The sequence below is a fragment of the Oscillibacter valericigenes genome, from assembly GCF_016902445.1.
GTDB lineage: Bacteria > Bacillota > Clostridia > Oscillospirales > Oscillospiraceae > Oscillibacter > Oscillibacter avistercoris.
In genome coordinates this window covers 1-56,494 of sequence record NZ_JACSNX010000005.1, presented here as the reverse complement: position 1 = coordinate 56,494, position 56,494 = coordinate 1, and the positions used below count along the sequence as shown (strand labels likewise).

Sequence of the window (56,494 nt, the reverse complement as noted above, 5' to 3'; positions counted from 1 at the left end):
ATGGCGCGGACTCCTGGAAGAGCATCGTACTGCCCGCCATTTCCCTGGGCTTTATGAACATGGCCTCCATCGCCCGGACCACCCGCTCTTCCATGGTGGAGACCATCCGGCAGGACTATATCCGGACGGCCTATGCCAAGGGCCTGTCCCGGAAGACTATCATCATGCGCCACGCATTCCGAAACGGCATGCTGCCAACCATCACCGTCATCGGCCTGGAGATTGGCCAGATGCTGGGCGGCTCTGTGCTGACGGAAACCGTGTTCGCCTGGCCCGGCGTGGGACGGCTGATGATCCAGTCCGTGGAGGGGCGGGATACCCCCATGGTCATGGGCTGCATCATTCTGATGACGATCTGCTTCTCGTTCGTCAACCTGATCGTGGACCTGCTGTACGGTGCGGTGGACCCCCGTGTCCGCACCATGTACCGCTGAAAGGAGGGAGCCAACTATGAACAGCAGTGCAAGACCTGCCACATCTGAAGAACTGGACTTCCTCTCTGTCCAGAAAAACAGCCAATTCCGGGAGACGTTCCTCCGCCTGTGCCAGAACAAGGCCGCTGTGGCGGGCATGATCTTCCTGGTCTTTCTGATCCTGCTGGCCGTTTTCGCGGATTTGCTGTTTGACTACCAGACCACCTGCGTGGACCTGAATATCGCCGAGCGGCTCCAGTGGCCCTCTGCCGAGCACTGGTTCGGCACGGACCAGTTTGGCCGGGACCTGCTGGCCCGTGTGGTCCACGGCAGCCGGGTATCCCTGTCCATCGGCTTCATCGCCGTGGCCTTCGGCCTGGTGGTGGGCGGCATCCTGGGCGCCATCGCGGGTTTCTTCGGCGGCGCCGTCGACAATGTGATCATGCGCCTGTGCGACGTATTCCTGGCGGTGCCCATGATGCTGATGGCCATCGTCATCGTGGCCGCCCTGGGCGCCAGCATGGTCAATCTTGTAATCGCCCTGGCCATCTCCTGCGTGCCGACCTTTGCCCGGATCGTCCGCAGCGCCGTGCTCAGCGTCCGGGACATGGAGTATGTGGAGGCGGCCCGGGCCATCGGCGTCAAGACCGGGCGGACCATCTTCCGCTACATCCTGCCCAACTGCATGGGGCCCATCATCGTCCAGACCACCCTGCGCATCGCCGCCACCATCTCCAACACCGCCGCCCTGAGTTTCCTGGGCCTGGGCGTGAAGGAGCCCCAGCCGGAGTGGGGCGCGCTGCTCTCCAGCGGCCGGGACTTCATCCGGGACAGCGGATACCTGGCCACCATCCCCGGCGTGTGCATCATGCTGACCATCCTGGCGCTGAATCTGCTGGGCGACGGCCTGCGGGACGCGCTGGATCCCCGGCTGAAATAAGGAGGTGCCGCAATGAATCTGAATGAGACCCCTTACGCGCTGGAGATCGAGGACCTGTCTGTGGAGTTCCGTACCCGGGACCGGACGGTCTACGCCGTCAACGGCCTGGACCTGAAGATCCGGAAGGGTGAGACCCTGGGGCTGGTGGGTGAGACCGGCGCGGGCAAGACCACCACCGGGCTTGCCATCCTGAATCTGATCCAGTCCCCGCCCGGCGTGGTGACCCACGGCAGTATCTCCGTCAACGGCAGCTGCGTGCTGCGGATCGCCGAGCCGGAGGCAGAGACGCCTGAGGAGGCGCCTGTTCCGGCGGAGAATGCCGGCACCGTGAAGCTGCAGAAGGAGACGCCGGCGGAGAAGGAGCCGGAGAAGCCCGCCAAGGCCATACGCCGGAAGGACCAGAAGCCCCAGATCGCAGAGGCCATGACCGAAAAGGAACTGCAGGCCATGCGGGGCAAGACGGTGTCCATGATCTTCCAGGACCCCATGACGTCCCTGAATCCCGTGCTGAAGGTGGAGCGCCAGATCTCCGAGGTCATCGAGAAGCATGAGAAGCTCTCCCGCAGCGAGGCGCTGGACAAGGCCCGGCAGATGCTGGAGCTGGTGGGCATCCCCGGCGAGCGGGGAAAGGAATATCCCCACCAGTTCTCCGGCGGCATGAAGCAGCGGGTGGTCATCGCCATGGCGCTGGCCTGCAACCCGGACCTGCTGATCGCCGACGAGCCCACCACCGCCCTGGATGTGACCATCCAGGCCCAGGTGCTGGACATGATGAAGAAGCTGCGGGAGCAGAACGGCACTTCCATGCTGATGATCACCCATGACCTGGGCATCGTGGCAGAGGTGTGCGACTGCGTGTCCGTGATCTACGCCGGCCGGGTGGTGGAACACGGGACACTGGAGGATGTGTTTGACCATACCCTGCACCCCTATACGAAGGGTCTGTTCAACTCCCTGCCCAACATGAAGGACCGGAAGGCCCGGCTGCAGCCCATCCCCGGCCTGATGCCGGATCCCAGCCGGCTGCCGGAGGGCTGTGCCTTTGCCGACCGCTGCCGCTATGCCACCGACCGCTGCTTCCATGAGCGGCCGGAGGTGCTCCACCGGACGGAGGAGCACACGGTGGCCTGCCACCTGTACACCCCGGAAAACATCCAGAAGGGAGGCGTCCTGGATCATGAGTGAACCGCTGCTCCGCGTTGAGCATCTGAAGAAGTATTTTAAGAGCGCCCGGGGCATGGTCCACGCTGTGGACGATGTCAGCTTCACCCTGGAGGCCGGCAAGACCCTGGGCGTGGTGGGCGAGTCCGGCTGCGGCAAGTCCACCCTGGGCCGGACCATCATCCGCCTGCAGGAGCCCACCTCCGGCAGTGTGTTTTTTGACGGGAAGGACGTCAGCAAGCTGAATCGCCAGGGACTGTGGGAACAGCGCCGCCAGATGCAGATGATCTTCCAGGACCCCTTTTCCTCCCTGAACCCCCGGATGACCATCAGCCAGGCCATTGAGGAGCCCCTGGCCCTCTACAAGATCTGCCCGGACCGGACCAGCCGCCAGAAGCGGGTGGCGGAGCTGATGGACACCGTGGGCCTGGCCCGCCGGCTGTACAACACCTATCCCCACGAGCTGGACGGCGGCCGCCGCCAGCGGATCGGCATCGCCCGGGCCCTGGCGCTGAATCCCAGGTTCATCGTGTGCGACGAGCCGGTCAGCGCCCTGGACGTCTCCATCCAGGCGCAGATCCTGAACCTGATGCAGGACCTGCAGAAGGAGTTCCACCTGACGTACATGTTCATCACCCACGACCTGAGCGTGGTGTATCACATCTCGGATGAGATCATGGTGATGTACCTGGGGCAGGTGATCGAGAAGGCCCCGGCAGAGAAGCTGTTTGCCAATCCGGTCCATCCCTACACCCAGGCGCTGCTCTCCGCCATCCCGGTGCCCAGCCTCCACGACCGGAGGGAGCGGGTGCTGATGACCGGGGAGCTGACCTCGCCCATCGATCCGCCGGCGGAATGCCGATTTTCCAACCGCTGCCGCTTTGCGACGGACCACTGCCGGGAGGCGGAGCCCCAGCTGCTGGAAGTGGAGCCGGGGCACTTCGTGTCCTGTTTCCTGTGTGAAAGATAACGAAAAGAGGCATCGTACACATGTACACCTATGAGGACATCAAACTTCAGAACCAGCAGGACGCCTTCTCGGCCATGTATCTGTGCATCGCCAGGAGCGTCACGGACCTGTGCGGCCGCCGGGTGGGGGAGCGGATCCTGCGGGAGGCCTGCCGCCGGGCCGGCCGGGCCAGCGGTCTGCAGCAGCGGGAGCACCTGCGCCAGGCCGGTGTCAAGACCAACCTCCACACCCTGTACCACTGCGGCCGGGACTTTGTGGAGGATCCCCGGGTCCGGGGCCAGGAGATCTTTGATGAGGAAGACCGCCAGATCTGGGAGATCTACACCTGCCCGCTGGCGGACTACTGGAACCGCCGGGACGGCGGGAAGCTGGGCAGCTTTTACTGTGAGGAATACCAGTACGCCCGGCTGCTGGCCTATACGGAGAATGTGGGGCAGCTGAATCTGTCCAAGGAGCTCACCTGCCCCCGGGACAACTTCTGCCGGTTCTCCCTGTTCTTCCGGGAGGCCAACATGAGCCGGGAACGGGCCAAAGAGGCCTTCGCCCACTGCGATCCCGGCTATGAGGCCCCCAAGGATCCGCCGGCGGATGTCTCCTTCGGCGAGGGGATCCGGGACATGACCATCTCCATTTACGCCAATATCCTGGAAACGGCCCGGGAGATCTGCGGCCGCGAGGGCGTCTGCGCCGTGGCGGAGGGGCTGAAGCGGTGGACGGCAGAGGCCCTTGCGGCCATGCGGGTCCAGGCGGACCACACCCTTTGCCCGCTGGACGCCGGGTTTGTGGAGAAGAATTTCCCCCTGCCCCTGGACGGAGCGGATCCGGCATGGAACGGCTATGAGGACGAGGCACGGGATCTGATGCGGCGGCTGGTGCTGGAGCCCATTGCCGCCGAGCTGGCTTGAGGAAGGAGGAAGACTGTCATGTATTCTTATGAAGAGCAGTGTGTCATGGACCTGTCTGACAATTACACCCTCCTCTACTCCTTCCTGGGCAGAGAGGTGCTGGACGCCTTCGGCGTGGAGGGCGAGCGGGCCTTCCGGGAGGGCACCCGCCGCTACGGCCGGGACCGGGGCCAGTGCTCCCGGGAAAAGCACCAGGCCCTGGGCGTGAAGATCAATATGAAGAGCCTCTTCTCCGTGGGCGGCGACCTGCCGCCGGACCCCCGGTTCCACCGGGAGCTCCAGGAGCTGAATCCGGAGGAGCGGGTGTCCCACACCCTGGTGTGCCCCATGGCGGACATCTGGAAGGCCTATGGGGAGCGGGCGATCGGCCGCATGTACTGCGAAGAGTTCCATCCCGCCTGCTACAACCACTACGCCTTTGACTACGGCCACACCAACCTGGCCAAGACGCTGACCCAGGAGAAGGACGAGTACTGCGCCTTCAATGTGGTGCTGCGGGCAGAAAATCTGCCGGAGGAGCTGAAGCCCCTCTGCTTTGCCGAATACGACCCGGGCTATGTGGAGCCGAAGGTGGAGGTGCCCAAGGCCAACGGCAAGCGGGGCTTCGAGACTTTGAGCATCAAGCTGTACTACTATCTGCTGGAGGCTGTGCAGGAGTCTTTTGGGGAGGAGGGCACGGCCGCCATTGCCCGGGGGCTGGAGAAGATGGCCCTGGACGGGGCCCAGCGTGCCAGAAACACCGCCAAGGCGTATGATCGGCCCTTTGACGAGCAGGTGGTCTATGACACCTACCCCCTGACTCTGGATCCCTCCAAGACGGATCTGTGGGAGGGCTATCGGGCCCACGGCGCCGTGGAGCTGTTTGAGCGCTGCTTCGTGCCGGTGGTCCGGACAGAGCTGGCAAAGGGGTGAGATGCCTGTGAGACCCGTCATCGGAATGATCACGGCCCCGAATCCCAAGCTGCTCCATGGCCGCCATCTCATCAACACCTCCTATGTCCGGGCGGTCATTGCCGCCGGCGGGACGCCGCTGCTGATCCCTTCCGACGGGGACGACGGACTGGCGGCAGAGTATCTGCCGCTGCTCCACGGCCTGCTGGTGCCCGGCGGAGAGGACGTGACCCCCGCCCTGTACGGGGAGGATCCCCTGCGCCAGGTCACCTTCATGAATGAGGAAAAAGACCGGATGGAGCTGGCGCTGATCCGCGGGGCAGTGGACCGGGGGATGCCGGTTTTCGGCATCTGCCGGGGCATCCAGCTGCTGAACGTGTGCTTCGGCGGGACGCTGTACCAGGACCTGCCGGCCCAGTATCCCGGCGTCCTGGGCCATGCCCAGGACATGGCCATCCGGGGCCAGCTGACCCACCGGGTGACCCTGGAGCCCGACTCTCTGCTGGAGAAGCTGCTGGGCGGGGAGCCCCTGTCTGTCAACAGCTATCACCACCAGGCTGTCCGCACGCCGGCCCCCGGCTTCACCGTCACTGCCAGAGCGGCGGACGGCGTCATTGAGGGCGTGGAGGACCCGGAGCGGAATCTCTATGCCGTCCAGTGGCACCCGGAGGATCTGGTGGAGAGCCATCCCCGCTTCCGGCCCCTGTTCCGCCATCTGGTGGAGCGGGCGGAGCAGTATGCGGGGCGCTGAAAGGAGCACATCATGGAAGAACTGATCTATCGGGACCGGCGGGGCACCAACAGCAACAAGTGGAACCACCTGACCGGCCGCTTCACCCGGGAGGGACTGCTGGGCCTCTGGGTGGCGGATATGGACTTCGCCGCTCCCGCCTGCGTGCGGGAGGCTTTGCGCCGGAAGGTGGACTTCGGCGTCTTTGGCTATGACACGGCGCCGGATTCCTATTACGAGGCGTTCATCCGCTGGGAGAAGACGTACCACGGCTATGCGGTCCAGCGGGACTGGCTGCGGTATTCCCCCGGCGTGGTGGCGGCCTTCAACTGGTTCGTCCAGCTGTTCACGCAGCCCGGAGACGGGGTGCTGGTCCAGACGCCGGTGTACTATCCGTTCCTGTCCGCCGCCACAGACAACGGCTGCCGGCTGATCTGCAGTGAGCTGGTGAACTCAGACGGGGTCTACACCATAGATTTTGCGGATTTCGAGCGGAAGCTGGCGGAAGAGCGGGTGAAGGTGTTTCTGCTCTGCTCTCCGCACAACCCGGTGGGCCGGGTGTGGCGCCGGGAGGAGCTGGAGCGCATGCTGTCCCTGTGCCGGCAGTACGGCGTCCGGGTGATCGCCGACGAGATCCACCATGACTTCACGTATGGTGAGCCCAGCCATATCCCCACTGCCACGGTGGGGGATCATGACGACATGCTGGTGACGCTGACCGCCCCCAGCAAGACGTTCAATCTGGCGGGGCTGAAGACCTCCGTCATCATTATCCCGGACCCGGAGCTCCGCAAGTCCTGGGATGCCTATACCGGAAAGCTGCATACCGACAGCGGCAACAGCTTCGGCGTCACCGCCGCCGAGGCGGCCTACACCGGCGGCCGCCCCTGGCTGGACCAGGTGCTGCGGACGGTGCGGGGGAACTACGAGATCCTTCGGACGGAGCTGCTGCCCCGGAAGCCGGATCTGCGCCTCTCTCCGCTGGAGGGGACGTATCTGGCGTGGCTGGATCTGGGGGCCTATGTGCGGCCGGACCAGATGGTGGACGTGGTGGAAGGGAAGTGCGGCCTGGCCGTGGATTACGGCTCCTGGTTCGGCGGCAATGCGGCCACCCACATCCGCGTCAATCTGGCCACCCGGCCGGAGAACATCCGACAGGCGGCTGACGCGCTGGCCGAACATCTGTGACAGCTGCGGGGAGGCAGCTGTGCCGCAAAATTTCACAGGCGGTCCTGCCGCTGTCCCGCTTCTGCGGGGCAGCGGCTTTTTATGGAGGAGCGGCACACAAAAATGCAAACGTTTGATATTTGTGGCTGGAAAAACAGACGGATATGTAAAAACAAATTTATGAAATATATACAATAATTAGCTGATGAATTTTTATGATATTGACATTCGGAGCGGAAAGGGCCATAATTTATTTTGAACTCTGGATGAATTTTTCTCGATTTGCAGAAAACGTTTGCGTTATGGGAGGGGAATATCACCATGGAGCTGGAGGGCTCATTTGTGATACTGGCCGGTCTGGTTTTTGTATTCACCTATGTAAACGGCTTTCACGACGGATGCAATGTGGTGGCTACGCTCATCGCCAGCCGCGCCATGAAGCCCAAGATGGCCCTGGCCTGGGCTGCGGTGGTGGAGCTGCTGTCGCCCTTCCTGATCCTGGTGCTGGGGGCCAGCGTGTCTGATACCATCCAGAATCTGGTGGGGGAGACATATTACACCGGGGACGGAGCGGAGGAGACGGCACTGGCCTTTATCACCGGCGGCATTCTGGCGGCGATCCTGTGGAATCTCATCACCTGGAAATTCGGGATCCCGGCCTCGTCCTCCCACTCCCTCATCGGCGGCGTGGTGGGTGCCGGGCTGGCGGCCTTTGGCACCGGCGCCATCGCCTGGCACTATTTCTGGGGGAGAGTGGTCCTGATGATCTTCCTGACGCCGGCGGTGAGTTTCTGCCTGGGCTTCTGCATCCTGAAGCTGCTGCTGCGGCTGACGCGCTGCGCCGGTGTGGGCGTCAACAAATTCTTTACATACGCCCAGTGGGTCAATATGACCTTCCTGGCGTTCAATCACTCGTTCAATGACTCCCAGAAATCCATCGGCATCCTTCTGATCCTGCTGGGCATCTATGGCGGGCAGACCCGGGAGATCCCGCTGTGGGCGATCTCCTGCGCGGCTGTGTGCCTGGCCTGTGGCATTGCCTTCGGCGGATTCAAGATCATCAAGACGGTGGGGACCGGGATCTACAAGGTCCAGCCCATCCACTCCTTCGCTTCCCAGCTGACGGCAGGATCTGTGATTTTGGGAGCGTCGCTGCTGGGGGCGCCGGTCTCCGCCAGCCAGATCGTATCCTCTTCCATCATGGGCGTGGGAGCGGCGGAGCGGTACAAGGCGGTGCACTGGATCGTAGCCAGGCGGATCCTGCTCTCCTGGTTCATCACCATCCCGGTGGCGGGCACACTGGGGGCACTGCTGTTCGTTCTGCTTTCGCAGGTGTTCTGATTTGGACAAAGGAGGATCTCGATATGCACAAGAGGGAAAGTCTCAACTTTTACAGTCTGCTGATCCGGCAGATGACAGTGATCCAGGAGGCGGTGGACGCACTCTGCCAATACTGCCGGGAGCCCACCCAGGAGCGGGGAGACTATGTCAAGACCAAAGAGAAGGAGGCGGACGCCGTCCGGCGGGAACTGGTGGAGGACATCAACCGCACCTTCATCACTCCCATCGACCGGGAGGACCTGTTCCGGCTGTCTTCCTCCGTAGATGACCTGGCCGATTATGCCTGGACCACAGTCAAAGACCTGCGCATCTATGAGATCCAGCCGGACGAACACCTGACGCAGATGGCGGGAACGCTGCTGCAGATGGCGGACGGCCTGCTGATCTGCATGGAGAATCTGGAGAAGAACCAGGCCCGGGTCTATGAGGAGGCCACCCGGGTCAAGAAGCTGGAGAATACGCTGAATGTTCAGTTCCACCGGTCCATCGCAGAGCTTTTCGCCTCCGACGATCTCAAGCGCATCCTGAAGTACCGGGAGATTTACAGCCATATGAACCACGCCTCGGACAAGGGGGACGCCAGCGCCGATATCCTGCTGGACATCATCGTGAAGTTCTGAGGAGATGAACAGGCCGCAAAAAAGCACCGCTGGAAAGCGGTGCTTTTTCTTGTCCGGAAGGGAACGCATTGTCAGCCGTCCTCCTGGATGGAGCGGCAAGTGGAACGCTCCACAAGGCTGGGCATCAGGATCTGATGGACATAGCCCTGGGTCTCATGCTCGATCTTGTCCAGCAGCATCTCCACCGCCTGGATGGCCATGGCCTTCTTCGGCTGCTCAATGGTGGTGAGCTCGATCCGGGGAAGAGCTGTGGAGGGGATGTTGTCGAACCCGATGAGGGACAGCTGATCGGGGATGCGGATGCCGTGCTCGTCAGCGGCCTTCATGATGCCCAGCGCATTGGAGTCCGTAGAGGCGAAGATCGCCGTGTAGTCGATGGGCTTCTCGAACAGGGCCTTTGCCATCTGATATCCGTTTTCGATGGAAGAGCGGGGAAACTCACTGTGGAGGATCCGCTCCCGGAGACCGAACTTCTGACAGGCACGCTGGTAGCCCTCCGCCCGCAGGCGGTGGGTGGTGGAATCCCGGCAGCCGAAATAGAGGATCTCCCGGTGCCCCAGGCGGTAGAGGTACTCCGTCCCCAGAAAAGTCCCCCGGCTGTTGTCGATGGCCACATAGCTCTGGGGCTGATCCCGCAGGTTTTCACTGAGAAACACAGTGGGGACATCCTCGATATAGGCCGCGATATGCTCGTAGGTGATGGAGTTCTGAGGGACGATCAGGATGCCGTCCACCTGGCGGCCCAGCAGCAGTTTGACCACATTGATCTCCTGCCGCAGATCCGGCCCGGAATCACAGAGCATGATGTTGTATCCGTGGGAGCGGGCACTCATCTCTGCATAATAGGCCAGCTGAGACATGAATTCGTTTTCGATGGCCGGCACCACAAGGCCGATCAGATCCGTTTTCTTTTTGACCATGGACCTGGCCACGTAGTTGCCGGTATAGCCCATCTCCTCACACAGGCGGACGATCCGCTCGCGGGTGGCCTGCCCGATCTGATTGCTTCCGGACAGCGCTCTGGAAACCGTGGCGTAGGAGACTCCCGCGGTTTTGGCGACATCCTTTAAAGTGACCCGTTTCATATGCGCCTTTCCTCTCTGGTGGAATACCCGGTGAAAACGCAAGCGTTTCCGATTCCAAATAAAAGAAGATTATAGCTGTAAGATTTGAATTCTTATATAAGAGAATATCTATTTTTATTCTTTCTGTCAATATATTTCATATGGATTTTACAAAATGTGCACCACAAGCCGCCATTTACAGCCGCCCGCCGGCGGAAGGAGACTCAGAACTGGGCTTGATAGAGCCTGGCATACAGCCCGCCGGCGGCCAGGAGCTCCTGATGCGTCCCGGCCTCCGCCACCCGGCCATCGGACATGACCAGAATCTGATCGGCGTTTCGGACCGTGGCCAGCCGGTGGGCGATGACAAAGCAGGTGCGGCCCTGCCGCAGCCGCTCCAGCGCTGCCCGGATCTGCTCCTCCGTCTCTGTGTCCACGTCGGAGGTGGCCTCGTCCAGGATCACCAGATCCGCCTGGGACAGGAAGCACCGGGCAATGGCCAGCAGCTGCCGCTGCCCCTTGGAGATCCCGGCCCCCTCGTCGGTGAGGACTGTGTCATAGCCCTCCGGAAGGGAGCAGATGAACCGGTGGATGCAGGCGGCTTTGGCGGCCTCGGCGATCTGCTCCCGGGTGGCGCCCGGCGTTCCGTAGGCGATGTTCTCCGCCACAGTCCCGCCGAACAGCCACGTATCCTGCAGCACCATGGCCATCCGGCGCCGCAGGCCGTCCCGGGTGTAGGCGGACAGGGGCAGGCCGTCCAGCAGGATGCTGCCTTCCTGGGGCGTGTAGAACCGCAGGAGCAGCGACACCAGCGTGGTCTTTCCGGACCCGGTGGGACCCACCACGGCGACCATTTTGCCGGCGGGGATCTCTGTGCAGAAGTCCCGCAGTACCGGCTGCCCGGGGATATACTGGAAAGAGATGTGCCGGAAGGACAGGTCTCCCCGCAGATGAGCAGGCTCCCGGGCCTCCGGCCCGTCGGCTGGTTCCGGCGGCTCGTCCAGCAGGTCCAGGATCCGCTCGGCAGCGGCCACAGAGGCCTGCAGATCACCCAGCAGGTCGGCCGCCTCCCGAATGGGGCCGGAGAATTTCCGGGAGTACAGCACAAAGGAGGACAGAGTCCCGAAGGAGAGGCTGCCGCCCAGATACAGCATGGCGCCGAAGACGCTGATGGCTGCCAGGGAGAGGTTGTTGATGAAGTTGACGGAGGGGCCCAGTGCGGCGCTGGCGCAGTCCGCCTCGTAATACGCCTGGGATGCCTGGTCGTTTCGGGCTTCAAACTGGCGCTGGTCCGCTGCCTCCACGCCGTAGGTGCGGATGGCCCGCTGACGGCCGATGCGCTCTTCCGCAAAACCGTTCAGAGCGCCCAGCTCCCGGGACCGCCGGCGGAACAGCGGATGCATCCGTTTCATCTGCACGGAAGTCAGCAGGATGGAGAGGGGGACGGTGACGAAGAACACGACGGACAGCGTGGGGGACAGCCACAGCAGCATGACAAAGGAGCCCGCCACTGTCAGAACGCTGGTGCAGATCTGCAGAAGATCTGTGGAGAGGGAGGTGTTCACCGTGTCCACATCATAGCAGATGCGGCTGATCAGGTCTCCGGAGGGGTGGGTGTCGAAATACTGGACCGGCAGCTCAGTCATCCGCTGGAAGGCGGCCTTCCGCAGATCGTAGGACACCGCCTGGCCGATCTGGATCAGCCGGGATGAGACCAGATAGTTCAGGGCGGCCGCCAGCAGACAGCAGGCGGCCATGCCGCCGCAGCTGCGCAGCACGCCGGAAAAGTCCACATGACCGGCCTTCAGCCCGATGGCGTCCACCGCCCAGCCGGAGAACAGAGGCAGTGCCAGCGTCAGCAGATTGGCCAGCACCAGCAGAAGCGCCGTCAGCAGCAGGGACAGGCCGTGGGGGCGCAGGAAGCGCCACAGCCGCAGCAGGGTGTGTCGTCTGCTCTGCTTCATACCGCCTCGCCTCCCATCTGCAGCTCTGCCATTTTCCGGTAGCGGGGAGCGGACACCAGCAGGTCCTGATGGCGTCCGCTGGCCATGATCCGGCCGTGCTCCAGCACCAGAATGCAGTCCGCATCCCGCACGGAGGCCACGCGCTCCGAGATGATCACCAGGGTGGTCCTGGGGAAGTCCCGGCGCAGCGCCGCCCACAGCCGGGCGGCTGTCTGATAGTCCAGGGCGCTGTCGGCGTTGTCCAACACCAAGATCTCCGGCCGGCCGGCCAGCGCCCGGGCGATCAGCAGCCGCTGCCGCTGGCCGCCGGAGAGGTTGGCGCCCCGCAGCTCCAGAGGGGTGTCCAGCCCCTGGGGGAGGCGGGAGACGAACTCCCGGGCCTGGGCGGTGTCCACGGCGGCCTCTACATCCTGCCGGGGGAGATCCCGCAGAAAGGCGATGTTCTCATAAATGGTCCCGGCGATAAGGCTCTGGCTCTGAAAGGCGACGCCGAACCGGTCCTGCACGGCCCGGGGCGTCTGGCACCGGACGTCCTGCCCGCCTACCCAGACGACGCCGCTGTCTGCGTCGTAGAGCCGCAGGAGCAGGGAGACCAGTGTGGTCTTGCCGCTGCCGGTGGGACCCAGAATGCCCAGCGTCTGCCCTTTCTGCAGGGTGAAGCTCACATCCGCCAGGTCCGGCTCTACCCCGTGGTAGGAGAAGGTGGCCCCCTCCATCCCCAGGAGTTCCGGCCGGCGCGCATCTGCGCCGGAGAGGGACTGGGTCGGAGGTTCTTCCAGGACCTGGCGGATCCGGCGGGCGGAGGCCACGCCCTTGCTGATCCGGACAAAGACCTTGGCGATGCCCAGTGTGGCGCTCTGGATCAGGGCAAAATAGGTCAAAAACGCCACGATCTGTCCGGCGGGCATGGCACCGGCATTCACCTGGACGGCCCCCACCAGCACCACCAGGGTCAGCCCCAGGTTCAGCAGGAGATCGGTGATGGGATTGGTCAGTGCCATCACACGGCCGGCCCGCTCTTCAGCGGCCCTGTCCCGCCGGTTGGCCTGCTCAAACCGGTCCTGTTCCCGCCTCTGGCTGGCCAGAGCTTTGATGACGCGGACACCGGCGGCATTTTCCCGCAGGATGCGGACCACGGTGTCCACGGCGCTTTGGGCCTCTCCGTAAAAGGGGACGCCCCGGCGGGTCACCAGGAAGATGGTCAGGAAGGTCAGCAGGCTGACGCAGAACTGCACCAGCGCCAGGACGGGCTCCAGCAGAAAGGTCAGGGTCAGACCGCCCAGCACCAGCATGGGGGCGCGTACGCCGCCACGCTGGATCTTGTCGAACATCTGATGGATGTTATAGGTGTCGTTGGTCAGCCGGGAGACCAGGGAGGAGGCGGAGTAGCGGTCCGCCCGGGCGCAGGGCAGGTGCTGGATCTGATGGTACAAGTCCCGCCGCAGATCCCGGGTCATCTCCATGGATACCCGTGCCGCCATGCGGTTGGCCAGGATGTTGCCGGCCGCCGCGCCGAAGGCCAGCACCAGCATCAGTCCGCCGGTCCGCCAGATGGCAGGCAGATCCCGGGCCGGGACCAGAACGTCGATGACGTTGGCCAGCAGCAGGGGGAGGATCAGCTCCAGAACGGCGGCGGAAAACTTGATGAGCACGCCGCAGGCGGCCCGCCCGGCATAAGGGCGGAGGTATCCCAGAACTGTTTTCATGCCATCGCCTTCTTTTCGGAGAGAGTCTGGACCGGAGAAAATGTCCCGTCCTCTTGCAGGTTCACACAAAAGCTCCTATACTACAGATAAATCGAACGCGGCCCTGCAGGGCGCGCGGCTGCGGCGGAAGACCGCCGGAAAGGAAGCGAACGGACAGATGAAAAGACCGTTGATCTTGGCCCATCGCGGTTTCAGCGAACAGTACCCGGAGAACAGCCCGCTGGCCTTTCAGATGACCGTGGACCGGACAGAGGCAGACGGCTTTGAAAGCGACGTCCACATGACCCGGGACGGCGTTCCGGTGATCATCCACGACGACACTGTGGACCGCACCACCAATGGCACCGGCTTCGTTCGGGATCATACCTATCAGGAGCTGCTGGAGCTGGACATCGGCGTCTGGAAGTCTCCGGCGTTTGCAGGACAGCACATCTGGACGCTGGATCAGCTGCTGGACTTCTGCCGGGAGACGGACAGGCTGCTGAACCTGGAGCTGAAAAACGACTTCTTTTTCTACGAGGGGCTGGAGCAGCGGGTGATCGATGCGGTGACCAGCCGCCAGATGCAGGAGCAGGTGTTCGTCTCGTCCTTCAACCATCTCTCCATGCAGAGGTTCAAGACGCTCTGCCCGGAGATCCGGACAGGACTCCTGTACGACAAGCCGCTGCTGCACATGGACCGCTATCTGGACGGCTCCAATGCGGACTGCATCCATCCCCGGTACCGGCTCCTCCAGAACCTGCCGGAGCTGACGGATCTGTTTCATGAGCGGGGAATGGAGATCCACACCTGGACGGTCAATGAAGAGGCGGATATGCGGGATATGATCGCCCGCGGTGCGGACGGGATCATCACCAACCGGCCGGACCGGCTCTGCCGCGTGGCAGAGGGCCTCTGCTGCTGAGCAGAGCCGTTTTCAAAGAACAGCACGAGGCTCCCCGGCTCCAGTGAGCCGGGGAGCCTTTGCCAGGCGGACCGCCCGCAGCGGAGGCGGCCGGATCGTGCGGTGTACGTTTATGGATGCGGAGCCAGCCGGGGGTTGATCTCATCCAGCCAGGTGACCAGGTCCCGCAGGTCCCGGACCACCGTGTCCGGCTGGAACACGTCCCGGGACAGTCCCACGTCCTTCTGCTCAGAGAGGAAGGAGCGGATCTGGACTGCCTTGGCAAAGCCCACCTGCTTGGGGCCGATGATGTCCCGGGAGACGGTGTCGCCCACATAGACGCATTCCTCCGGCCGGGCCTGCATCTGCCGCAGGGAGATCCGGAAGATCTCCGGATGGGGCTTGCGGTAGCCGGTGACGCTGGATACGGTCACATCCTCCATGAAGGAACGGATGCCGTACGTCTCCAGCATGTTGAACACATTGTACAGGGAGGCGTTGTTGGAGATGACGCCCAGGCGGTAGCCGCGGTTCTTCAGGGCCTGCAGCATCTCCCGGGCATCGGGGCGCAGCTCCCGGTGGTAAAAGGTCACCTCATAGGTGTTGGCCAGTTCTTCCGTGATGGGCAGCAGCTGCTCCCGGTCAAAGGCGAAGTCCCGCAGATACCAGTCCGGCCAGATCTCCTCCGGCTTTTTCTCCAGCATGTTGCCCTCGCTCCACTGCTTGTAGGCCTTCACTCCGCTGAAGAGCTTCTCCCAGAAGACCTCCTGCGGGCAGCCGGGATCCAGGCCGTGGTCCCGCAGGATCTCCAGGAGCTTCCGGGCGGCCTCCTGCTGGGTCTCTTTGTTGTACCAGATATCCTCCAGGGTCCCGCCCATATCGAATAGGACTGTTGTCAGCATCAGGATTCGCTCCCTTTCCGTACGTTTGTTTTCGTTTGCAGATGGTGTCAGACGGCGCTGTCCCCGTCGTCCCCGTAAAGCAGCATGGCGTCTTCTTCCGGGGAACGCCGGGACGCGGCCGCGGCAGACGGCGGCGCAGCATGAACAGCAGGGCTGCCGGAAGTCCCGGCCGCCTCCCGGATCTCCTCGCGTAGCGTCTTTGGCTGCGGCAGGGGATGGGTCTTTCTCAGCTTGAGGTACAAAGGCCATGCAGCGGCATTGCCCACCAGGGCCGGGGCGAGGCCGTACAGTGTGATCAGCGGCAGCATCATATCACGCCGGCTGTCCTCCATCAGAAATGTGGCCACGTAGAACATGACCAGGACCACCGCCAGCCCCACGAAGCCGAACAGGGCCACGCGCTTATCTTTCAGCAGGAACAGCAGCCCGCAGAGGGCGGTCCCCGCAAGGGAGATGATCAGCGCGTGCGCCACGTTGGTGGCGGCGGGGCTGGACAGCGCCACATGCCGGTACAGCGGCTCTGCCAGCAGGACGTACAGCACGCCGTAGACGCAGAGAAACAGCACGGTGGTGAAAAATCCGGCAATGGCGATGGGGCTCTTCCGCCGGTGGTTCTTATCGACAAACAGACTCATGGGCAGCTCCTTGTATGATAAAGCCGATTGAGATGGGAGGCCGGCGGACGGATATCCGTCCGCCGGCCCTGGAAACGCATCAGGGAGGACAGTCGCGGTGATCAGCCGAGCATCTGCCAGAAGTCACGGACCGTGTTGTAGGTCACGTAGATCTCGTCGGGATCGAAGGGAGACACGTTCAGCTCGGAGTAGGGAGTGGATCCCTCGGCGGGCTCGATGTCGTCCCGGACGGGCCAGCCGCCCAGGGTGTTGAAGGGCTCATAGCCGCTGGTGTCGCCGTCGATGCCGCCCATCATGAAGCGGATCAGCAGCTTGGCGGCGGCGGGATGCTCACAGCCCTCCACCACGTACAGGGTGTTGATGGCGGGGATGCCGGTGGTGGGATACAGATTCACGGGGGCCAGGACCCAGCCGTTGTCCTCGTTCTTGCGCAGCTTGGAGGAGGCAGAGAAGCCCACGGGAGGATCGGACTGACCGGGCGTGCCCACGGCCTCGGCGATCTCGTCAGAGGAGGAGGTATAGATGGGCTCATTGTCGTGCAGGCGCTTCAGGAACTCATAGCCGGCGTTCTCGCAGCCGTCGGAGAGGACCAGGGCTTCGCCGTACAGCTCCTCATAGGCGGCAGCCAGCTGATCGGGCACATCGCCCACGCAGAAGCCGGTGATCCAGGAGCCCCAGGACAGGTTATCCAGCGGATTCTGCATCAGGATCTTGCCCTTCCACTGGGGTTCGGTCAGCTGCCAGATGTTGGTGATGGGAGAGCCGTCGGGATAGGCCTCGGCGTTGTAGAACAGCTGGGTCAGCTCAATGTACAGGGGAGTGGCGGTCTCCGTGTAGCTGGGGTCGATGTGAGAGAAGATGTCGGCGGGCTGATACAGATAGAAGATCTTGTTCTGCACGTATTCGTTGTACAGGGAGCCGTCCTGATCCTTGATGTGGACCACATCCGCCACGTACTGGCCGGCCTCGTGCTCACGGGTGACCTTTTCCAGCAGCTCGTTGGTGGAGATATCGAAGGCGGTGCACTCAATCTCAGGATACTTGGCCGTGAAGGCCTCGGCCACCTTGCCGCAGCGGGAGGAGATGGAGTACAGCGTGACCTCGCCGCCCTCCGCGATGGCCTGCTCATACAGTTCCTCATCCGTCTCGTCTGTGGCATAGATGTTGGCGGTCTCTTCCCACTCTGTCAGACCGCTCTCGCCGGTGTCGCCAGCGGCACCGCCGTCGTCCGTCCCGCCGCCGCAGCCGGTGACGGTGAACAGCATCGTAGCGGCCAGCAGAAGGCTCAATAGCTTCTTGTGCTTCAACATGATTCTTTTCCTCCTTAATCATTCTTCCGCGGGTTCTTATCACAACGGCACAGGCCGTCAGGATACCAGGGAATGGGATTTGCAGATGCAGGAAAGAGATGGCTGTCTCAGCGGCAGTATTTGATCAGGTTCTCGGACTTGGCATCAAAGACGTTGATCTTCCGGGGATCAAAGGAGAGATACACGACTTCGTCGCCGCCGTAGTGGGTGGAGCCCAGTTCCTTTACTGTGATGAGCTTTTCGCCGACCCGCACGGCCACCAGCGTCTCGGAGCCGGCGGGCATGCCGGCGTAGACGTGGGCCTCCACCTGCTCCGGAGACGTCCGCTCCCGGGAGATGGAGATCTGTTCCGGCCGGATGCCCAGGATCAGATCGTACTTGCCGGAGGTGGGGGCGTTGTCCGTCATGTCCTCCTTGGGGAAGATCAGCCTGCCCATGATGCCCTCCGCCACAAGACCTCCGGCGTCGATGGTGCCGGCCGCCTGGATGAAGTTGATGCTGGGGTTGCCGATAAAGTCCGCCGTATACAGGTTGCAGGGGTTGTCATACAGCGCCAGGGGCTTATCCACCTGGACCAGCTCGCCCTCCCGGAACAGGGCGATCTTGGTGGACATGGTCAGGGCCTCCACCTGGTCGTGGGTCACATAGATGATGGTGCTGCCGGTGTCGTGGTGCAGGCGCTTCAGCTCGGACCGCATATCCACCCGGAGCTTGGCGTCCAGGTTGGACAGGGGCTCATCCAGAAGCAGCAGCCGGGGCTCCGACACGATGGCACGGGCGATGGCCACCCGCTGCTGCTGGCCGCCGGAGAGCTCCGTGGGGTACCGCTTGGCGTACTGGCCGATCTGCATCCGGTCCAGGGCGCTGGCCACCATCTTCTCGATCTCCGCGGAGGGGATCTTCTTGATCTTCAGGCCGAAGGACACGTTCTCAAACACCGTCATGTGGGGCCACAGGGCGTAGGACTGGAACACCAGGTTCAAATTCCGCTGGGACGGGGGCGCGTAGTACGCCTCGGCGGCGTTGACGATCTCCTTGCCGTCCATGTAAATGAAGCCGTTCTGGGGCTTTTCCAGGCCGGACACCACACGCAGCGTGGTGGTCTTGCCGCAGCCGGAGGGGCCCAGCAGCGTCATGAAGTCGCCGTCCTCGATGGTCAGGTTCAGGTCTTTCAGCACGTGGTTCTTGCCGTAGAATTTATCGATATGCTTTAATTCGATCTTGCTCATCTTCGTCGTCTCCTCTCAGTTCTCTGTCCGCGTCAGCCTGCCATGCTCTTTGCCAGGTCTGCCTTGCCGGAGAGATTCGCGATCGCGTACACCAGGAACACGATGGCGAACATCACGATCGCCACACAGTTGGATGCCTGGGGCGAGTTGCCGTTTTGATAGGTAAAGGCCAGATACGGCAGCGTGGAGGTGGTGGGGGTCATGATCAGGATGATCAGATCCAGCTCCTTCATGATGGAAACAAAGATCAGCATGAAGCCGGAAATGAAGCCGCCCTTGGACAGGGGGAACACGATCTTGACGAACCGGCGGAAGAAGCCGGCGCCCTCGATGGTGGCCGCCTCCTCCAGCTCGCCGCTGATCTGCAGCATGTTGGAGGTGCCGGCGCGGGCCGCGAAGGGCAGGTGCTTCACCACAGACACCAGCGTCAGCAGGGCGAAGGTCCCGTACAGGGCGGGGACAAGAGTCACGCCGAACAGGGTCTGGGGCTTGGAGAACATGGACAGATAGATGCCGCCGAAGGCCACGGACGGGATCAGATAGGGAATGAACACCAGCTGCTCCACCAGCTTGCCATGGAGCTTGCCGCGGCCCTTGGCCGTGATGTAGCCCAGCAGCTGGCCGAAGATGGTGCCGAACACGCCGTTCACCAGCGTCAGCCGCAGGGAATTCAGCAGGGAGTTGATAAAATCTTCATTCTGAAAGATGCCGGGCATGCCCTCCATGATCTTCGGGTCCGGGTCGCCGATCCAGTAGTGGAGGGTGAAGTTCTCCAGGGAGTAGATGCCCTCTTTCAGCATGCAGCTCTCCAGGATCAGGATGACGATGGGCATGATGATGCCAACGGCGAAGAACGCCAGCAGCACCACGGTGATCACCGGCTTGCCGACTTTCCCCAAACCGATCAGGGTGGAGCGTCCGCCCTTGCCGCCGATGGTGGCGTAGGACTTGCGGGAGCCGATGAGCTTCTGGTTGATGAACACGGCGATGGAGGCGATGATGATCATCAGGATCGCCATGGCAAACGCCGTCTGGGTGTTCTGGGACTTGCTGTTCATGTACAGCTGGCTGGACAGGGTGTAGTACTGCACCGGAGAGCCCAGGTAGTTGATGGTGCCGAAGGTACCGATGGCCTTGGAGAAGGTCAGGATCACCGCGGAGAGGATGGCCGGCAGCACCAGAGGCAGCGTGATCCGGCGGAGGATCATGGCCTTGCCGGCGCCCTGGATCTCACCCATCTCCTCCAGCTCGGAGTTGATGGAGTCCAGTGCCGACGACACCAGCAGATATGTATAGGCGTAATAGTGGAGCGTCAGCACGATGATGATGGCGATGGGGCCGTAGGCCAGCCACTCCGGCACGTCCAGCCCCAGGGATGCCATGAAGCCCGGTGCGCCGCCGAGGCGGGAAGTCTTGAACATGGACAGCCAAGCCTGAGATTTGCACCAGGAAGGGATCATGTAGGGGATGATCACTGCCAGGGAGAAAAACTTCTTGAAGGGCAGATCCGAGCGGACCATCAGCCATGCCAGGATGGATCCCAGCAGGATGGCACACACGGAGACACATACGCCGATGGTCAGGGAGTTGATCAGCGGCTTGATCAGCATGGTCCAGGACAATTCGCTGGCCAGGAGCCGCTGCCAGTAATACAGCGTAAACGTTCCCACGTCATCCATGGTACCGCCCACGGCCCGCAGATCCCGCTGGGCCAGCTCGAAGGTAGTTGTGATCATGTCCAGCAGCGGCAGAACGATCAGATAGACCAACAGGACGATGGCGACCAATACGATGATGTTGTAGGGATTGGTCACCACGGCCTTGATCTGATTCTTCAGCCGCCGGCTTTTTGAATACGTTTGCTCTTGTGGTTTCATCTTCCTCTTGCACCCTCTCTCCTAACTGTTTGCTGTTTACAAATGTTTCGCAAGCGTTTTCGTTTCCTCTTATTACTAAAGATACCCCTCAAAAATGTTTTTGTCAATAATGCTCTTTTAATTTAGAAGAATGAACAAATATTTGTATATTTTTCTGTGAAAAAAGATTAGAGAACTTGCGCATTCTTTACATAAAGCGCCCTGTTCCTGCAAATTTGTTCGCAAACGTTATCCTTTTCGCGCAGAAAAAGCACCATCAATAGAGGGCACCGGCCCCGTCGACCAGAGCGTCATAGGCCAGCTTCACCTTTTCATAGTTCCGGTCCCGGTCCAAGGCGATCCCCCGGCCGACCCCGTCCACGATGCGGCCCGTGCCGATCTCTGCCAGCTGCTGATCCAGCTCCGCCAGCAGAGCGGGGGCGGAGCCGGGCTCTGTGGAGCGGCCGTCGAAGATGATATGGAGATACACGTCCGCCAGTCCCTGCTCCTTCGCCGTCCGGCAGATGGCCAGGGGATAGTCAATGGAGCCGTGGGAGGACTTGCGGCTCAGATACGCCAGCAGATGCAGGGCAGAGCCGTTGCGCTTGGCGTGGTCGATGGCCTGCAGAAAGACCGGATTGTGCTGGAAGCTGCCGTCCCGGATGGCGGCGTCCAGCCGGACGTCGTCCTGGGGGACGCAGCGCCCGGCACCCAGATTGGTGTGGCCGGCCTCGGAGTTGCCGGCCTTTCCGCTGCCCAGGCCCACAAATTCGCCGGAGGCGTGGAGCTGGGACCAGGAGGGGCACTCCGCCAGCAGACGATCCCAGTCCGGCGTATCCGCCAGATGGATGGCGTCGCCGCTGTCGCCGGTCCCCAGGCCCCAGCCGTCGCAGATGATCAGCAGCATCTTTCGGTCAGGTCCCCAGGCATGGCCTTCCGCCAGAGAGCGGCCCGTCATCTCCGGCGGCTGGGGGATGCCCATCACGTCGAGGACTGTGGGGGCTACGTCGCACAGAGAGCCGTCCCGCAGGGAGATCGGCGCCTTCTGCGCCGGATCCAGCAGCAGGAAGGGGACCAGATTGGTGGTGTGGGCGCCGTCCGGCTTGCCGGAGGCGGTGTAGAGCTTTTCGATGTTCCCGTGGTCGGCGGTGATAGCCACCACATAGTTCTGAGCCAGCGCGGCCTTTACCACGGCACCTAGATGGCGGCTCACGTGGCCGCAGGCCTCCAGCTTGGCGGCGGTGTTCTGGGTGTGGCCGATCACGTCGCCGTTGGCGAAGTTGGTGACGATGAAGTCGTACTTCCCCAGCGCCCGGGTCACAGTCTCCGCCACCTGGGGCAGGGACAGCTCCGGCTTTTGGTCGAAGTCGATGCCCTTGGGCGAGGGGATACAGACGTCATCCTCTCCGGGGAAGGGACGATTCTCGCCCCCGTTGAAGAAAAAGGTGACATGTGCGAATTTTTCAGACTCCGCACAGTGGAGCTGGGTCTTTCCGGCCTCTGACAGCACCTGCGCCAGCGGCCGTTCCACATGGGCAGGGGCGAAGGCCACGGGCAGGTCCTTGAACTTGTCGTGATACAGGGTCAGGATAGCGAAGTACAGATCCCGCAGGGACCGCCGTTCCACCGGCGTGAAGTCCGGCTGGGTGAAAAGCTCCGTCAGCTCCACCTCCCGCTCGCCCCGGCGGCAGCAGAAGATGACGGCGTCATGGTCCCGGATGCGGCCCACGGGGACGCCGTGCTCCGTCAGGACCATCGGCTGCAGATGGTAGTCGTCCTGTCCGGCCTCATAGGCCCGCCGGACGGCCTGGGCCAGCTCTGCGCCGCCTCGGTCAGATGCAGACATGAAAGATGCCTCCTCTCAGTTCAGCGCCGGCAGCAGATCCAGCAGCTCCGTGAACTGGGAGATGACTGCGTCCGGACGGTTTTCCTCCGTAAATACCACGGGATGCTTTTTTTCCGGAGAGCGGAAAATGACATTGCAGCCGATCCCGGCCTCCTTGGCGCCGGTGATGTCCCGCTTGATGTTGTCCGCTACGGAGACACATTCGCCGGGCTCCACGCCAAGCTCCCGCAGAGCGATCCGGTAGATCTCCGCGCCGGGCTTGCGGAGATGGCAGACGGAGGACAGGACCACGCTGCTGAAATAGGGATCCAGCCGGTCCTCCTCCAGCCAGTCGGGGACCTCATGCTCGCCGATCAGGTTGGAGACGATGCCCAGCCGGTAGCCCCGGGCGTGCAGGGTCTCGATGACCTCTCTGCCGCCGTCCACCAGCACACGGCGCCCCTTGGCCTGCCGGTACTGGAAGGAGAGCTCGTGACAGACCTGGGAGATGCGGACAGGATCATAGTCCGGCAGCAGCCACCTGCGCCACAGCTCTTCGTCTCCGGACTCCTTGTTTTCCGCCAGCGCCCAGCGGCGGTAGTCCTCATAGCGATCTTCCACCAGCTGATAGAACGCCTCCACATCCAGAGAAGTGCCTGCGATCTCCGCCATTTTCCGGCGGGCATGCCGCATATAGGGCTCATCCTCCAGAGCGATGCGCAGGGTGCCGCCCAGATCAAAGATCACGGCTTTGTAACGGGATTCCGCATTCATAAGGCTCCTCCTTGCTTTTTGATTTCATCAGGGCCGAAAACAGACGCATCGGCAGCGCGGGCCTCAGAAAAGGCCGTGGGTCGGTTTTGACAGATTGTGCAAACGTTTACGATACTTCGTATTTTATGATAGTTTCTTTTTGCCCCATTTGTCAATGCTGGAAATGTCAAAGTTTACGCCAAACTTTTGGCTTTGTGACCAAAAAGCAGGATGGGCCGCGGGCCAGGACAGCGTATTGACATCATGTCAGACGCAGGCGTATAATATCACTTGACATGATGTCAACGAGTGGATGCGAACAGCATCCTGCGGCGGTCGGCTGCGTTCAGAAGAAGGCGGCCGGCACCGGACCGGCCAGGGACTCCGGCCCTCCCAAAGGGGAAGGGCTGCGGCGGCTCCGGACGGAGATCCGCAGAGATTTGGCGGCAGCTGCCGGGATCGGAAGGGGAGCGCGTATGGATCAGGAATTCCAAGCAGTCCTGCGGGAGCATCTGGCACGATATCCGCTGATGCAGCCCCAGGACTGCGCCAAGCTGGCGTATCAGAGCGCACTTGGCCCGGCGCACACCCTGGCGGAGCGGGAGCAGGTCCTGCGGGGCCTGCTGCAGGAGTGGAGCCGGATCCCGGCTGACAGCCGGCCCCGTCCGCCGGAGAAGATCGGCAACGGACTGTGCCGTCTGTATCTGGCGGGAACGGACCATCTGCCCCTGGCGGCGCAGCTGGCAGCGGATCTGCTCTGCATGACGGCGGAGCGGTGCCAGGGCACACCGGCAGATCTGGAAGCGGGGCTGGCGGTGCTGGAGGCGGCGGAGCTGCCTGGCATGGCGGCCTGGCTGGCGGAGTACCGCGGTCAGGGCTGTCCGCCGGTCCATCACTCCGCAGCCTACCGGGAGGCATACCATCCCCATTACCGGGTGATGCGGACGGCATACGGCGGCTGTTTCCCGGCTCTGCTGCAGATCGCGGTCCTGGCCGGGAGAGGTGCTCCGGCGGTGGTGGCCATCGACGGCCGCTGCGGCAGCGGAAAGACCAGCCTGGCAGAGCTGATCCGGCAGCTTATCCCCTGCAACGTGGTCCATATGGACGACTTTTATCTGCCGCCGGACCTGCGGGCGGAGAACTGGACGGAGATTCCCGGCGGGAACATGGACTTTGCCCGCTTCCTGCGGGAGGTCCTGATCCCGGCGGAGGCGGGGGAGCCGGTCTGCTACCGGCCCTTTGACTGCCAGAGCGGGACCCTTGGCGTTCCGGCGGCGCTGCCGCCCCGGAACCTGACGGTGGTAGAGGGCAGCTATTCCCAGCATCCGCTGCTGTCCGCCCGGTATGACCTGAAGCTGTTCCTTACCTGCGGTCCGAAGGTCCAGCGCCGCCGTCTGGAGCGGCGGGAGGGCGGTCACTTCGCCGCCTATGAGAGCCGCTGGATGCCGCTGGAAGAGCGATACTTTCAGCAGTGCGGGCCGGAGAACGGCAGCGACCTGGTGATCGACACCAGCGCCTTTTTCTGATTCAACGCCCACAATGGAATCTCCCGGCCAGAAGGCCGGGCGTCCACTCCAATGACCCATGCAAAAACTCCGGAAAAAAAGCCAGAAGGCTGGTACGGCGCCAGAAGGCGCCGTGACAAGACTTTTTGAGAAGGAGTTATTCCCTATGAAACACAGCAAACAGATTCGTGCCATGGTCCTGTCCGCCATGTTCCTGGCCCTGGGCCTGGTCCTGCCCTTCTTTACCGGACAGATCCCCCAGATCGGCGGGATGCTGCTGCCCATGCACATCCCTGCCTTCCTCTGCGGGCTGATCTGCGGCTGGCAGTTCGGCGTGGTGGTGGGCTTTATCATGCCGCTGCTGCGGATGGTGCTCTTCGGTATGCCGCCGCTGATGACGGCGGTGGCCATGGCCTTTGAGCTGGCTGCCTATGCCGGCATCGCCGGATTTTTGTACAGCCGCTCCCGCTGGCAGTGCGTGGTGGCCCTCTATCGTTCCCTGATCGCCGCCATGATCGGGGGACGGCTGGTCTGGGCCACCGTGCGGGTGGTGATGACCGGCGTGGCCAGCGTGCCCTTCACCTGGCAGATCTTCCTGACGGAGGCGCTGGTGAACGCCATTCCCGGCATCATTCTGCAGTTGATCTTCATCCCCGCGCTGATGGTGGCGCTGGACCGCACCGGCATGGTGCACTTCCGCCGGGAGCGGGCGGAGGTCCGGGCCGCCGGAAAGTGAACAGGACCCAGATCCGTATCACAGCAGGTGCCCCGCCGGCAGACCGGCGGGGCACCTGGCGTTTGATCCGGAAAAAGGCATTGACAAACCGCTGGATCTCCTATATAGTTAGTGTAAACTAACGAAACATTCAGAATAAAAGAGGAAAAGGAGTGCTGGCATGGAAGCGGTCTATGGTCTGCTGCTCCCCTTTTTGGGGACCACTTTTGGCGCGGCATGCGTATTTTTTCTGAGAAGGGACTTATCGGATGGGATCCAGCGGGGCCTCACCGGCTTTGCGGCAGGGGTCATGACGGCAGCGTCCATCTGGAGCCTGCTGATCCCGGCCATCGACCGGTCGGCGGAGTTGGGGAAGTGGGCGTTCCTGCCGGCTGTCACAGGCTTTTGGATCGGCGTTTTGTTCCTGCTGGCCTTGGACCATATCATTCCCCATCTCCACCGCAGCAGCGGCCAGCCGGAGGGGCCCAGCAGCCAGCTTCGCAGGACCACCATGCTGGTTCTGGCGGTGACGCTCCACAACATCCCGGAGGGGATGGCGGTGGGCGTGGTCTGCGCCGGATACCTGGCGGGAGATGCAGAGATCTCCTCCCTGGGGGTGCTGGCCCTGGCCCTGGGCATCGCCATCCAGAATTTTCCGGAGGGCGCCATCATCTCCCTGCCCCTGAGGGCGGAAGGAGAGAGCAAGCTCCGGGCCTTTGCCGGCGGTGTGCTCTCCGGGATCGTGGAGCCGCTGGGAGCGCTGCTGACCATCCTGGCGGCGGGGCTGTTTGTGCCGGCGCTGCCCTATCTGCTGAGCTTTGCCGCCGGTGCCATGCTCTACGTGGTGGTGGAGGAGATGATCCCGGAGATGTCCCAGGGCCGCCACTCCAACGTGGGGGTACTGGCCTTCGCTCTGGGCTTCAGCGTGATGATGGTGCTGGACGTAGCTCTGGGCTGAGCCCGCTCACGGCTTTGGGGCGGTGCCCGTTTCGCCCTGCTCATGGAGCCGCTCGCTCTGGGTCCCGAAATAGAAGGCGATGACTACGGAGAATACGGTCAGAAAATCATGACTGGACACCTGTCCGGCAGCGGCCAGATACGCAAAGACCGACGTGAGGATCAGTGTCACGATGCTCTTGACGCACAGCAGATTGCTCAGGCGTTTGAGAAGGATGGAGTACATAGGCGGAGCCCCCCGATCGAGTATGGAGTCAACCCATGATATGCGCGGCGGCACGGCAGAGCGACATTCCGGTGTCGGGACAGGCCGGATTCCGATACACTGGACCAGGGGCAATGCGCCCCTGCGCTGCCAAGCGGAATCTGTACAGAGGGGAGGTGCGCCTTTGCGTGAACCATCTGGACGCGTCTGTCTGGACCCGGGACATGACGCAGGCAATCTGGCCAACAGGAGCCCGGACGGGACCTATTATGAGCAGGAATTCACCCTGGACCTGGGAAAGCGGCTGGAGAAGCTGCTGACAGACCGGGGCGTGGCCGTCACCATGACCCGCACCGGCGGTGAGGCGGTGAGTTTGGCCAAACGGTGCGAGATCGCCAACAGCATCCCGGATCTGGATCTGTTCGTAAGCCTCCACAGCAACGCCGCCGCGGGAAGCGGCTGGTCCTCTGCCAAAGGGTGGAGCATCTATCTCTATGGCCCCGGCGGCAGACGGGAGCAGGCGGCCCAGGACATTCTGGAGCAGGTGCGGGCGGCCGGGATCACCGTGCGGTCCACGCCCATCGTCTATGCCCCGGAACTGTATGTGCTGAAACACACCAAGGCCCCGGCCGTCCTGATCGAGAACGGCTTCCACACCAATCAGGATGAGGTGTCGCTTCTGAAGGAGGCTGCCTACCGCCAGAAGCTGGCCGTTGCGGAGGCCAGGGGGATCCTGGAGTACCTGGGAATCCCATGGACGGAGGATGAGACGGATCCGGGCTATGAGGCCGAGGTGCAGGCCGCCGTGGCCTGGCTGACGGAAAACGGCGTCCTGCAGGGGAACAGCCAGGGGGATTTGATGCTGGATCAGCCCCTGACCCGCCGGCAGTTCGCGGTGCTGGAATACCGGATCGCCAGGCTGGAGGGATTTGTCTGAGCCAACGGGCCCCGTATGACGGTCGGGGCCCGTGTTTTGTCAAAAACGACAAATTTCGATATTTTTCGCCCTTTTTTACAGGACCCGCAGATTCCTTCGTGTTCAATATTTGGAAATTCCTGTAAAATCCTCCATAGAAGGAGGATTTGCGATGAAAAAGAAGCAAAAAAAAAAGAGATCCCCAGGCGGGGATCGTCTATCGCACAGAGCGGGAACGGGCGGGACTCAGCCAGGAAAAGGCAGCAGAGCTGATCGGCATCTCTGTGCGGACACTTCAATGCTATGAAGCGGGTGAGGCCGAACCGAAGCTCAGCACAGCGGACCGGATCGCAGCAATCTACGGCTGTACGGTGCACGCCCTCATCTGCCGGCCGTGGAAGGGAGGGATCCTCATGTACCGCTATACCTCTGTGCGGATCCGTGTCCTCGGCATGGGGGCAGAGCACCCGTACACCTGCGGCATCCTGATCCAGGAACTGGAAGAGGGGCATATCGTGGAGACCTCGTTTATCCCGCATGTCTCACAGGATGAGGCGGCGGTGCGGCGCTTTGCGGAGCGATGCACCCGGGAGCAGCTGGCCCCGGCGAAGCTGCTGGAGGCTCTTGAAGCCGCATTCCCGGACGCAGCAACGACCTTCAGATAGAACGGAGCCCCGCCGGAGCGCTTCCGGCGGGGCCGTCTGCATGCTGGGTCACAGTCTGGAGGCAAAGTCGGCCATGGCCTCGGAGATCTTCAGCTGCTGGGGGCAGACCGCCTCGCAGCTGCGGCAGCCCAGACAGGCACTGGGCCACTTGTCCTTGGGCAGGGCGGACAGGGCCATGGGGGCGATGAAGCCGCCGCCGGTGAAGGCATGCTCGTTGTACAGCGCCAGCAGGCCGGGAATATCCAGCCCCTGGGGACAGTGACTGACACAGTAGTGGCAGGCGGTGCAGGGGACACCCGCCTTGCGGACCATGTCCTGCGCATGGGCCAGCAGACGGTCCATTTCGCTGCCGCTGAGGGGGGCGTCCGTCCGGAATGTGGCGATATTGGCCTTCATCTGCTCCAGATCGGACATGCCGGAGAGGATCATGGTGACGCTGGGGATGGACTGCAGGAACCGGAAGGCCCAGGCGGGGACGAGCTCCTCCGGCCGCATCTCCTTCAGAGGCGCGGACTCCGCTTCGCTGAGCCGGGCCAGCCGGCCGCCCCGCAGGGGCTCCATGACCCAGACGGGGATGTGATAGCTGTCCAGCAGCGCAACCTTCTCCCGCCCGTTCTGGAAGCTCCAGTCGATGTAGTTCAGCTGCAGCTGACAGAACTCCATATCCTTGCCGTAGGCCTCCAGGAACCGCTTCAGCACCGGCAGATTGCCGTGGCAGGAGAAGCCCAGATGCCGGATGCGGCCGTTCTTCTTCTGCTCCATCAGGTAGTCATGGATGCCGTACCGGGGGTCCAGGTAGGCGTCGATGTTCATCTCGCACACATTGTGGAAGAGATAGAAGTCAAAGTGGTCCACCTGGCACTTTTTCAGCTGCGCTTCGAAGATCTCCTGAACCTTCGGCATATTGCACAGGTCGTAGCCGGGAAATTTGTCGGCGATGTAAAAGCTGTCCCGGGGATGTCTGGCCAGGGCCCTGCCCAAGACCAGCTCCGAGTTGCCGCTGTGGTAGCCCCAGGCGGTGTCGTAGTAGTTGACGCCGTTGGCCATGGCGTAGTCCACCATCTCCGCCGCGGCGTCCTCGTCCACCCGGGCATCGTCGCCGCCGATGACAGGCAGGCGCATGCAGCCCATGCCCAAAGCGGACAGCTTCAGATCCTGAAAGTCCCTGTAGATCATTGCAATCACTCCTCTTTCCGAAATTCCGGCTGCGGAGCCCCGCAGCCCTATAAGGCACTTCTGCCATCCGCGCCTGGATGGAAAGAGCCTCCGTCCGCCCTGAGGCGGCCCCTCTTACCAAGAGAATACCACCTGGAGTGCGCTCCAAGTCAAGAGGTGAGCGGCAAAAATCCGAACAAGGACCGGTGCAGATCACATGGGCCGGAGATAGCCGGCGGCGATCCCCAGCAGGGCGGACAGCAGGATGATGGCGATGGGATGCAGCTTCCTGTGGGTCAGGAACGCCATCAGGACAAAGATGGCCAGGGAGCAGGCCAGGGGATAGCCGGCCAGCGCTTGTACGCCGTCAGGAGCGAACACCGTCTGTCCCACAGAGACCGCGGCGGCACCGATCATGCCGATCACCGCCGGCCGCAGGCCGCTCATGGCTCCGCTGATGATGGCACTGGACCGGAAGGCGGCGTAAAACCGGGCCACCAGCAGGATGATGAGGAAGGAGGGCAGCACCGCGCCCAGCGTGGCGCAGAGGGCGCCGGGCAGGCCGGCCAGCTCCGCTCCCACATAGGTGGAGACGTTCACCGCAAAGGGGCCCGGCGTGCTCTCGCTGACGGCGATGAAGTTCACCAGTTCCTCCGCGGTCATCCAGCCGTGTGCCTGAACGTCCGCCTGGATCAGGGGCAGCATGGCATAGCCCCCGCCGATGGTAAAGAGGCCGATTTTGAAAAAGGTGACAAAAAGCTCCAGACAGATCATTCCGCAGCCCTCCTTTTGGCCATGTGGGAGGCGGCCAGACCTATGGCAGCGCTGGCCAGGATCACCAGCACGGCATCCACGCCGCAGAAGGCCGTCAGCACAAAGGCACCAGCCATGATCGCGTAGGCCACAGCTCCCTTGGGACTCTGCCGGTACATGGACAGCAGCGCCTTCAGCAGCAGGGCCAGGACACCGGCCCGGATGCCGTTGAAGGCATACTGCACCACCAGCAGCTGGGAGAACTGGCGCAGCACGAAGGAGATGACGTAGATCACCAGGAAGGAGGGCAGCACCACGCCCAGCGTAGCGCAGAAGGCTCCGAAAGTGCCGCACACCTGATATCCCACAAAGGTGGCGGAGTTGATGGCAATGGGTCCCGGAGTGGATTCCGCGATGGCCACGATGTCCAGAATGTCTCCGTCTTTCAGCCAGCAGCGGCGTTCTGCCACCTCCCGCTGGATCAGTGGGATCATGGCATACCCTCCGCAAAAGGTGAAGGCGCCGATCTTGAAAAAGGTCCAGAACAGCAGGCGGGCTTTGCCGAGGTCTGTACGCATGGGAAACGCTCCTCTCGTTCTCTTGAAGTTCGCTCCCAGCATACGCTTTTTCGTGACATTCATCAATCCATATGATAAAATAATATCCATAATAAAAATGATATGAATGGGGTGGACGACATGACGCTGCGGCATCTGGAGATCTTCTCGACTGTCTGCGCCCAGGGCAGCTTCACCCGGGCGGCGGAAAAGCTGAATATGGCCCAGCCGGCGGTAAGCCTGGCTATCCGGGAGCTGGAGGTTTTTTACAACGTGCGGCTGTTTGAGCGGATGAACCGCCGGATCTACCTCACGGAGGCAGGGCGAACTCTGCGGCAGTACGCGGATACAGTCCTCTCCCAGATGCGGGAGTCGGTGGAGGTCCTGCGGGAGAGCGGTGCACGGGGCACCTGTGCCTTCGGCGTCCATGTGACACTGGGAGAGACCCGGCTGGCGGAGATCCTGATCCATCTGGCGGCAGAGCTGCCGGAGATGGAAATCCGGGCCTGTGTCCAGAACTCCCGGGAGACGGAGCGGATGATCCTGCAGAATGAGCTGGATTTTGCCGTGGTGGACAATGTCACGCTCTCGCCCCACTATCTGGCGGAGCCGCTGTGCGGAGAGACCCTGGCGGCGGTGTGCGCCCCCGTCTATCTGCCGGGGAAGGACACCCTGACCCTGGCAGAGCTGGCGGGAGAGCGACTGCTGCTGCGGGAGCAGGGCAGCGGCACCCGCAGCAGCGTGGAAGCGGGATTCCAGCAGGCGGGCGTTCCGATTCGGCCCGCAGTGGAGAGCATCAGCACCGCTGCGCTGCTGTCCTGCGCCCGGGCGGGGCTGGGAATCACGCTGCTGCCCCGCTCTCTGGTGGAGCGGGACGTCGCACGGGGCAGCCTCCGGGAACTGACGGTGGTGGGCGGCAGCTTCTGCCGGAACTACTTTCTGGTACGCCACCGGGGCAAGTATCTCACAGACGGCATGAGGCGGGTGATCCAGGTGCTGCGGGAGCATCTGGGGGATACGCAGACATAAAGACGGCCCGCCGCAAGTGCGGCGGGCCGTCTGGCGCGGCTGAGGCGGCGTCAGATCCCAAACTCCGGGGCATACTGCACCACCCCCCGGACCGGGGGCGCATCTTCCGTCAGTTTGACGGCCATGAAATTCTCTGCCGGCACGGGGAACGGCGTCTGGACGCCCAGCTGCTCCGCAGGGACGTAGCCGAAGCGGGGATAGTAGGTCTCGCTGCCCAGGACGACGCTGTAAGAATAGCCAAGGTCCCGGGCGATCTGGTGGCCCTGCCGGACCAGCGCGGAGCCCACGCCCTGCCCCTGAAACGCCGGCAGGACGGAGAGAGGCGCCAGCGCCAGCTGGGTGCTGGTGCCGATCCGGATCTTCGTGAACAGGATGTGACCCACGATGCGGCCGTCCGCCTCCGCCACCAGGGACAGCTCCGGGACGAAGCTGGTGCTCTGCCGCAGGGCGGCGGCCAGATCCTGCTCGTTGCCGTCGCAGTGCTCCGCCGAGGCGAAGGCGTCTTTGATCAGCGTGTAGACCACGGGATAGTCGGCGGGGGTCTCTTGTCGAATGTGCATGGAAAACCCTCTTTTCGGTGATTTGAGCGTCCGCCGGAGGACTGGCGGGACGGGACCAGTTTAAAGGAGAACGCCGGCAAAGTCAAGGGGAGGGCCGGCGGAAGAGAGAAGCAGGTCCCGGCGCACCACAGGGTGCGCCGGGACCGGAAGCTCACGCCAGCCTGGCCGCCAGCCGCCTGGCGATCTCGTCCAGGAATTCCTCGCTGTCCACGCCGCGGGCGGTGAAGCCGGGCTCCACCAGGCCCAGCAGATCCTTCGTCATGACGCCGTCCGTCAGGGTCTGGAGGGAGGCGTCCTCCAGGGCCTGACCGAACCGCACCAGCTCCGGCAGGTCATCCAGCTCGCCCCGGCGCTTCAGTCCGCCGGACCAGGCGAAGATGGTGGCGATGGGGTTGGTGGAGGTCTTTTCGCCCTTCAGGTAGCGGTAGTAGTGCCGGGTGACGGTGCCATGGCTGGCCTCGAACTCCATGGTGCCGTCGGGGGACACCAGCACGGAGGTCATCATGGCGAGACTGCCGAAGGCGGTGGCCACCATGTCGCTCATGACGTCGCCGTCGTAGTTCTTCAGCGCCCAGATGAAGCCGCCCTTGGAGCGGATCACACGGGCCACGGCATCGTCGATCAGGGTGTAGAAGTAGGTGAGGCCCAGCTTCTCAAACTCCGCCTTGTAGGTGTTCTCGTACTCCTCCTCGAAGATCCGCTTGAACTCCCCGTCATAGACCTTGGAGATGGTGTCCTTGGTGGAGAACCACAGGTCCTGCTTCTGGGTGATGGCGTACTGGAAGCAGCTGCGGGCAAAGGCCCGGATGCTCTTCTCCGTGTTGTGCTGCCCCTGCCACACGGCGGGGCCGTCCACGGTCTGGACCGTCAGGGTCTTTTCGGCGCCGCTGGCCCCTTTGAAGGTGAGGGTGGCGGTGCCGGGCTCCTCCGTCACCATGTCCACGGCCTTGTACATGTCGCCGTAGGCGTGGCGGGCAATGGTGATGGGGGCTTCCCAGTTCTTCACCACCGGGTGGATTATGGGCAGGACGATGGGCGCCCGGAAGGCGGTGCCGTCCAGAATGGCCCGGATGGTGCCGTTGGGGCTCTTCCACATCTCCGTGAGCTGGGGGTATTCCTCCATCCGCTGGCGGTTGGGGGTGATGGTGGCGCACTTCACCGCCACGCCCAGGCGCTTGGTGGCGTTGGCGGCGTCGATGGTCACCTGGTCCCGCGTCTCGTTCCGGTGGAGCAGGCCCAGGTCATAGTATTCCGTCTTCAGGTCCACGAAGGGAAGAATCAGCTTCTCCTTGATCCAGCCCCACAGCACCCGGGTCATCTCGTCGCCGTCCATCTCCACCAGGGGAGTGGTCATTTGAATTTTCTGCATATCAACACCTCAAATTGAGATATGAGATAAGAGATAAAAGATATGAGATATTCGGCGAAGTATCTTTTATCTCTTATCTTTTCACCTTTATCTGCTCAGTTGCTCCGCTTTGCGTAATAGTTCATCAGGCAGCCATCGAGGATGATCTCCTTCTCGTCATCGGTGAGGCCCTTCACGTGGAGCATCAGATCCTCCACGCTGCCGTCGGCCCGGATGACCTTGGCGGAGATGTCCTCCACGCCGGTCTCGATGGCGCTCCGAATGCCGGGGACGAACACGCAGTCGCCGGGGGCATAGTCAAAGGACGTGCCCGCATCCAGGGTAAAGGGCAGGATGCCCCAGTTGATGCAGTTGGAGCGGTAGCGCTTCGTGGCGAACTCGTAGCAGATGTTGGCGAAGCCCCCCAGCACCTTCTGGCAGGAGGCCGCCTGCTCCCGGGCGGAGCCGTCGCCGGGCTTGTTGGCGAACACGCAGGAGCCGAACTGGGTGTTCTGGGCCAGCGCTTTGCCGTCGCCCACTTTGTCCAGGATGGTGGTCAGCTTGTCCGGGGCGTTCCCGGCCAGGCGCTCCGCCTCGATTGCCGCCACGGCCTTGGCCCGGCCCACGTAGGCCGGCTCCCGGCGGGACAGGGTGAACTCCGCCAGCCGCAGAGGGTTGGAGCGATAGGAGGAGGTCTCGCCGGAGGGGATCAGCTCGTCGGTGGTGGTGACGGGATCGTGGAGCACCGCCGCCAGCTCCACCAGCAGGTTCTCCGCCAGGGGCTGCATCTTGGGCCAGTCGGTGATGTTGGGACCCATCACCAGCTCCACGCTGGGGTCCGCCTTGCCGAAGCCGTAGTACAGCCGCCGGTCGTAGACGCCCTTGTCGAAGTGGTAGTCGCGGTGGACGGGGGTGTAGTCGATGTCCGTGGCGGCGGTGATCCTGCCGCCGTTCAGGGCTGTGGCGGCGATGGACCGGGCGTCCATCAGGCACACGCCGGCGAACTGGCCCTCGGCGGGCTTGGAGCCCTCCCGGTTGGGGAAGTTCCGGGTGGTGTGCCGCAGGGACAGGCCGTTGTTGGCGGGCACGTCTCCCGCGCCGAAGCAGGGACCGCAGAAGCTGGGCTTGATGATGGCGCCGGTGGCCAGCAGGTCCGCCGTGGCGCCGATCTTCGTCAGCTCCAGGCTGACGGGCACGCTGGTGGGATACACATCCAGGGTGAAGGCCCCGTTGCCGGTGGAGCCGCCCCGGAGGATGTCCGCCGCCTCGGTGATGTTGTCGAAGAGGCCGCCGGCGCACCCGGCGATAACGCCCTGGTCCGCCCACACGCCGCCGTCGTGGATCTTGTCCGCCAGCTTCACGTGGGCCTTGGGGTAGCGCTTCTGGGCGTCCGCCTCCACCGCCGCCAGGATGTCGGCGGCGTTCTCCAGGAACTCGTGGATGGTCCAGGCATTGGAGGGGTGGAAGGGCAGGGCGATCATGGGCTCGACCTTGGAGAGGTCGATCTCGATGTACTTGTCGTAATACGCCCCATCCGCCGGATGCAGCTCCCGGTAATCCTCCGGCCGCTGGTGGGCCTGGTAGAAGTCCTTGGTGACGCCGTCCGTCTCCCAGATGGAGGACAGGCAGGTGGTCTCGGTGGTCATCACGTCGATGCCGTTGCGGTAGTCGATGGGGAGGCTTGCGATGCCGGGGCCGCAGAACTCCAAAACGCAGTTGTTGACGAAGCCGCTTGCAAATGTGGCCTTCACCAGGGCGATGGCCACGTCGTGAGGCCCCACGCCCCGCCGGGGCGCGCCGGTGAGGTACACCAGCACCACCTTGGGGTAGCTGATGTCCCAGGTGTTTTTCAGCAGCTGCTTGGCCAGCTCCGGGCCGCCCTCGCCCACGGCCATGGTGCCGAGAGCACCGTACCGGGTGTGGGAGTCGGAGCCCAGGATCATGGCGCCGCCCCTGGCCATCTGCTCCCGGGCGTAGGAGTGGATGACGGATTGGTTGGCGGGCACATAGATGCCGCCGTACTTCTTGGCGGCGGAGAGGCCGAACACGTGGTCGTCCTCATTGATGGTACCGCCCACGGCGCACAGGCTGTTGTGGCAGTTGGTGAGGGCGTAGGGGATGGGGAATTCCTTCATCCCGGAGGCCCGGGCCTGCTGGATGATGCCCACATAGGTGATGTCGTGGGACACCATGGCGTCAAAGCGGATCTGCAGATGCGCCGGGTCGCCGGAGGTGTTGTGGGCCTGGAGGATGGACCAGGCCATGGTGCGCTTCCGCCCCTCCTCCGGGGAGATGCCGGCGTCCGCCTGGGGGATGCCGCCGGTCAGGAACACGCCGTTGTCATGGAGAGTGATCATATTCTCAAAGACCTCCTGTGTGTCACGGGGGAGCCGTGCTTCTTCCCCTCAATATACCATACCGCCGGCCGGATGAAAAGCGGTTTTGCAGGAAAAAGTACTTCGTCCTGCAAATTCGGGAGACTTGCCCAGAAATCACCCGGCTGCGGCAGGGGGAAAAGGGCATTTTGCGGCGGGAGCTGGAAATTCAACGGAGCGTTGCTTGCGTTTTCCGCCGGCTTCGGGTATCCTGAGAGGGAGGTGAGGAACGATGCAGGACCAGAGAACGGGGGCACTGCTCCGAAAGCTGCGGCAGGAGCGGGGCTGGACCCAGCGCCAGGTGGCGGAGCAGCTGGGCGTCAGCACCCAGGCGGTGAGCAAATGGGAGCGGGACCAGGGCATCCCGGACGTGGGGCTGCTGCCGCACCTGGCAGAGATCTTTGGCGTCAGCGTGGAGGGGCTTCTGGACGGAGGCCTGAACCCCGCTGCGCCGGATGGAGGAAATATGAAACGACTGCAATTCTATGTGTGCCCGGACTGCGGCAACATCCTGACGTCCAGCTCCGGCGGGCAGCTCTCCTGCTGCGGCCGGAAGCTGGAGCCGCTGCGGGCTGTCCCCGCGGATGCGGAGCACGCCGCGACCGTTCAGGAGGTGGAGACGGACTGGTACGTCACCTTCCGCCATCCCATGGAGAAGGGGCACTTCATCCGCTTCGCCGCCTGTGTGGCGCCGGACCGTCTGCTGCTGGTGCGGCTGTACCCGGAGCAGGGCAGCGAGTTCCGGATCCCCCAGCTGCGGGGCGGGGCAAAGCTGTATCTCTGCTGCTCCCGCCACGGGCTGTTCCGGGCAGAGCTGCCCTGAGGCACAGAAAAGAGGACCGTCAGAGACGGTCCTCTTTTTTGATCCGATGTTCTCAACGGGAGGCCTTGGCAGCGCCGCGCCGGGCCATGAACCAGACGAACAGCACCACCACGGCGCACACCAGGATGCGCCAGAACCAGGTGGCGAGGCCCACCAGCAGGATCACCAGGATCAGCAGCGGCAGCACGAACTGGAAATAGCGCTTCAGCTTGGGGGACATCCCCAGGCCGGTGCCCTTGTTGGCCTCGGCCAGATAGCGGTCAAAGCCCCAGCCCCACTTGCTCACACAGAAGAGCAGGTAGATCAGGGACCCGATGGGCAGCAGCAGGTTGCTCACCAGGAAGTCCTCCACGTCCTGGACCTGGCCCGTAACGCCGTTGGGCAGGGTCAGCTCGAAGTACCACAGGTTGTAGCCCAGCAGACAGGGCATGCTGGCCAGGAGCATGAAGACGCAGCCCAGGATGGTGGCTTTCCTCCGGGACCAGCCGAAGGTGTCCATGCAGCAGGCCATGATGTTCTCGAACACCGCTATGATCGTGGTGAAGCTGGCGAAGGTCAGGAACAGGAAGAACAGGGCGCCCCACACCCGGCCGCCGGCCATGCTGACGAACACCCGGGGCAGGGTCAGGAAGATCAGAGGAGGGCCGCTGCTGGCCTCGATGCCGAAGCTGGAGCAGGCGGGGAAGATGATCATGCCGGACATGAGGGCCACGAAGGTGTCCAGGCAGCAGATCCGCACCGCCTCGCCGGGGAGGCGGTTGGCGTCGGACATGTAGCTGCCGAAGATCTCCATGGCGGCGATCCCCAGGCTCAGGGTGAAGAAGGACTGGTTCATAGCGGCCACGATCACGTTGCCGATGCCGACCTCCGCCGCCCGCTCAAAGTCCGGCAGCAGATAGAACTTCACGCCCTCCATGGCGCCCTCCAGGGTCAGGCTGTTGACGGCCAGGATCACGATCAGGGCCAGCAGGCAGATCATCATCCACTTGCTGATCCGCTCCAGGCCCTTCTGCAGGCCGAAGCTGCACACGGCGAAGCCCGCCAGGACGATGAGCGCCATCCACAGCGTCATCTCGCCGGGGTTGGCCAGCATATTGGTCCACACGGCGTCCACATCGGCGGGGGTCATGCCGTTGAATGTGCCGGCGGCGAACTTGACGCAGTAGCCCAGCATCCAGCCGGCCACCGTGGTGTAGAACATCATCAGCAGGCAGCAGCCGATGATGCCAAGCCAGCCGTGGACATGCCAGCGGCTGCCCTTGGGCTCCAGGGCCCGGTAGCCCTCCACGGCGCTCTTGCGGCTGGCACGGCCCACCGCCAGCTCCATGGTCAGGATGGGCACGCCCATGATGATGAGGGACAGAATATAGAACAGCACGAATACGCCGCCGCCGTTGGCACCGGTGACGTAGGGGAATTTCCACACGTTTCCGATGCCGATGGCGCAGCCGGCGCTCACCAGAATGAATCCCAGCCGGGACCGGAAGTTTTCTCGACTCAAGTTTCTCTCTCCTTCTCATTTTTCCCGTCTGCCGGAACCACGCCCGCAGACAGACCTTCCCTATCTTAAACCGGAAAGGGGGAGAAGTCAATCATCTTTTCCCGCCTGGCAGGACGGGACCTTGCGGATGTGGAAGATCTCTGCTATGATGTGGGGCAAAGGAGGCGCTGTGATGAACGTACTGATCGTTGTGGACATGCAGAACGACTTTGTCTCCGGTGCGCTGGGCACGCCGGAGGCCCGGGAGATCGTGCCCCGGGTGGTGGACCGGGTGGAGGAGGGCATCCGCCGGGGAGAGAAGATCCTCTTCACCCGGGACACCCATGAAACGGATTACTTGAACACCCAGGAGGGGAAGAAGCTGCCGGTGCCCCACTGCATCCGGGGCACGGAGGGATGGGAGATCGTGGAGCCTCTGCAAAAATACGCAGAGCACCCCATCGACAAGCCCACCTTCGGCAGCCAGTATCTGGGGGCGCTGCTGAAGGCCCGGGACGAGGACCTGCGCCGCCAGGGAGAGCCGGGGGTGGAACAGGTCACGCTCGTCGGCTTGTGCACGGATATCTGCGTGATCTCCAACGCCCTTTTGGTGAAGGCGTTTCTGCCGGAGGCGGAGGTCGTTGTGGACGCCGCCTGCTGCGCCGGCGTGACGCCGGAGAGCCACCGGGCCGCCCTGGCGGCCATGGGGCCCTGCCAGATCACAGTGGAGAACGAGACGTAAAAAACCGGGCCCGCGGCAGAATGCCGCGGGCCCGGTCTGACTTCAGCCCTTATTCGATGCTGATCTGCCGGCTGGAAGAGACCTCCGCCGTCTTCTTGGGCAGCTTCAGATCCAGCACGCCATTGTCGTAGGCGGCTTTGATGTCCTCCGTCCGAATGCCGGAGACGTCGAAGCTCCGGCTGTAGGCGCCGTAGGAGCGCTCACAGCACACATACTTGCCCTTCTTCTCCTGCTCCTCATGCTCGGAGTGGCGCTGGGCCTGGATGGTGAGGGTATCGCCGTCCAGCTGCAGCTGGATGTCCTCCTTCTTGAAGCCGGGCAGGTCGGCCTTCAGCTCGTAGTGGTCGCCCTCGTCGGTGATGTCGGTCTTGAACTCCGCCAGGCCCCGGCCCGTGAAGAAGTCGTTGTTGAAGAAACGGCGCTCCATCTCTTCCATCTCAGAGAAGGGGTTCCAGGTGCTCATGGTGTTTCTGCGGTAAGGTCTCAGTTCAAACATATTCGATTCCTCCTATCAAATCCTGATGATCCGTGGTTGGGACCGGCGGCAGACGGATCATGGAGGATGTGCCGCCGGGGGGAACAGGCGCCTTTCTCAAGACCTCCTGTTCTTCTTTTCGAGTCTTATGATAGGATGGAAAATCGGATATTGTGTGTCATTTGTTTGAACGATTTGTAAACATTAGCACTCAAGTGAAAGGAGTGCTAACCAGTTGCCTTCACAGCAACAGATAGAAGATCCCCCCAGTATGATCAGCAGACTCAGCCCGGCGCCGAGTCCGGAGAGATACTCATTTCCCTCGCCGGAGACGACCTTTTTGATGGCGTCGATCAGAAAGATCACGAAGGTGAAGGGGGCAAAGATGCACAGGAAAAAGCACGCCCCAAGAAGAAATTCCAGCATATGCGGTCTCCTCACACATAGCTCTGGGTGGTCACGTCGAACACGCCCCGGGTGGTGATCCGCAGGGAGGGGATCACCGGCAGGGCCATGAAGCTCAGGGTCATGAAGGGGTCGATGCCCGGGTTGACGCCCAGGGCGTGGGCCTTGGCCTTGGCGAATTCCAGCTTCTCATTGACGGCGGTCAGGGGTTCGTCGCTCATGATGCCGGCAATGGACAGGGGGACCTCCGCCACGGGCTTGCCGCCGTCCCAGACCACGATGCCGCCGTTCAGCTCCACCACCCGGTTGGCGGCGGCGGCCATGTCGGCCTCGCTGGTGCCTACCACGATGATGTTGTGGGAGTCGTGGGAGACGGAGGTGGCCACAGCGCCGGATTTCAAACCGTAGCCCTGGAGGAAGCCGATGCCGATGTGGCGGGTGTTCTTGTGGCGCTCCACCACGGCGATCTTCAGCACGTCGTACTCCGCGTCGATCCGGTCGGAGTAGCCGGCGTCCACGGTGGTGATCTCCCCGTTCACCATACCGATGATGCCCCGGGGCCGGGCCTCCGTGAAGTCCTGCGCCGTCAGGTGCTCCACGTGGAAGGTGCTGTGGGCCCGCTCCGTCAGGTAGGGGTCGATGGCCGGGGTGGGGAAGTCCTTCACCACGCCGTGATCCACCATCAGCTCGCCTTTCTTGAACACCTTCTCGATGTGGAAGTCCTGGAAGCTGTCAATGATGACAAAGTCCCCCAGGTAGCCCGGGGCGATGGCGCCCCGGTTGTTCAGCAGGAAGTACCGGGCGGCATTGTGGCAGGCCACCTTCACGGCGGTGATGGGGTCCACCCCCAGGCCGATGGCCCGCTTGACGATGTAGTCGATGTGGCCTTTTTCCAGCAGGTCGTTGGGGTGCTTGTCGTCGGTGCAGAACATGCACCGCTCGGAGTATTTGTCGCACAGCAGGGGGGCCAGGGCGTCCAGATTCCGGGCGGCGGTTCCCTCCCGGATCATGATGAACTGGCCCCGCTCCAGCTTGGCGATGGCGTCGTTCAGGTCGTGGCACTCGTGGTCGGAGTAGACGCCGGCGGCGATGTAGGCGTTCAGGTCGTTGCCCACCAGGTCCGGCGCATGGCCGTCGATCTTCTTGTGGTGGGCCTGGGCGGCCACGATCTTCTCCACCGGCTGGTCGTCCCCGGCGATGATGCCCACGAAGTTCATCATCTCCGCCAGGCCCTGGACCCGGGGATGGTCGTAGAAGGAGTCGATGGCCCGGTAGTCCAGCACGGCGCCGGACTCGTCCAGAGGCGTGGCCGGCACGCAGGAGGGCAGCATGAACCGCACGTCCACCGGCAGGTCCTCCGTGGCCTGGAGCATGTACTCGATGCCGTCGGTGCCCATGACGTTGGCGATCTCGTGGGGGTCGGTGATGACGGTGGTGGTGCCGTGGGGCAGCACGGCCTTCACGAACTCCTTGGGGGAGACCAGGGAGCTCTCCAGATGGATGTGGGCGTCCAGGAAGCCGGGGAGGACGATCTTGCCGGTGCAGTCCTCCTCCACGGTGCCGGAGTACTGGCCCATGCCCACGATCAGCCCCTCCGCCACGGCGATGTCGGCGTGGCAGAGCTCGTTGGAGAAGACGTTGACATAGGTGGCGTTCTTCAGCACCAGGTCCGCCGGCTCCCGCCCGGCGGCGGCGTTGATGATGCGGCGCTTTTTCAGCAGCTTCCGGTTGATCTTGCCAGCGTAGCTCTCAGACATAGAACCACTCCTTCTGTTGAAAATTGAAAGCATCATATTAACTTATATCAGATATAAATTGCAATAATGCTGTATGGTTATAGAGAGTATAAGCCATAAACCGGTATTTGTCCACAGAAAACGGGAGAAAATTTTTGCGGCGGACCAGTCGCGGCTGCAACAGGCATCTGCCGGGCGCTTCTGGTAAACTATATATTAAATATATAAAATGGTCACAGAGGATTTTCCGGGGATCGGCGGCCGGAGCCGCCAGAAAGGAAGGCAACATGGATAACAAAGCGTATCAGAAAATGGACTACGCCCTCTGTCTGCTCTCAGCGGCGGCGGATGGCAGGAACCACGGCTGCATCGTCAACTCGTTCCACCAGGTGACTTCCTCTTTCCCGCCCAAGTTCACGGTGGCGGTGAACAAGGACCACGAGACCTGCAAGGCTGTCCAGGCGGCTGGGAGCTTTTCCGTCACGCTGCTGGACGCGGACGCGCCGGCGGAGCTGATCGACACCTTTGGCTACAAGTCCGGCCGGGTGGCGGACAAGTTCGCCGGCCGGGAGGTCCAGACAGACGGCAGCGGCAACCCCTATCTGAAGGAGCATATGGTCTCCCGCATCGCCTGCAAGGTGGTGGACCGGCTGGAGATCGGCAGCTATATCCTGTTTGTAGGACAGGCTGCGGAGGCGGAGGTCCTGGGGGACGGGAAGGTGCTGACCCTCCAGGCCTACACGGACCGGGGCAAGGCCACGCCGCCTGCCGCCACCGTCTACCGCACCGTGGAGATCAATGGCTACCGCTGCACCGTCTGCGGCTATGTGTACGAGGGAGAGTCCCTGCCGCCGGACTTCCGGTGCCCCCTGTGCGGCGCCCCGGCGGAGAAGTTCGTGAAGATCGAAAAATGAGGACAGGCCCCGCGCCGAATGGCGCGGGGCCCGCTGCTGCCGGCTGCGTGCCGGAGGGCAGAGCGCTGTGCGGTCCGAAAGATCTGTTCCGAAAAACGCTCCGGGGCTTTGCCGCTCCGGAGCGTTCTTTTCGGATGGCGTCAGGCGTCCAGCAAGCCCAGGCTCACCAGGAACTCGCGGGCCACCTCGTCCACGGTGCGGCCTTCCACATCCACCTGATAGGTCAGCTCGGTCATCTGCTGGGTGGAGATCTTCCCGGTCAGCTGCTCCAGGATGCCCTCCACCTCCGGGTATTTCTCCAGCAGGTCGCCCCGGACGATGTACATTCCGTAGTAGTCCGGGAAGAAGCTCTGGTCATCCTCCAGGACCTTCAGGCCGGTCTTGATGTTCAGACCGTCTGTGGTGTAGACCACAGATACGTCAAAGGTGCCGTTTTCGATGGCGGAGTATTTCAGGCCCATGTCCACGGATACCGCGTCCTTGAAATTCAGGCCGTAGAACTTCACGAAGGGATCGTACTTCATGCTGCCCTCCAGCGTGAAGAACTCCTGCTCCGCGCCGAAGGTCAGCTGATCCGCGATGGGGATCAGGTCGCTGATGGTCTCCAGACCGTACGTATCTGCCAGCTCCTGAGGCACGCCGATGGCATAGGTGTTTTCAAAGCCGGGCCGGCCCAGTACATGGATGTCATAGTCTGCCAGGGCCTTTTCCTTCACATACTCGTAGATGGTCATGCCCTCCGGCACGTCGGGGGTGTCCTGATGGAAGAAGGTGGTCAGCAGTGTGCCGTCGTAGGAGATCATCAGGTCGCAGGTGTGGCCGTCATCCTTCAGGGCATTCCAGTTGTTCACCTGGGACATCTGGTCCTGGATGGTGACGGTCAGGTCCGTCTGGTCCTCCACCAGCATCTTCACCATGTGGTGCATCAGCTGGGTCTCGGAGTAGTCGCCGTCATACAGCAGGATGTCGCCGGTGCCGCCCCGTCCATAGGGCAGCAGGGCGATGAAGGCCGCCACGATCAGCGCCACCGGGATCCACATCTTTTTGGAGCCACCCCGACTCTTGCGCATCTGGCCTTCGAACCAGCTCATGATGAAGTCCAGCGCCACGGCGATGACCATAAGCACACCGGTGGCCGCCAGGATCAGAGGCATATCCGAGATGCGGATAGCCTGAGTAATGACGCCGCCCAGGCCGCCGCCGCCCACGAAGGCCGCGAACACAGCGGTGCCGATGGCGTTCACCACCGCGATGCGGATGCCGGTGAACACCGTGGGGAAGGCCAGGGGAAACTCCACCATCAGCACGCGGTAGGGCTTGCTCATGCCCATGCCGCGGGCGGCCTCCTTCACGCCGGGATCCACCTCCTGAAGTCCCAGGCAGGTGTTCCGCACAATGGGGAGCAGGGAGTAGAGGGTGATGCCTGTGATGACCGTCAGCTTGCCCGGATCCAGCACCACCATGATGATGCCCAGCAGCGCCAGGGAGGGGATGGTCTGCAGCAGGTCCACGATCCGCAGGATCACCGGACGAGCCACTTTGGACACATAGGCCCAGATGCCAAGGGGCAGGCCGACGGCGATGGACAGCAGGCTGGCCGCCAGCACGATAAACAGGTGTTGGAAGATCAGATCCCAGCTCATCTGCCCGCCTCCTTCCGCAGGCCACGGGGCGTGACCTTTTTCTGCAGCAGGTCGATCACCAGTCCGAAGAGAATGGCCAAAATGGCCGCCGGGATGGCCCCCAGCAGGATCAGGGTGTTATTGTTGGAATTGGTGCCCCGGTATACGAAGTCCCCCAGGCCCCCCAATCCGATCATGGAGGCCAGCACCGCCCAGGAGACGGTGTAGATGGTGGCCATCCGGAGCCCTGCGATGATGACCGGCATGGCCAGGGGAAGCTCCACCAGCAGCAGCGTCTGAAGAGAGGACATGCCGCAGCCCTTGGCGGCTTCGATATACTGGCTCTCCACCTCCAGAATGCCGGTGTAGGTGTTTTTCAGCACCGGGAACATGGCGTAGACACTGAGTGCCACGATCACCGTGGGATAGATGTTGCCCCACCAGATGAACAGCACGCCGATGAACACCAGGCCCGGGATGGTCTGGAAGATGGAGAGGATGGGGATGATGATGCCGGACAGCCATCGGGGGACCCGGGAGAGCAGGATGCCGAACACCAGCCCCACGGCAAAGCCGATGGCCGCGGAGATCAGCACATACACCGTGTGCTGGCCGATGGCCCGCAGCAGATCCGCTCCGTAGTCCTGGATCAGAGTCATCATTTGGCCTCACCCCACAGATTCTCCGCCACGGAGCGGGCAACGCTGGTCTTGGTGACGATGCCGGCGATGGTGTCGTCCGCGTTCAGCACCACCACGTAGTTGGCGCCGGAGTCCAGCAGATAGTCGAAGCTCTCTTTGGCCTCGTCGCCCACCCGGACGGTCCGGGCGGTCTGGCGGATCAGGGGCTCGATGGTCGTGAGCTCCCGTCCCCAGTGGCGGATGTCGCCGATGGAGATCGTGCCTAAGTACCGGTTCTGTTCGTCCGTGACCAGCAGGGTATCCACGCTGCCGCGGGCCATGCGCTCCGCGCACTCCAGCACGCCACGGTCCTTGTGGACGCTGAACACATTGGTGCGCATGAAGCTCTCCACCTTGGAGGGCGCCGTGTCCGGCGTGTGCTTGCCCATAAACGTGCGGACCAGGTCGTTGGCGGGATGCTCCAGCATCTCCTCGGGAGAGGCCATCTGCACCACCTCACCGGCGGACATAAAGATGATGATGTCTGCCAGCTTCAGCGCCTCGCTCATGTCGTGGCTGACGAAGACGATGGTCTTGTTCAGCTTCTGCTGCAGGCTCTTCACCTCATCCTGCAGGGATTCCCGGGTCAGGGGATCCAGGGCGGAGAAGGGCTCATCCATCAGCACGATGGGGGGAGAGGCCGCCAGGGCCCGCAGCACGCCGATGCGCTGCTGCTGGCCGCCGGAGAGCTCAGAGGGGTACTTGTTGGCATACTGCTCCATATGGACCAGCTGCAGCATCTCCTGGACGATCTCGTCGCACCGGGCCTTGTCGTACTTCAGCAGCCTGGGCACCACGCAGATGTTCTGGGCCACAGTCATGTTGGGGAACAGGCCGATCTGCTGGATGACATAGCCGATATGCCGCCGCAGTTCCACCTTGTCCTGGCTGTGGACATCTTTTCCGTCGATGCGGATGGTGCCGGTATCCGGCTCCAGCAGGCGGTTGATCATCTTCATGGTGGTGGTTTTACCGCAGCCGGAGGGGCCGATCAGGACCACGAACTGTCCATCGGGAATGGTGAAATTCAGGTCCTTCAGGACCGGGGTCTTGCCATAGCTTTTGGATACGTGTTCAAACTGGATCATACTGCTGCCTTCACTCCTTTGTCGTTACTAGCCGGTGGGCCGCTTCCGCGGCGCTGGGGCTTCCCACCAGGATGATGACGTCACCGCCGTACAGTTCGGCGTAGGGGCCGGGGGAGAGGATCACCGTCTGGCCCCGCCGGATGGCCACGATGGTGCCGCCGGTGGACTGCCAGAACTGCAGCTCTCCGATGCTTTTCCCGATCAGGGGGGAATCCTTTGGAACAGGGACCTCGTAGTTGGGAAGCGGCTGGCCGGCAGCTGCGAAGGTATCCTGGCTCTTGACCAGGGCCGTCACCGTTTCCGCCATGCGCCGGTTCACCTCTGCGGATTCCGCCAGCAGGTCCTTCAGCTGACAGCGCAGAGAGTGGATGTCCGCGTCTTCGGAGAAGTTGTCGATGTACCGCCTGGCGCTGTCGGCGGAGAGGACCACGGCCCCGCTCTGGGGCTTTACGTCCACCACCTTCATATCCGCCAGCAGCCGCAGGGCCTTGCGGATCGTCTCCGGAGAGACGCCGTACTCCGATGCCAGCACGGACCGGCCGTAGATCCGGCTGCCCTCCGCCAGCTCCCCCTGGGCGATGCGTGTGGCCAGATCCAGCGCGATCTGCAGATACTGGGCCGGGACAACTGCCTGCCTCATGGGATCCATCACCTTCTCTTCTGCGATTGTATGGTCCCTATTATACACTGCCAACTTTAAAAAGTAAATAGAGATGGCAGTTAAAAAACGATAAAAATTTAAGGAAAATTTGCGGAAAAAGGAAAAAGTAGAAATGGGCGGAAAAAGAAGCCCCCTCCCGATTTCGCGGGAGGGGGCCTGAGCGGATGAGCTTATTTTCCGAAATGCTCCACGATATCCACCAATTCCGCGCCGATGCGTTTCTGCGCCTCCTTGGTGCCTGCTCCGATATGGGGCGTGCAGGAGACGGCCGGATGCTGGGCCAGAGCCCAGTTGGGATCCTTCTCGCTCATCCACACATCCAGGCCGGCGGCCTTGACCTTGCCGCTGTTCAGCGCCTCCAGCAGGGCCGCCTCATCCACGTTGGAGCCCCGGGAGACGTTGATGATCACCACGCCGTCCTTCATTTTGGCCAGAGACTCTGCATCCACCAGGGGCCTGTCGCCGCCGGGGGCGCAGAGGACGATGATGTCGGACCGGGAGAGCAGCTCGTCCATGGAGACGAAGTGCATGGTCTCGCACTCGCAGCCCTCCGGCTTGTTCCGGTGGACCACGGACAGCACATCCATGCCCAGGGCCTGACCCTTGGCGCCCACCATCTGGCCGATCCGGCCGTAGCCGATGACGCCCATGGTCTTTCCGGCAAGCTCAAAGCCCTTGGAGTAGGCCTTCTTCTCCCACTTGTTTTCCCGCATGGTGTGGCCCGCGATGGAGATGTTCCGGGCGCAGGAGAACAGCAGCGCCAGGGCCAGCTCCGCCACCGCGTTGGAGGAGGCGCGGGGCGTGTTTCTGACCTGGATGCCGTGTTCCTCCGCATATTTCACTGCAATGTTGTCCACGCCCACGCCGGCGCGGATGATGAGCTTCAGGCGGCTGCCCGCAGCGGCATCGATCTGCGGCTCCTTGATCTTGGTGGCGCTGCGGATGATGACCACGTCAAACTCCCGCAGGGCCGTGCCTAGCTGGTCGGGCTCGTAAAACTGCTCAACGACCTCATACCCATCTTTGCGCAGCTGTTCCATCGCGCCGGCGTCCATGCCGTCGGTGACCAAAACTCTCAATGCCATATTGATATGACCCCTTTCATGCATTTCCGGCACACCCCAGGGGTGCCAACGTCGGAAAATCCCAAACGCCCATTGGGGGACAGGCGTCACCGGCAAACCGGAAGGGGGAGGCGAAGCGTCAGGCTTCGCCAGAGTGAAGAGTGGAGAATAGAGAGTGGAGATATGCCTATGGCATCCCACCAAATGCTCCGCCCCTCAAAAGGAAGGGGGCTAGGGGAAACCATCCGGTTTCCCCAGTTCGTTCGCCTCCGGCGAAAGAATAAATTCTAATCATTTTCGGCAGGGCGTGTACCTGTCGAAAATTCCCCGACCCGTGCGCCCTTGGGGCGCACACACCAGTGACCGACGTCACTGGTGAGGGGGAATAGCGGAGGCAGACCGCAGGTCTGCCGGAGCGTAAAGGGGGGACGCAGTCCCCTCTTTAAGTGTGCTCCGCCTCGTACTTCTTCAGGAACTCCACCAGAGCCTCCACGCCCTCCTTGGGCATGGCGTTGTAGATGGACGCCCGCAGGCCGCCCACGCTCTTGTGGCCCTTCAGGTTGTCGAAGCCCGCGGCCTTGGAGGCGGCCACCACGTCGGCGTCCTGCTCCTTGCTGGGAGTGACGAAGGGCACGTTCATCAGGGAGCGGTCCTCCTTCCGGACAGCGCCGGTGAAGAACTTGCTCTGGTCCAGGAAGTCATAGAGGATGGCGGCCTTCTCCTCGTTGCGCTTGTTCATGGCCTCCAGGCCGCCGTTCTTCAGCAGGTACTTGAACACCTTGCCGCAGCAGTAGATGGCCCAGCAGTTGGGGGTGTTGTACAGGGAGTCGTTGTCCGCGTGGGTCTTGTAGCTCATGTAGGTGGGCACGAACTTGGGCAGGTCGTCCCGCAGCAGATCCTCCCGGACGATGACCACTGCCATGCCGGCGGGGCCCACGTTCTTCTGCACGCCCGCCCAGATCAGGCCGTACTTGGACACATCGCAGGGACGGGAGAGAAACATGGAGGACTGGTCGCTCACCAGCACCTTCCCCTTGGTGTCGGGCAGCTTGAAATACGTGGTGCCGTTGATGGTCTCGTTTTCGCAGATGTAGACATAGTCCGCGTTGTCAGGGATGTCCAGGTCGGAGCAGTCGGGGATGTAGGAGAAGTTCTTGTCGGCGGAGGAGGCGACGATCTTCACCTCGCCGTACTTCTGAGCCTCCTTGATGGCCTTCTTGGACCAGTTGCCGGTCTCCACATAGCAGGCCACGCCGTTTTTCATCAGGTTCATGGGCACCATGGCGAACTGGACCGTGCCGCCGCCCTGGACGAACAGGACCTTGTAGTTGTCCGGGATGCCCATCAGCGTCCGGAGATCGGCCTCCGCCTCATCCCGGATCTGCTGGAAGACCTTGGAGCGGTGGCTCATCTCCATCACGCACATGCCGCTGCCCCGGTAGTTCATCATCTCAGCGGCGATCTCCTCCAGGACCTCCTCAGGCATCATGGCGGGTCCGGCGGAAAAGTTGTAGGTACGTCCGTATTTCATGTTTTCATCCTCCAAACCTTTCAAATTCCAGGCGCACGGCCGGCGTGCTGCTGTACGCCTGTCTCTGAGTCCAGTATAGCATAGAATCTGCAGGAATCAACCGGAAAGCGCCGCGCGCGGGAGAAAATCCCGCCGGATGCAGTTGCAAAAACCGCCCTCATGCCGTATAATTCTTGGCGGAATCTTTACGTGAGGATCCGCCGGCGGATGCCGGCCCGGCGGACCAGGGGGGAATGGACGTGGAAAACAGAGCGGATCCGGGGAGGACCCATGCGGGGCTGTATGTCCGGGCCATGGCCAAATGGCTGGCGGTAGCGATGGTCACAGGGGTGTTCTGCGGTGTGGTGGGGTCCCTGTTCCACATCGGTGTGGAGCGGGCCACGGAGCTGCGGGAGCAGCATCCGTGGCTGCTGTGGTGCCTGCCGGCGGCGGGCCTTGTGATCGTGGCCTTCTACAAGCTGACAAAGACCGAGGGCCAGGGCACCAACGACATCATCGAGGCGGTGCACCACGGCAAAAAGCTCTCCATCTGGCTGCTGCCTGCCATCTTTCTGGGCACGGTGCTGACCCATCTGTGCGGCGGCAGCGCCGGCCGGGAGGGGGCGGCCCTCCAGATGGGCGGCACCATCGGCCACCACACAGGAGGGCTGTTCCGCCTGGACGACCGGGACCTGCGCACCGCCACCATGGCCGGCATGGCGGCATTTTTCTCTGCCCTGTTCGGCACGCCCCTCACCGCCACCGTGTTCGCCATCGTGGTCATCAGCATCGGCGTGGTGTACCACGTGGCGTTCATCCCGTGCCTGACGGCGTCTCTGGTGTCCTACTGGATCTCCCTGGCCATGGGCGTGGCGCCCACCCGCTTCGCCGTGGCGGCGCCGGCGCTGGAGAAGCTGATGCTGCTGCGGGTGGCGGTGCTGGCGGTGGGCTGTGCGCTGGTGTCTGTCCTGCTGTGCAGGACGCTGCACTTTGCGGAGCATCAGATGAAAAAGCGCCTGCCCAACGCCTGGCTGCGGGTGGCCGCGGGCGGCTGCGCCGTGATCGCCCTGACGTACCTCTGCGGCACCCGGGACTACAACGGCGCCGGCATGGACATCATCACCGCCGCCGTAGAGCAGGGCTCCGCCCGGCCGGAGGCGTTTTTGCTGAAGATCCTGTTCACGGCCGTGACCCTCTCCGCCGGGTTCAAGGGCGGCGAGGTGGTGCCCTCCTTCTTTGTGGGGGCCACCTTCGGCTGTGTGGCGGGGCCGCTGCTGGGGATCCCGGCGGGCTTTGCAGCCGCGGTGGGCCTGACGGCGGTGTTCTGCGGAGCCACCAACTGCCCGCTGGCGTCCATCTTCCTGTCTGTGGAGCTGTTCGGCGACGGTGGCCTGCTGTACTTCGCCCTGGCCTGCGGCATCAGCTACATGCTGTCGGGCTACAACGGCCTGTACTCCAGCCAGACCATCGTCTACTCCAAGCTGAAGGCCCAGTATATCAATGTCCGCACCAACGCCCACCACGCCGGGGAGCCGGTGGATCCCTTCCACCAGGAGGGATCTTCGGAGGGAGAGGACTGATTTGCGGCGGCGCATGAAAAGGCCCGGCTGCCATTCTTGGCAGCCGGGCCTTTATCGGATTTCTGACCGGGAAACTGGGTTGGATCGCCCGATTCCGGCATAGAGTAGCATCGGTGATGCGATGATGGAACTTCCCCGGGATCCCATGGCGCTGACGACCGCCGTCAATACCCTGGCGGTCATGCTGGCCGCCGGGCTGAACGACGAGGATCTGGAGCTAGCGGCGGTTCTGCTGAATCAGCTGGGGGACACGCTGGGTACGATCGCCGCCCAGCGCCGCCGCGGCGGGGGCCGGACCTGAGGGATCAGACAGCGGGCGGCGTCAGCTCCGTGGGGCAGGGCTCGCCGGCGGCCATAGCGCAGATGCCTCCGATGCCGCAGGAGACCATGCTGGCCACGGCGGCGTCGGTGTAAAAGGCCATGTGCTGGGTCATGATGACGTTGCGGAACTGGTGGAGATAGAACCAGTTCCGGTTGGGCAGGATGTCCACCCGGTGGTCGGCGTGGATGATGCCCTCGTCCCCCTCCACGGTGTCCATGCCCAGGGCGCCGATCTTTCCCGTCTCAATGCCCTCGATCAGCGCCTCGATGTCCGCCATCTCGCCCCGGGAGCAGTTGATGATCACCACGCCGTCCCGCATTTTGGCGATGGTCTCCCGGTTGATGAGGTGGCGGTTGGAGTCCAGCAGCGGCATGTGGAGGGTGATGACGTCCGACTGGGAGAGCAGGCCGTCAAAGTCCACATAGGTCACCATGCCCTCCAGCGCCGGATTTTGCCGCAGATCATAGGCCACCAGGCGGCAGCCGAAGCCGGAGAGGTTCCGGGCCACCTGGGCGCCGATCCGTCCGGTGCCGATGATGCCGATGGTCAGATCCTTCATCTCCCGGCCCTGAAGGCCGGCCAGGGAGAAATCGTTGACCTGCCCCCGCCACAGGGCCTGCTTGTAGTGCCGCAGGCACATGAGGATCAGCATGACGGTGAAGTCCGCCACGCCGTTGGGATCATAGCGGGCGTTGCACACCCGCAGGCCGATGGAGCGGGCGTGGTCCAGGTCGATGTGGTCGTACCCGATGGTCCGGGTGGAGAGATACCGCACCCCCTGGGCATAAAAGGCGTCCAGCAGGGCGGCGTCGATCCGCCCCTGCCCCAGGATGGAGACGCCGGCGCAGCCGGCGGCCAGGGCGGCGTTTTCCAGCGTGGGCACTGCGTCGGTGACGGCCAGCTCCACGCCGTGGAGCGCCGCCTGCTGTTCCAGGTCCGCCTGCTCGTCGGGACGGACCTCATAGACCATGATCTTCATAAAACCTCCGAAACTCTCTGGACAGAGGGCCCCGTCAGCTTTTCAGCAGCCGGCGGGCCACCTCCACATTTTTGTGCTCCATGGCCTGGAGCGTTCGTACTGCGGCCTCCTGAGTCTCCGGGTGGGCGGCCTGCGCCACGCACTGGTCGATCATGGACCGGAGGTCTGTCTCCGTCAGATCCGCCAGGTCCACGAACAGGTCCTGCCCGATATACCGCAGGAAGGCGGAGACCTTGGGGTCATAGACCACGCCCGCCAGGGGGATGCCCTGCCCGGCGGCGAAGATCAGGGCGTGGAGCCGCATGGACACCACCGCCTGCATCCGGCTGAGGGCGCCGATGATGGTCCCGGCACTGCCGGCATCGTTGAGAAAATAGTGGGGGATGGTCAGTCCCCGGGCGGCCAGCTGGCCGGCCCCAGGGTCCAGATGCTTCTCCACCGCCACGAACACCGGCGTCAGCCCATAGGTGCGATAGGCGTACTCCGCAGCTGCCCCGAAGATAGGGGCCTTCTCCTCAAAGCCCTTCCACCGCCGCAGGGCGAAGCAGAGATACTGGCCGCGGGGCGGGATGCCGGAGCGCAGCAGCACACTGTCGACCTCGTCATCCGGGGCCTTCCGCAGCGTCAGGGCCGGGTCGGCGGTCAGCAGGATCTCCGGCTCTGTGACGCCCATGGACCGCAGCTCCTCCAGGGAGTCCGGCTCCCGCAGGGTAATGACGTCCACATTCTGGTTGATGATCTTGGCGGCCAGCTTCCGGTGGCTCTCCCGGGTGACGGGGCCGATGCCGCAGCCGTACATCTGCACCCGGTTGCCGGCCCGCTTGGCGGCCCGGATGTTGGCCAGATAGAACCACAGGGAACGGCGGGAGGTCACGTCCTGGATTAGGCTGCCGCCGCCGTTGATATACAGGCGGCTGTTCCACATGGCTGTGTGCCAGGCCAGGAAATTGGAACGGTGCACTGCCCGCACCCGGTAGGTGAGCCGGGTGCTCTTGGGGTCCTTGCTGAGGACCGTCATGGGCATGTCCGGGTCGATGGATCGCATCTCCTGCAAAATGGCCTCCAGGATGGCATCGTCGCCGGCGTTGCCCCGGCCGTAGGCACCGCAGATCACCACGCCGTCCCGCGCGGCGGAGCGGCGCTGGTGACGGCGGAGAATGGAGGCGTAGATCTGCAGTTGGGTGGACACCGTGTTCTGGATGGAAAAATGAGAGGAGGCCTTTTCGTAGAGCTTCTCTCCCAGCCGGCGGCGCAGCTCGTCGTCGCTGCCCAGGGCGGACAGATAGTTCCCCAGGGACTGCCAGTCGCCGGGGCGGAAGAGATAGCCGTTCACACCCTGGTCGATGAGATAGGGGATGCCTCCCACAGCGGTGGAGACGGTGGCCAGGTGGAATCGGGCACCCTCCGTCAGAGCGTAGGGGAAGGTCTCCGACAGGCTGGTGAGGGCGTTGATGTCCAGTGCGCTGTAAAACCGGTCCATGCCGCCGGAGATCCACCCGGCGAAGCACACCTGCCGCTCCACGCCCAGCTCCGCCGCCAGTGCGGTGAGCCTGCCCTTTTCCGGGCCGTCGCCGGCGATCAGCAGCCGCAGACGGGGGCACTTGGCATAGCCCGCGGCAAAGCCCCGCACCAGGGTGGCCATGTCCTTCACCGGATTCATCCGGGCGGCGATGCCCACCACCACGGAGTCCTCATCCACATCCGCCCCCAGGCTCCGCAGGTATTCCAGCCGGTCCTCCTGAGGGGGCGGGGGTGTGAAGTCGATGCCGTTGTAGATGGAGTAGAACCGGTCCGCCGGGAAGCCCCGGGAGATCAGAAGGTCCACCATGGCGTCAGACACGCCGATGCGGTAGTCCAGCTTCCGCAGGGCCAGGGCGTTGATGGTGCCGAAGGTCAGGTGGCTGAGAGGCCGGCCCATGTAGTCCAGCCGGTAGTCACTGTGAACGGTGGTCACCACCGGCAGCCCTGTGACCTTGCGGAGCATGGCGCCGATCATGTTGGCCCGGGAGCCGTGGCAGTGGATGATCTCATAGCCGCCCTCCCGGATATAGGCCGCCAGCGTCCGCCGGGTGCGGAAGACGTTGTTGCCCTCATAGATCATGGTGGGAATGCCCATCTGGCGGGCTTCCTCGGCAAAGGGGCCGTCCCGGAAGCACACCAGCTGGGCGGTGATGGTCTGATTCAGATGCTGCAGCAGGCTCAGCACGTGGGTCTTGGCGCCGCCGGAGTCGCCGCCGCTGATGAGATGGATGACTTTCATGGAATGCCTTTCTTTCCGCTTTTCGCAAATGGGGGTTGTGAAATCGTAAAAAATATTATACAATATGAACCAGTTATTGTCCAGCCGACAAACGCCAAATACAGGCGCATCTGCGCCGTTTACGGAGGAGACCATGGAAGAAAAAGCAAAGCGCATCGGAAAGTTCAACATCATCGACATCATCGCCGTGATCCTGATCCTGGCAGTGGTGGCTTTCGGCGCCTGGAAGCTGTTGGGCAGCAGCGGCGGAGGAACAGACGGAGAGACCGGCATGGTGAAGGTGACCTACGTGGTCAAGTGCGAGGGCGTGCCCGCGGAGCTGTACGAGACCTGCAAGGCCCATCTGCCGTCGGATCTGATGGCCTCCGGCGCCCTGGTGGGCGGCCAGATCGAAAGCGTGGAGATGGAGCCCTACTATGTGCTGGGGCCTGACGGACAGTGGATCGAGGACCCGGAGCAAGTGACGCTGTTCTTCACCGCCACCACGGAGACGCCTGCCGGTGAGGTCATGACCACCAAGGTGGGGGACCAGGAGGTCCGGATCGGCAAGACGGATTACATTCTGAAGAGCGAGTACATCGAGTTCTCTGACGGCACCATCGTGGATGTCCAGTGGGAGGAGCCTTGAATCGGAGCAGCCCGGCCATCGGCCGGGCTGCTTTTTTGGATCCGGAACCTAAGACTCCAGCGCGAGCGCTGCGGCTCGCTCCGCGTGGATCCGGGTGGTGTCGAACACCGGCAGGGCGGTGTCGGACTGGCGGATCAGCAGGCCGATCTCCGTGCAGCCCAGGATCACGCCCTGGGCGCCCCGGGCGGCCAGCTTGTCGATGACGGCCAGATAGCCCCGCCGGGAGTCCTCGGAGATGACGCCAAGGCACAGCTCGTCGTAGATCACGCGGTTCACAAAGGCGATGTCATCCTCCTCCGGGATCAGCACGTCGATGCCGGAGGCGATGAGCTTGTCCTTGTAGAAGTCCTGGGTCATGGTGTACTTGGTGCCCAGCAGCGCCACCCTGGAGACGCCCTTCCGGTGCAGCGCGTCGGCAGTGGCCTCTGCGATGTGGACCAGGGGGATGCGGATCTGACTCTGGATCTGAGGCGCCACCTTGTGCATGGTGTTGGTGCAGATGACCAGCAGGTCCGCCCCCGCCCGCTCCAGATTTTGGGCGGCCTCGCCCAGGATGGCGGCGGAGCGGTCCCAGTCCCCGGTGGCCTGGCAGGCCTCGATCTCGGCAAAGTCCACACTGTACAGCAGGATCCTGGCGGAGTGCAGTCCGCCCAGGGCGGCCTTGACCGCCTCATTGATGATCTGATAATAGGGGACAGTGCTCTCCCAGCTCATACCGCCCAGCAGTCCGATGGTTTTCACAGCGGCGGTCCTCCTTACAGGGAATTCTTGCCCCGGGCCATGTACTTGCCCGCCGGGGCCTCCGCCAGGACCTTGCCGTCCTCCACGGACAGCCGGCCCCGCAGCCACACCTGCCGGATGCCGCCGGCGGTGACGAAGCCCTCGTAGGGGTTGTAGTCCACATTTGCCACGCAGTCCTCCGCACGGATCACATGGCTGGCGCCGGGGTCGTAGACCACGATGTCCGCGTCGCTGCCGGGCCGCAGCACGCCTTTGCGGGGATAGAGGCCGTACAGCCGGGCGGGATTCTCGCTGAGCACCCGGCACATCTGGGCGGCGCTGATCTTCCGCCTGGCCACGCCGTAGGAGTACATCAGCTCGCCCCGGGTCTCCACGCCGGGCAGGCCGCCGGGGATCTTCGTGAAGTCCTCCCGCCCCATGTCCTTCTGGGCCAGGGTGAAGGAGCAGTGGTCCGTGGACACGGTCTGGATGGCGCCCCGCCGCAGGCCCTTCCACAGGTATTCCTGTTCCGCCTTGTCCCGCAGGGGCGGCGCGCAGACATACCGGGCCGCGGCGGAGTAATCTGCATTGAAATACACGCTCTCGTCCAGCAGCAGGTACTGGGGGCAGGTCTCCACGTAGACGGTCTGCCCCCGCTTCCGGGCGTGGTCCACCTCCAGCAGGGCCTCCCGGTTGGTGAGGTGGACGATGACCACCGGCGCGTCCGCCGCCTGGGCGATCCGCAGCAGGCGGCTCACCGCCTCCGCCTCCAGATACGGGGGGCGGGTGCGGGGATGGGA

General features: G+C 63.0%; 54 protein-coding genes and 1 pseudogene (1 of these 55 cut by a window edge). 24 read left to right on the top strand and 31 right to left on the bottom strand.

What is annotated here, in order from left to right; all coding sequences use genetic code 11:
- The 10 genes from H9X91_RS05655 to H9X91_RS05610 all read left to right on the top strand — a co-directional run.
- On the top strand, positions 1-434 hold the 3' portion of the coding sequence (locus H9X91_RS05655) for an ABC transporter permease (RefSeq protein ID WP_204803414.1). Its footprint begins 493 nt before the window's first position; only the last 434 of its 927 coding nucleotides appear in the window; its start codon lies beyond the left edge, outside the window; it ends in the stop codon at positions 432-434.
- A 16-nt stretch (positions 435-450) separates the two neighbouring features.
- Positions 451-1,353: an ABC transporter permease gene (locus tag H9X91_RS05650; RefSeq protein WP_204803412.1), complete on the top strand. Its 903-nt coding sequence runs from the start codon at positions 451-453 to the stop codon at positions 1,351-1,353.
- A gap of 18 nt (positions 1,354-1,371) precedes the next feature.
- Entirely contained in the window at positions 1,372-2,538 is a 1,167-nt protein-coding gene (locus H9X91_RS05645; protein WP_476739238.1) for an ABC transporter ATP-binding protein, read from the top strand.
- Positions 2,531-3,484, top strand: a complete 954-nt coding sequence (locus H9X91_RS05640; protein ID WP_204803408.1) for an ABC transporter ATP-binding protein — start codon at positions 2,531-2,533, stop codon at positions 3,482-3,484. Before H9X91_RS05645 ends, H9X91_RS05640 begins: the two co-directional genes overlap by 8 nt.
- Positions 3,485-3,504: 20 nt before the next feature.
- Positions 3,505-4,389 carry an L-2-amino-thiazoline-4-carboxylic acid hydrolase gene (locus H9X91_RS05635; RefSeq protein WP_204803406.1) on the top strand — a complete coding sequence of 295 codons (885 nt, stop codon included), beginning with the start codon at positions 3,505-3,507 and terminating at the stop codon, positions 4,387-4,389.
- A gap of 18 nt (positions 4,390-4,407) precedes the next feature.
- Positions 4,408-5,301: an L-2-amino-thiazoline-4-carboxylic acid hydrolase gene (locus H9X91_RS05630; RefSeq protein ID WP_204803404.1), complete on the top strand. Its 894-nt coding sequence runs from the start codon at positions 4,408-4,410 to the stop codon at positions 5,299-5,301.
- Positions 5,302-5,308: 7 nt separating this feature from the next.
- Complete coding sequence (locus H9X91_RS05625; RefSeq protein WP_204803403.1) at positions 5,309-6,031, top strand: gamma-glutamyl-gamma-aminobutyrate hydrolase family protein; 723 nt, start codon at positions 5,309-5,311, stop codon at positions 6,029-6,031.
- A gap of 12 nt (positions 6,032-6,043) precedes the next feature.
- Entirely contained in the window at positions 6,044-7,198 is a 1,155-nt protein-coding gene (locus tag H9X91_RS05620; RefSeq protein ID WP_204803402.1) for a MalY/PatB family protein, read from the top strand.
- Between the two features lie 321 nt (positions 7,199-7,519).
- Positions 7,520-8,518, top strand: a complete 999-nt coding sequence (locus tag H9X91_RS05615; RefSeq protein WP_204803401.1) for an inorganic phosphate transporter — start codon at positions 7,520-7,522, stop codon at positions 8,516-8,518.
- Positions 8,519-8,541: 23 nt separating this feature from the next.
- Positions 8,542-9,138: a DUF47 domain-containing protein gene (locus H9X91_RS05610; RefSeq protein ID WP_204803400.1), complete on the top strand. Its 597-nt coding sequence runs from the start codon at positions 8,542-8,544 to the stop codon at positions 9,136-9,138.
- Positions 9,139-9,209: 71 nt separating this feature from the next.
- Here the strand turns inward: H9X91_RS05610 and H9X91_RS05605 are convergent, their stop codons facing one another.
- The 3 genes from H9X91_RS05605 to H9X91_RS05595 form a co-directional block, all read right to left on the bottom strand.
- Positions 9,210-10,223, bottom strand: coding sequence for a LacI family DNA-binding transcriptional regulator (locus tag H9X91_RS05605; RefSeq protein ID WP_204803399.1), 1,014 nt, complete (start codon positions 10,221-10,223; stop codon positions 9,210-9,212).
- 203 nt (positions 10,224-10,426) lie between these two features.
- Positions 10,427-12,166, bottom strand: coding sequence for an ABC transporter ATP-binding protein (locus H9X91_RS05600; protein ID WP_204803398.1), 1,740 nt, complete (start codon positions 12,164-12,166; stop codon positions 10,427-10,429).
- The gene (locus H9X91_RS05595; protein WP_204803397.1) at positions 12,163-13,872 is read right to left on the bottom strand and encodes an ABC transporter ATP-binding protein; all 1,710 of its coding nucleotides are present in this window, start codon (positions 13,870-13,872) and stop codon (positions 12,163-12,165) included. Before H9X91_RS05595 ends, H9X91_RS05600 begins: the two co-directional genes overlap by 4 nt.
- A 157-nt stretch (positions 13,873-14,029) precedes the next feature.
- Here H9X91_RS05595 and H9X91_RS05590 point away from each other — a divergent pair, with 157 nt between their 5' ends.
- Positions 14,030-14,776, top strand: a complete 747-nt coding sequence (locus H9X91_RS05590) for a glycerophosphodiester phosphodiesterase (RefSeq protein WP_204803396.1) — start codon at positions 14,030-14,032, stop codon at positions 14,774-14,776.
- A gap of 110 nt (positions 14,777-14,886) precedes the next feature.
- On the opposite strand, the gene H9X91_RS05585 is transcribed toward H9X91_RS05590, so the two are convergent.
- The 7 genes from H9X91_RS05585 to H9X91_RS05555 form a co-directional block, all read right to left on the bottom strand.
- Positions 14,887-15,657, bottom strand: a complete 771-nt coding sequence (locus H9X91_RS05585) for an HAD family hydrolase (RefSeq protein WP_204803395.1) — start codon at positions 15,655-15,657, stop codon at positions 14,887-14,889.
- Between the two features lie 47 nt (positions 15,658-15,704).
- A complete protein-coding gene (locus tag H9X91_RS05580) occupies positions 15,705-16,292 on the bottom strand; it encodes a hypothetical protein (protein ID WP_204803394.1) in 588 nt (195 codons plus the stop codon).
- A gap of 101 nt (positions 16,293-16,393) precedes the next feature.
- Complete coding sequence (locus H9X91_RS05575) at positions 16,394-17,602, bottom strand: ABC transporter substrate-binding protein (RefSeq protein WP_204803392.1); 1,209 nt, start codon at positions 17,600-17,602, stop codon at positions 16,394-16,396.
- A 107-nt stretch (positions 17,603-17,709) separates the two neighbouring features.
- Positions 17,710-18,831, bottom strand: a complete 1,122-nt coding sequence (locus tag H9X91_RS05570; RefSeq protein WP_204803390.1) for an ABC transporter ATP-binding protein — start codon at positions 18,829-18,831, stop codon at positions 17,710-17,712.
- A gap of 32 nt (positions 18,832-18,863) precedes the next feature.
- Entirely contained in the window at positions 18,864-20,708 is a 1,845-nt protein-coding gene (locus H9X91_RS05565) for an ABC transporter permease (RefSeq protein ID WP_204803388.1), read from the bottom strand.
- A 256-nt stretch (positions 20,709-20,964) separates the two neighbouring features.
- The gene (locus tag H9X91_RS05560; RefSeq protein WP_204803386.1) at positions 20,965-22,533 is read right to left on the bottom strand and encodes a sulfatase-like hydrolase/transferase; all 1,569 of its coding nucleotides are present in this window, start codon (positions 22,531-22,533) and stop codon (positions 20,965-20,967) included.
- A gap of 15 nt (positions 22,534-22,548) precedes the next feature.
- Positions 22,549-23,286 (bottom strand): HAD family hydrolase, encoded by a 738-nt coding sequence (locus H9X91_RS05555; RefSeq protein WP_204803384.1) that lies wholly within the window; start codon positions 23,284-23,286, stop codon positions 22,549-22,551.
- Positions 23,287-23,741: 455 nt separating this feature from the next.
- Here H9X91_RS05555 and H9X91_RS14325 point away from each other — a divergent pair, with 455 nt between their 5' ends.
- From H9X91_RS14325 to H9X91_RS05540, 3 genes are all read left to right on the top strand, one after another.
- Positions 23,742-24,791 (top strand): uridine kinase family protein, encoded by a 1,050-nt coding sequence (locus H9X91_RS14325; RefSeq protein ID WP_243414442.1) that lies wholly within the window; start codon positions 23,742-23,744, stop codon positions 24,789-24,791.
- Between the two features lie 145 nt (positions 24,792-24,936).
- Complete coding sequence (locus H9X91_RS05545; protein WP_204803382.1) at positions 24,937-25,506, top strand: ECF transporter S component; 570 nt, start codon at positions 24,937-24,939, stop codon at positions 25,504-25,506.
- Between the two features lie 160 nt (positions 25,507-25,666).
- On the top strand, positions 25,667-26,443 hold the full coding sequence (locus H9X91_RS05540; protein ID WP_204803380.1) for a ZIP family metal transporter: 777 nt from the start codon (positions 25,667-25,669) through the stop codon (positions 26,441-26,443).
- Positions 26,444-26,449: 6 nt separating this feature from the next.
- Here H9X91_RS05540 and H9X91_RS05535 read toward each other — a convergent pair whose 3' ends face one another.
- Positions 26,450-26,668: a hypothetical protein gene (locus H9X91_RS05535; protein WP_204803378.1), complete on the bottom strand. Its 219-nt coding sequence runs from the start codon at positions 26,666-26,668 to the stop codon at positions 26,450-26,452.
- 163 nt (positions 26,669-26,831) lie between these two features.
- Between H9X91_RS05535 and H9X91_RS05530 the strand changes: the two genes are divergently transcribed.
- The 3 genes and pseudogenes from H9X91_RS05530 to H9X91_RS14315 all read left to right on the top strand — a co-directional run bounded on the left by H9X91_RS05530 (position 26,832) and on the right by H9X91_RS14315 (position 28,228).
- Positions 26,832-27,584 carry an N-acetylmuramoyl-L-alanine amidase family protein gene (locus tag H9X91_RS05530; protein ID WP_204803376.1) on the top strand — a complete coding sequence of 251 codons (753 nt, stop codon included), beginning with the start codon at positions 26,832-26,834 and terminating at the stop codon, positions 27,582-27,584.
- 191 nt (positions 27,585-27,775) lie between these two features.
- Positions 27,776-27,925: pseudogene (locus tag H9X91_RS14580) on the top strand (helix-turn-helix transcriptional regulator); the annotation flags it as partial.
- Positions 27,926-27,976: 51 nt separating this feature from the next.
- Complete coding sequence (locus H9X91_RS14315) at positions 27,977-28,228, top strand: hypothetical protein (protein WP_243414441.1); 252 nt, start codon at positions 27,977-27,979, stop codon at positions 28,226-28,228.
- 48 nt (positions 28,229-28,276) lie between these two features.
- Here the strand turns inward: H9X91_RS14315 and H9X91_RS05520 are convergent, their stop codons facing one another.
- The 3 genes from H9X91_RS05520 to H9X91_RS05510 form a co-directional block, all read right to left on the bottom strand.
- Positions 28,277-29,404 carry an aldo/keto reductase gene (locus tag H9X91_RS05520; RefSeq protein ID WP_204803374.1) on the bottom strand — a complete coding sequence of 376 codons (1,128 nt, stop codon included), beginning with the start codon at positions 29,402-29,404 and terminating at the stop codon, positions 28,277-28,279.
- 192 nt (positions 29,405-29,596) lie between these two features.
- Positions 29,597-30,157 (bottom strand): chromate transporter, encoded by a 561-nt coding sequence (locus tag H9X91_RS05515; protein WP_204803372.1) that lies wholly within the window; start codon positions 30,155-30,157, stop codon positions 29,597-29,599.
- Entirely contained in the window at positions 30,154-30,714 is a 561-nt protein-coding gene (locus H9X91_RS05510) for a chromate transporter (RefSeq protein ID WP_204803370.1), read from the bottom strand. The genes H9X91_RS05515 and H9X91_RS05510 overlap by 4 nt, the downstream gene beginning before the upstream one ends.
- Positions 30,715-30,834: 120 nt before the next feature.
- Between H9X91_RS05510 and H9X91_RS05505 the strand changes: the two genes are divergently transcribed.
- Positions 30,835-31,722 (top strand): LysR family transcriptional regulator, encoded by an 888-nt coding sequence (locus tag H9X91_RS05505; RefSeq protein WP_204803368.1) that lies wholly within the window; start codon positions 30,835-30,837, stop codon positions 31,720-31,722.
- Between the two features lie 50 nt (positions 31,723-31,772).
- Here the strand turns inward: H9X91_RS05505 and H9X91_RS05500 are convergent, their stop codons facing one another.
- From H9X91_RS05500 to H9X91_RS05490, 3 genes are all read right to left on the bottom strand, one after another.
- The gene (locus H9X91_RS05500) at positions 31,773-32,282 is read right to left on the bottom strand and encodes a GNAT family N-acetyltransferase (RefSeq protein ID WP_204803366.1); all 510 of its coding nucleotides are present in this window, start codon (positions 32,280-32,282) and stop codon (positions 31,773-31,775) included.
- A 151-nt stretch (positions 32,283-32,433) separates the two neighbouring features.
- Positions 32,434-33,651, bottom strand: a complete 1,218-nt coding sequence (locus H9X91_RS05495; RefSeq protein ID WP_204803364.1) for an NADP-dependent isocitrate dehydrogenase — start codon at positions 33,649-33,651, stop codon at positions 32,434-32,436.
- 95 nt (positions 33,652-33,746) lie between these two features.
- Positions 33,747-35,987: a hydratase gene (locus tag H9X91_RS05490; RefSeq protein ID WP_204803362.1), complete on the bottom strand. Its 2,241-nt coding sequence runs from the start codon at positions 35,985-35,987 to the stop codon at positions 33,747-33,749.
- Between the two features lie 250 nt (positions 35,988-36,237).
- Here H9X91_RS05490 and H9X91_RS05485 point away from each other — a divergent pair, with 250 nt between their 5' ends.
- Positions 36,238-36,828: a helix-turn-helix domain-containing protein gene (locus tag H9X91_RS05485; RefSeq protein WP_204803360.1), complete on the top strand. Its 591-nt coding sequence runs from the start codon at positions 36,238-36,240 to the stop codon at positions 36,826-36,828.
- A 52-nt stretch (positions 36,829-36,880) separates the two neighbouring features.
- Here the strand turns inward: H9X91_RS05485 and H9X91_RS05480 are convergent, their stop codons facing one another.
- Positions 36,881-38,329 (bottom strand): sodium-dependent transporter, encoded by a 1,449-nt coding sequence (locus H9X91_RS05480; protein WP_204803358.1) that lies wholly within the window; start codon positions 38,327-38,329, stop codon positions 36,881-36,883.
- 172 nt (positions 38,330-38,501) lie between these two features.
- Between H9X91_RS05480 and H9X91_RS05475 the strand changes: the two genes are divergently transcribed.
- Positions 38,502-39,050, top strand: coding sequence for a cysteine hydrolase family protein (locus tag H9X91_RS05475; RefSeq protein ID WP_204803356.1), 549 nt, complete (start codon positions 38,502-38,504; stop codon positions 39,048-39,050).
- 49 nt (positions 39,051-39,099) lie between these two features.
- Here H9X91_RS05475 and H9X91_RS05470 read toward each other — a convergent pair whose 3' ends face one another.
- The 3 genes from H9X91_RS05470 to ade form a co-directional block, all read right to left on the bottom strand.
- Positions 39,100-39,546: an Hsp20/alpha crystallin family protein gene (locus H9X91_RS05470; RefSeq protein WP_204803354.1), complete on the bottom strand. Its 447-nt coding sequence runs from the start codon at positions 39,544-39,546 to the stop codon at positions 39,100-39,102.
- Between the two features lie 183 nt (positions 39,547-39,729).
- A complete protein-coding gene (locus H9X91_RS05465) occupies positions 39,730-39,951 on the bottom strand; it encodes a hypothetical protein (protein WP_204803352.1) in 222 nt (73 codons plus the stop codon).
- A gap of 11 nt (positions 39,952-39,962) precedes the next feature.
- On the bottom strand, positions 39,963-41,687 hold the full coding sequence (ade, locus tag H9X91_RS05460) for an adenine deaminase (protein ID WP_204803350.1): 1,725 nt from the start codon (positions 41,685-41,687) through the stop codon (positions 39,963-39,965).
- A gap of 266 nt (positions 41,688-41,953) precedes the next feature.
- Between ade and H9X91_RS05455 the strand changes: the two genes are divergently transcribed.
- Complete coding sequence (locus tag H9X91_RS05455) at positions 41,954-42,580, top strand: flavin reductase (protein WP_204803348.1); 627 nt, start codon at positions 41,954-41,956, stop codon at positions 42,578-42,580.
- Positions 42,581-42,720: 140 nt separating this feature from the next.
- Here H9X91_RS05455 and H9X91_RS05450 read toward each other — a convergent pair whose 3' ends face one another.
- The 6 genes from H9X91_RS05450 to serC all read right to left on the bottom strand — a co-directional run bounded on the left by H9X91_RS05450 (position 42,721) and on the right by serC (position 49,226).
- Positions 42,721-44,223 (bottom strand): glycine betaine ABC transporter substrate-binding protein, encoded by a 1,503-nt coding sequence (locus H9X91_RS05450; protein WP_204803346.1) that lies wholly within the window; start codon positions 44,221-44,223, stop codon positions 42,721-42,723.
- Entirely contained in the window at positions 44,220-44,864 is a 645-nt protein-coding gene (locus H9X91_RS05445; RefSeq protein ID WP_204803344.1) for an ABC transporter permease, read from the bottom strand. The genes H9X91_RS05450 and H9X91_RS05445 overlap by 4 nt, the downstream gene beginning before the upstream one ends.
- A complete protein-coding gene (locus tag H9X91_RS05440; protein WP_204803342.1) occupies positions 44,861-45,970 on the bottom strand; it encodes an ABC transporter ATP-binding protein in 1,110 nt (369 codons plus the stop codon). The genes H9X91_RS05445 and H9X91_RS05440 overlap by 4 nt, the downstream gene beginning before the upstream one ends.
- Before the next feature lie 10 nt (positions 45,971-45,980).
- Positions 45,981-46,610, bottom strand: coding sequence for a GntR family transcriptional regulator (locus H9X91_RS05435; RefSeq protein WP_204803340.1), 630 nt, complete (start codon positions 46,608-46,610; stop codon positions 45,981-45,983).
- Between the two features lie 191 nt (positions 46,611-46,801).
- A complete protein-coding gene (locus tag H9X91_RS05430) occupies positions 46,802-47,716 on the bottom strand; it encodes an NAD(P)-dependent oxidoreductase (RefSeq protein ID WP_204803338.1) in 915 nt (304 codons plus the stop codon).
- 421 nt (positions 47,717-48,137) lie between these two features.
- Entirely contained in the window at positions 48,138-49,226 is a 1,089-nt protein-coding gene (gene serC, locus H9X91_RS05425; RefSeq protein ID WP_204803336.1) for a 3-phosphoserine/phosphohydroxythreonine transaminase, read from the bottom strand.
- Between the two features lie 293 nt (positions 49,227-49,519).
- Between serC and H9X91_RS05420 the strand changes: the two genes are divergently transcribed.
- Both H9X91_RS05420 and H9X91_RS05415 read left to right on the top strand, forming a co-directional pair.
- The gene (locus H9X91_RS05420; RefSeq protein ID WP_243414448.1) at positions 49,520-50,785 is read left to right on the top strand and encodes a chloride channel protein; all 1,266 of its coding nucleotides are present in this window, start codon (positions 49,520-49,522) and stop codon (positions 50,783-50,785) included.
- 124 nt (positions 50,786-50,909) lie between these two features.
- Positions 50,910-51,086, top strand: coding sequence for a DUF6774 domain-containing protein (locus H9X91_RS05415; RefSeq protein WP_204803332.1), 177 nt, complete (start codon positions 50,910-50,912; stop codon positions 51,084-51,086).
- A gap of 4 nt (positions 51,087-51,090) precedes the next feature.
- On the opposite strand, the gene H9X91_RS05410 is transcribed toward H9X91_RS05415, so the two are convergent.
- Together H9X91_RS05410 and csaB are read right to left on the bottom strand one after the other, a co-directional pair.
- Positions 51,091-52,086, bottom strand: a complete 996-nt coding sequence (locus H9X91_RS05410) for a D-isomer specific 2-hydroxyacid dehydrogenase family protein (protein WP_204803330.1) — start codon at positions 52,084-52,086, stop codon at positions 51,091-51,093.
- A 34-nt stretch (positions 52,087-52,120) separates the two neighbouring features.
- Entirely contained in the window at positions 52,121-54,346 is a 2,226-nt protein-coding gene (gene csaB / locus H9X91_RS05405) for a polysaccharide pyruvyl transferase CsaB (RefSeq protein WP_204803328.1), read from the bottom strand.
- 133 nt (positions 54,347-54,479) lie between these two features.
- On the opposite strand from csaB, the gene H9X91_RS05400 reads away from it, so the two are divergent.
- On the top strand, positions 54,480-54,974 hold the full coding sequence (locus H9X91_RS05400; protein ID WP_204803326.1) for a DUF4330 domain-containing protein: 495 nt from the start codon (positions 54,480-54,482) through the stop codon (positions 54,972-54,974).
- 48 nt (positions 54,975-55,022) lie between these two features.
- Here H9X91_RS05400 and H9X91_RS05395 read toward each other — a convergent pair whose 3' ends face one another.
- Entirely contained in the window at positions 55,023-55,715 is a 693-nt protein-coding gene (locus H9X91_RS05395) for an amino acid racemase (RefSeq protein ID WP_204803323.1), read from the bottom strand.
- Between the two features lie 14 nt (positions 55,716-55,729).
- A partial coding sequence (locus tag H9X91_RS05390; protein ID WP_204803321.1) for an amidohydrolase family protein occupies positions 55,730-56,494 on the bottom strand: 765 nt, incomplete at its 5' end.

Bases quoted from the DNA above. Each gene is read 5' to 3' on its own strand.
- H9X91_RS05650 (WP_204803412.1), top strand. From the start codon at position 451: ATGAACAGCAGTGCAAGACCTGCCACATCTGAAGAACTGGACTTCCTC.
- H9X91_RS05640 (WP_204803408.1), top strand. From the start codon at position 2,531: ATGAGTGAACCGCTGCTCCGCGTTGAGCATCTGAAGAAGTATTTTAAG.
- H9X91_RS05635 (WP_204803406.1), top strand. From the start codon at position 3,505: ATGTACACCTATGAGGACATCAAACTTCAGAACCAGCAGGACGCCTTC.
- H9X91_RS05630 (WP_204803404.1), top strand. From the start codon at position 4,408: ATGTATTCTTATGAAGAGCAGTGTGTCATGGACCTGTCTGACAATTAC.
- H9X91_RS05620 (WP_204803402.1), top strand. From the start codon at position 6,044: ATGGAAGAACTGATCTATCGGGACCGGCGGGGCACCAACAGCAACAAG.
- H9X91_RS05610 (WP_204803400.1), top strand. From the start codon at position 8,542: ATGCACAAGAGGGAAAGTCTCAACTTTTACAGTCTGCTGATCCGGCAG.
- H9X91_RS05605 (WP_204803399.1), bottom strand. From the start codon at position 10,223: ATGAAACGGGTCACTTTAAAGGATGTCGCCAAAACCGCGGGAGTCTCC.
- H9X91_RS05600 (WP_204803398.1), bottom strand. From the start codon at position 12,166: ATGAAGCAGAGCAGACGACACACCCTGCTGCGGCTGTGGCGCTTCCTG.
- H9X91_RS05595 (WP_204803397.1), bottom strand. From the start codon at position 13,872: ATGAAAACAGTTCTGGGATACCTCCGCCCTTATGCCGGGCGGGCCGCC.
- H9X91_RS05590 (WP_204803396.1), top strand. From the start codon at position 14,030: ATGAAAAGACCGTTGATCTTGGCCCATCGCGGTTTCAGCGAACAGTAC.
- H9X91_RS05585 (WP_204803395.1), bottom strand. From the start codon at position 15,657: ATGCTGACAACAGTCCTATTCGATATGGGCGGGACCCTGGAGGATATC.
- H9X91_RS05580 (WP_204803394.1), bottom strand. From the start codon at position 16,292: ATGAGTCTGTTTGTCGATAAGAACCACCGGCGGAAGAGCCCCATCGCC.
- H9X91_RS05575 (WP_204803392.1), bottom strand. From the start codon at position 17,602: ATGTTGAAGCACAAGAAGCTATTGAGCCTTCTGCTGGCCGCTACGATG.
- H9X91_RS05570 (WP_204803390.1), bottom strand. From the start codon at position 18,831: ATGAGCAAGATCGAATTAAAGCATATCGATAAATTCTACGGCAAGAAC.
- H9X91_RS05565 (WP_204803388.1), bottom strand. From the start codon at position 20,708: ATGAAACCACAAGAGCAAACGTATTCAAAAAGCCGGCGGCTGAAGAAT.
- H9X91_RS05560 (WP_204803386.1), bottom strand. From the start codon at position 22,533: ATGTCTGCATCTGACCGAGGCGGCGCAGAGCTGGCCCAGGCCGTCCGG.
- H9X91_RS05555 (WP_204803384.1), bottom strand. From the start codon at position 23,286: ATGAATGCGGAATCCCGTTACAAAGCCGTGATCTTTGATCTGGGCGGC.
- H9X91_RS14325 (WP_243414442.1), top strand. From the start codon at position 23,742: ATGGATCAGGAATTCCAAGCAGTCCTGCGGGAGCATCTGGCACGATAT.
- H9X91_RS05545 (WP_204803382.1), top strand. From the start codon at position 24,937: ATGAAACACAGCAAACAGATTCGTGCCATGGTCCTGTCCGCCATGTTC.
- H9X91_RS05540 (WP_204803380.1), top strand. From the start codon at position 25,667: ATGGAAGCGGTCTATGGTCTGCTGCTCCCCTTTTTGGGGACCACTTTT.
- H9X91_RS05535 (WP_204803378.1), bottom strand. From the start codon at position 26,668: ATGTACTCCATCCTTCTCAAACGCCTGAGCAATCTGCTGTGCGTCAAG.
- H9X91_RS14315 (WP_243414441.1), top strand. From the start codon at position 27,977: ATGTACCGCTATACCTCTGTGCGGATCCGTGTCCTCGGCATGGGGGCA.
- H9X91_RS05520 (WP_204803374.1), bottom strand. From the start codon at position 29,404: ATGATCTACAGGGACTTTCAGGATCTGAAGCTGTCCGCTTTGGGCATG.
- H9X91_RS05515 (WP_204803372.1), bottom strand. From the start codon at position 30,157: ATGATCTGTCTGGAGCTTTTTGTCACCTTTTTCAAAATCGGCCTCTTT.
- H9X91_RS05510 (WP_204803370.1), bottom strand. From the start codon at position 30,714: ATGCGTACAGACCTCGGCAAAGCCCGCCTGCTGTTCTGGACCTTTTTC.
- H9X91_RS05505 (WP_204803368.1), top strand. From the start codon at position 30,835: ATGACGCTGCGGCATCTGGAGATCTTCTCGACTGTCTGCGCCCAGGGC.
- H9X91_RS05500 (WP_204803366.1), bottom strand. From the start codon at position 32,282: ATGCACATTCGACAAGAGACCCCCGCCGACTATCCCGTGGTCTACACG.
- H9X91_RS05495 (WP_204803364.1), bottom strand. From the start codon at position 33,651: ATGCAGAAAATTCAAATGACCACTCCCCTGGTGGAGATGGACGGCGAC.
- H9X91_RS05490 (WP_204803362.1), bottom strand. From the start codon at position 35,987: ATGATCACTCTCCATGACAACGGCGTGTTCCTGACCGGCGGCATCCCC.
- H9X91_RS05485 (WP_204803360.1), top strand. From the start codon at position 36,238: ATGCAGGACCAGAGAACGGGGGCACTGCTCCGAAAGCTGCGGCAGGAG.
- H9X91_RS05475 (WP_204803356.1), top strand. From the start codon at position 38,502: ATGAACGTACTGATCGTTGTGGACATGCAGAACGACTTTGTCTCCGGT.
- H9X91_RS05470 (WP_204803354.1), bottom strand. From the start codon at position 39,546: ATGTTTGAACTGAGACCTTACCGCAGAAACACCATGAGCACCTGGAAC.
- H9X91_RS05465 (WP_204803352.1), bottom strand. From the start codon at position 39,951: ATGCTGGAATTTCTTCTTGGGGCGTGCTTTTTCCTGTGCATCTTTGCC.
- ade (WP_204803350.1), bottom strand. From the start codon at position 41,687: ATGTCTGAGAGCTACGCTGGCAAGATCAACCGGAAGCTGCTGAAAAAG.
- H9X91_RS05455 (WP_204803348.1), top strand. From the start codon at position 41,954: ATGGATAACAAAGCGTATCAGAAAATGGACTACGCCCTCTGTCTGCTC.
- H9X91_RS05450 (WP_204803346.1), bottom strand. From the start codon at position 44,223: ATGAGCTGGGATCTGATCTTCCAACACCTGTTTATCGTGCTGGCGGCC.
- H9X91_RS05445 (WP_204803344.1), bottom strand. From the start codon at position 44,864: ATGATGACTCTGATCCAGGACTACGGAGCGGATCTGCTGCGGGCCATC.
- H9X91_RS05440 (WP_204803342.1), bottom strand. From the start codon at position 45,970: ATGATCCAGTTTGAACACGTATCCAAAAGCTATGGCAAGACCCCGGTC.
- H9X91_RS05435 (WP_204803340.1), bottom strand. From the start codon at position 46,610: ATGAGGCAGGCAGTTGTCCCGGCCCAGTATCTGCAGATCGCGCTGGAT.
- H9X91_RS05430 (WP_204803338.1), bottom strand. From the start codon at position 47,716: ATGGCATTGAGAGTTTTGGTCACCGACGGCATGGACGCCGGCGCGATG.
- serC (WP_204803336.1), bottom strand. From the start codon at position 49,226: ATGAAATACGGACGTACCTACAACTTTTCCGCCGGACCCGCCATGATG.
- H9X91_RS05420 (WP_243414448.1), top strand. From the start codon at position 49,520: ATGGCCAAATGGCTGGCGGTAGCGATGGTCACAGGGGTGTTCTGCGGT.
- H9X91_RS05415 (WP_204803332.1), top strand. From the start codon at position 50,910: ATGGAACTTCCCCGGGATCCCATGGCGCTGACGACCGCCGTCAATACC.
- H9X91_RS05410 (WP_204803330.1), bottom strand. From the start codon at position 52,086: ATGAAGATCATGGTCTATGAGGTCCGTCCCGACGAGCAGGCGGACCTG.
- csaB (WP_204803328.1), bottom strand. From the start codon at position 54,346: ATGAAAGTCATCCATCTCATCAGCGGCGGCGACTCCGGCGGCGCCAAG.
- H9X91_RS05400 (WP_204803326.1), top strand. From the start codon at position 54,480: ATGGAAGAAAAAGCAAAGCGCATCGGAAAGTTCAACATCATCGACATC.